The organism is Amphibacillus sp. MSJ-3 (assembly GCF_018919165.1).
GTDB lineage: Bacteria > Bacillota > Bacilli > Bacillales > Amphibacillaceae > Amphibacillus.
In genome coordinates this window covers 57,672-115,342 of record NZ_JAHLQM010000002.1, presented here as the reverse complement: position 1 = coordinate 115,342, position 57,671 = coordinate 57,672, and the positions used below count along the sequence as shown (strand labels likewise).

Here is a 57,671-nt window from a genome sequence, read left to right as displayed (position 1 = left end):
CAACAGTAAAATTAGATATTAATAAGATGAAACCGTTAGAGATGGGATCTTCGAAAACATTAAATGAACGGAAGATCTATCAATATATCCACCCGAATAATTGTGAAAGTTGCCAGTTACAAATGGGTTATACGATCTTAAGTGAAGGTAGTGCATGGAACACAATGCCAGCACATACACATGAAAGACGTATGGAGGTTTACCTCTACTTCAACATGGAAGAAGATACACGAGTATTCCACTTTATGGGTGAACCAGAGGAAACTAGACATCTAGTTGTTTCAAATGAACAAGCGATCATTTCTCCAAGCTGGTCTATTCATACAGGTATAGCAACGAGTGATTATACATTTATTTGGGGAATGTGTGGCGAAAATATCACTTATGATGATATGGATCATATTGAAATGAGTAGATTAAGATAAGTTTTGGCTAAACGATTGTTGGGAATCATAAGGTAAAAAGCTAGAGACTGATTATTAGTTAAATTAATCTCAAATCATTGTAGGCATGATCATAGGCAAGTTAATAGGTTAAGAGATTCTCAACAGTAGAGTGAATACGGTCATGCCTGCGATGGTATATAAAAACTTAATCATTTTAATTTACTAATAAACAGCTACAGTATTTTTTGAAGCATTATTTAATAAAGGGAGGAAGAAAGAATGCCAGATACATTAAAAGATTTTTCACTAGATTTCTTTTCATTAAAAGATAAGGTAGCTATTGTAACTGGGGGAAATACAGGTTTAGGGCAAGGTTATTCAGTTGCATTAGCGAAAGCAGGAGCTGATTTATTCATTGTGACTTACGATAATGATTGGGATGAAACACGTGAATTAGTTGAGGCTACAGGAAGAAAAGTAGCGTTTTTCCAAGCTGATTTAAGTGATCGTGAGCAATTGAAGGCTTCGGTTGAAAAATGTATGGAAGTTTACGGCCGAATCGATGTTCTCGTTAATAATGCAGGAACGATTAGACGTTCGCCATTATTAGAGTACAAAGAAGAAGATTGGGATGCAGTACTAAAAATAAATCTTGATGCTGTTTATTTAATGAGTCAAGAAGTAGCAAAAATTATGGTTAAACAAAAGAGCGGTAAAATCGTTAATATTGCTTCAATGCTATCCTTCCAAGGTGGTAAATTTGTTCCATCCTATACGGCAAGTAAGCATGCAGTAGCTGGTTTAACCAAATCATTTGCTAATGAATTAGCTGAACACAATGTTCAAATTAATGCAATTGCCCCAGGATATGTGGCAACAGCGAATACCGCACCTATTCGAGCAGATGAATCTCGTAATGCAGAGATATTATCGAGAATACCAGCAGGAAAATGGGCGAAGCCTTCTGACCTAATGGGAACAGTTGTCTTCTTATCAAGTCCAGCATCGGATTATGTAAATGGTCATATATTAGCTGTTGACGGCGGTTGGTTGGCTAGATAATGAATAAAAAGAAGAGACAGGTTTAAAAAAACGGTCTCTTCTTTATTTGTATTCAATCGATTAATTTAATTCAGCCAGTATATTATCCCGGCAAATTAGTGTGTTTTTAATTAAATCACTTAAGACTTCATCAGTTAAGCGATACTTTGGTAAACTAACACTTACTGCACCGTAGTTTTTTTCGTTTAAAGTTATACTACAAGCGATGCAAAAGACCTCAAAATCATGCTCTCCATCATCACAAGCATATCCAAGTTCTTTAACCTTATCAATTTCTGCATAAAGTGCTTTTTCATCCATAATCGTATTTTCAGTAAATTGAAAGAAATGATTGCTTGCTAAATACTTTCTCATCTCTTCATCTGTGAACTCAGCAAGAACAGCCTTCCCCATTGCAGAACAATAGAGTGGAATGGTTTTACCAATTTCAGAATAGAGAGAAACAGGTTTTTTACTCTCAATTTTTGAAATGTATTTGATGTGGTTTAATTCATGAATCCCTAAATGGACTGTTTCTTCTGTAATTTCTTGTAGTGCCTCTAAATGAGGAAGTGCAATTTGCTTAATGCTAATTTGGTGTAAACTTTTGTTTGCGTATTTAATTAATCTTGGCCCCAAACTGAATGTTTTTGTATCGGGGTCTTTTTGAACATAACCAATTAATAGTAAGGTGTTTAATATTTTTAACGCTGTTGGATTAGTAAGTTCAGTGTATGTTGCTATTTCGTGTAATCTTTTAGGTTGATTTTGTTGTGATAGAAATTCAAGTATAGCGTCAGCCTTTAATAGAACACTACCATATGGTTGTTGTTTTTCATTTGCCATGTATATAGCCCTCCATTTAATATAAGTATATCAAAAGATATGATTAGCGCAAAACATGATTAAGTTCAGTAGGATTAAGCCTCACCTTCCCCCAGCTTACCTGGCCATATGCTTTTAGATTAATAATTAAAAGATATCAGAGCTAATCTCTGGTAGTAAAGGGCTAGCAAAGGCCCAATCGCTTGACCTAAGATTTAGTAGGAAAGAGATGCCCTCCTAAATAATGTTTCACTTTACTTCTTTATTAAGAAGTTGTGACGGGGAGTAGCCCAATATTTTTTTAAATAAGGCTGAAAAATAAGCAGGATTATCGTAACCGACAGCCTTAGCAACTTCGTAAATCATATAATCACCGGAGAGTAACATTTTCCTAGCCTTATCAATCCGTGTCTTAGTTAAATACTCTTTAAAGGTAATTCCCATCGTCTCTTTGAAAATTTTCCCCAAGTAATTTCTAGAGATGTATAATTCTTCAGCAATTTCATTTAAAGTAATTGGTCGATGGAGATTTTTGTCGACATATTTGAGTACATCTTCGATTAATTTTGAATGTCGAATGTTTTGTTGAAAAATGGGTTCATTTTTAATTGTATTTAATAGATTTTGAAAAAAATGCTTCAGCTCTTGCCAAGAATGAAATTGTGAAAAGTGTTGATAAGGGTTAAATAAGTGATCAACCTGATCTGAGATATTTATTCCACAATCTTGGAGCTCATAATTAAATATATTCCATAATTCCGTTCCAATATACATGGCGATAGGTGAGACAAAGGATTTATCTATCATTTGGTTGAAGTAGTTATCCAATGTTTTTTGAATGTATTGAATATCGGTTGAACGAATGGCTAGAGCTAGTTCCTTTTTTATCGGTGTAATTTCAATGGGTGTTTCTTCCTGATTTGTTTGAATTGAAGGCAATAGTAATTTGCGAATAGCTGATATTGTCTCTTCCCAACTAGAAGTACAGTAACCGACCTGATCATTTATCTCAATCGAAAGGAGCTGGGATAAATGGTCACTGAGATTATCGATGATTCTTTTGTGTTGTAGATGCAATTGTGATCCTTTGTCTTTAGTTGTAAATATAGTCAAAATGCTGTTTGATTGGTCGATTTCAATGTAATAATAATCGAAATTAAATGAATACATCGTGTCTTCTATAATATTTGAAATAGCGAAGGAGACCAATTGATTATCATGACGATGGGCTTTATCATCGGAAATAGCAAAGGACAGCTTAATAGGTAAATAGACATAAGATGACCACTCATTAATCATTTGTTGCTGTTTACTTTGTAAGGCTGTAATATTTAAATGTCCATTTACTGCTGATTCAATGAGTTCTTCAGCAAAGTATCTCTTATACTGTTTCACTTTATGTTTGAATTGCTGATAATTACGCTGATTTCTTTGCTCATCCTCCAACTGGTTTAGCACACCTTCGACCGTTTGAATAATTGTTGCCCTAGAGGCGGGTTTGGATAAATAATCTTCAATTTTTAATTTTAAGGCCTGTTGTGCATGTTTAAATTCTGAATAACCACTTAAAATGATAATCTTCTGTTGGAAGTCTCTCTCTCTTAACGCTCGAATCATTTCAATGCCGTCTAATTTCGGCATGTAAATATCCGTTATAATAAGGTCAGGTTGTTTGTTAGCAATTGTTTCAAGTCCATCAATTCCATTTGATGCGGTAGCAATAACCTCACAAGGTAAATTTGATTTTGATAGTGTTGCTTTCATTCCATTTAACACATGTTTATCATCATCAACGACTACTATTGACCAAGTCATAGGCTTTCTCCTTTATCCTGGTTTAACTATTATTCCAATTTAATTAAAATTATCCGAGGTAAACTAAGGGTTATGGTGGTTTGACAGGGAACGGTAAAAATCCCATTTGTACAGCTATTTACAAGAGAGAAAACCCTTTTGTATCAAAAATCTTAGGTATCCTCAGTATAACTTCAACGCCACCTTCAGGCCTGTTCGTTATATTTATTTTAGCGGCATAATGGTAATAATGATTTAGCCTATCTTTTACATTTTTAATGCCATAGCCACCGGATTTATTATCTGTTTTATGCTTTGAAAATGAATCAGCACCAAGACCGTTATCTTTGATTGAAATCTGGATGAAATTCTCCTTATCTCTTATTGTTATTGTAATCAGCCCATCTTCTATATCTTGAATGCCGTGAATAAGGGCATTTTCTACAAAAGGTTGTAGCGTTAGTTTTGGTATTAGTGCATGGCGAACCTCTTCTTCCATAACGATATGATATTGGAAGGTTCCTTGTTGCCTAATTTCCTGCAGTTTTAAATATTTTTTCACATATTCAACTTCCTCTTCAATGGTTAGGATACTTTTACCATTTGAAAGTCCAACTCTCAACATACCGCCCAATAATTCAATCATTTCACTCATGTCATCATCACCTGATTCAATTGCGCGCCAATTAAGTTGATCAAGGGTGTTATATAGAAAATGCGGATTTATATTTGCTTGAAGTGCCTTAAGCTCTGCCCGTTTTTGTTGTTTGTGCTGTGCAATGAGTGATTTATGTAATTTTTCATTCCGATTAATTAAATTTTTATAACCAGTAAACAAGTGCCCGAATTCATTACGATAATGATTAGGTATATTTTGTGTTGCTCGATTTAATTGATAATGATTCATTAAATCAGTCAATTGATGAATGGGTTTTGTTAGTTGATTTGATAAAAAACCAATAGCGATTAAAACAAAAATTGTAATGAGTAAACTGAACAATAGTAATCGAGTTGCAGCTTGTTTACTAGATTGAGTAAGTTGTTGATATGGTGTCGTTGCGACTAATTGCCAGTCATAGCTCATAAGATCAGCTGTGACGACCAATTCATCCTTATTAACAAAATAAGACCTATTCCAATCTGTCGATTCTTCTGATGTGGTTGATGGTATATATTTTTGGCCAATTTCAGTTTGATTGGTACTTGCCAAAATGTGTGCATGTTTATCAATCAAATAGAGTACGGATTCATTCGGATAGGATCTAAGCCAACTCTCGGCAATTAAGGGATCCAAATTTAAGACAAGAATGGCTTGTGTTTGTCCGCGTGAATTCTTAATTTTCCGTGCATGGCTAATGACGGGTTCATCTCCAGAGATCATTTCTACTGTGCGAATGCCAATCCAATCAGCATTTTTATGATCTAATTGGTGAATCAAAGGAGACGTTAAAGCTTTTTCTAAATCATAATAACGAACGGGATTCTGAATATTATTTGTTGGTGGATCATCTATGAATATTTCTATTGAGTGCAAATCACCATTACTATAAACCGAATTGGAAAAGTCATTAGTTAGTGAATAAATTTGATAATAACTCCCACGATTGTTTATGACTTCATTTAAACTGCTTTGTCTCGATAAAACAATAGCGTTTGCTTCAAATGCCCGTAGTCTTTCTTCGATACTATCCTTAATTAAAGTTACATTTATTTGTTGTTGACTTGCTGATAAATGGACGATTTCCTTGATCGAAACACGATAATTAATAAAAATGATTGTTGCCAAAGTAATGATAAAAAGGCTTGATATGCTTATGAATAAAACGTATTTGAATGAGTATTTATTTAGAAATCTCAACAAGAAACCTCCAAAGAATAAATTTCCCATATAGAAAATTACTTATTCATATAGAAATTACATCTATTATTATATATAATAGTGTAAGGGGTTTCAACGTTTTAAATTTATGTAATTGATAAAGGAGGCACATCCCAGTTGAGAAAAGCATTTAAAATGAGCGTGCATAAGGATCAACATGATGAATATTACAAACGGCATCAAGAACTATGGCCTGAGATGGAAATCTTACTAAAGCAACACGGGGTCATTAAATATGGGATTTTCTTAGATGAGAAAACAAGTATACTGTTTGCTTATCTAGAAGTTGAAGATGAAAAAGAGTGGGCTAAAGTAAGTGAGACAGAGATTAATCAAAGATGGTGGGACTATATGGCGCCGATTATGGACGTTAATCCAGACAATAGTCCAATCTCAATTGATCTTACCGAGATGTTTTATTTAGAGAAATAAATGGATTGATTTGAGAAGCTCTGTGATTTATAGGCAAATGAAAAATCAGTCCTTAGAAAATGCAGTTTTACTTAACTTTTCCCAGATTAACTGGCTGTTCCTCACTTAGTGAAGGTTCAAACTCTAACTATTAATCGTTAATATGCTTGATGGTTATCTAAGGTGACCGTGCAGTCAAAATAATAAATAAGGAGAATTTTAAAATGAATTTAGGTATTAGAGCACACGATATTGAGAATGAAAATTTACAGGATCTCGCAAATAAGCTAGGTGAAAAAAATATTCCATCCATTCAATTTGCATTGAAAAAATCAATCAAAGAGTGGGAGATCACAACTTCAAGTTTGACTACGGGTTTTGCAAAAAATATAGCTAATACTTTTGCAGAACAGAAAGTTGATATAGCTGTATTAGGCTGCTATATCAATATGATTGATCCAGACTTAGAAGAGCGTAAGAAAGTTTTAGATTATTTTAAAGCCCACCTTCGCTTTGCTCGTGATTTTAATTGTAGTATCGTTGGAACCGAAACGGGCAATGTCCATTCAAAAATGGGCTATACCACAGATAACTTTACCGAAGAGGCATTTCAAAAAGTTGTGGAAAGCGTTAAGATTCTGGTTGAGGAAGCTGAACGTTTTGGGGTCATTGTTGGTATTGAAGGGGGAACACATCATCCAATCTATTCTCCACAATTGATGAAACGCCTGATCGATGAAGTGAAGTCAAATAATTTGCAGGTTATTTTAGATCCGGTAAACTTTTTAACCGTTGATAATTATCAAAACCAGACAAAAATCATGGATGAAGCTTTTGACTTGTTTGGTGATCGAATTGTTATTGTCCATGCTAAAGACTTTGTTATTGAAGATAATAAAATCAAAATGGTTCCAGCTACTCACGGCAACCTTGACTATACTTACTTATTTAAAAAGATCAAATATGCTAAGCCGAATATCCCAATCTTATTAGAAGGAGCAAAGGAACCACATATTTCACAAATTATAACAGACTTAACAAAGCTATATGATCAAATTTAAATTCCTGGAGGAGAATAATGGCTAATATAAAACGAGAAACCGTTATTGAGAAAATAGAATCATTAGCAATCAATTTATCACAAATAAAAGATGATCAAGGTGAATTTTTGTTAGATTTTGATGGTTTAAAGGTTGATGATAAGAGCTGGCATGTCTGGAACTGGCCACAAGGTGTTGGTCTATATGGGCTTTATCAGTATTGGAAGATGACCAAAAGCGATACAGCTATTAATATATTAGAAGAATGGTATGAGCAACGTCTGCTTGAAGGTTCACCACCTAAAAATGTGAACACGATGGCACCGCTCTTGACTATGGCCTATCTATATGAGGAAAGAGGGGCCTCAGAGTATTTACCATATTTGGAACAATGGGCAGAGTGGGTAATGTATGAGATGCCTAGAACAGAAGAAGATGGCCTCCAACATATGACTTACGGGCCAGAAAATAAAAACCAATTATGGGCAGACACCTTAATGATGACTGTTTTGCCACTGGCGAAGATTGGCCAACTATTGAATCGCCCAGAGTATATAGAAGAGGCTAAGAGGCAATTTTTACTTCATATTAAATATTTAGCTGACAAAAAAACTGGTTTGTGGTTTCATGGTTGGACCTTTGAAGGAAATCATAATTTTGCCTCGGCATTATGGGGAAGAGGGAATTGTTGGGCAACAATAGCGATTCCTGAAATTATTGAGATGCTAGATTTAAAGAAAGGTGATTTTCTATATAACTATTTAGTTAGTACACTAGAAAAACAAGTTGAAGCTTTAGAGAAATATCAAAATGAAAGTGGCCTCTGGCATACCTTAGTTGATGATAAAACATCCTATACTGAAGCGTCAGCATCAGCTGGATTTGCTTATGGTATTTTAAAAGCCATTCGAAAGCGTTATCTATCAGATAAATTTTTGCCTATGGCTGAGCGTGCTATTGTTGCAGTGATTAATGAAATTAATGAAGAGGGAGCACTACAAAAGGTTTCAATTGGTACTGGAATGGGTGATGATCTGGACTTCTACCGAATGATTGATCAAACAACAATGCCCTATGGACAATCGCTAGCAATCCTATGTTTAACTGAATACTTATATAAGTATATTTAGTGGATAAATAATTGGTGGCTATATTCAATGCCACCAATTATTGTTTGTTGCAGTGTAACTGTCAGCAAAAGTCCGGTTCATTCATTTAACACTCGATGGGGGGAAGTCCCTGCTGGATAAAGAAAGTTGTGATTGGCCCCTGGTCTTTTACAAGCTATAGTAGAACTCAATTCAGCTTTTTCCCTTGCCCTATATGTTATGATAATGAAGGAGTATATTAAACAACTCATAGTATAATTCGCAGAATATTTAAGGAGATCGGTATGAAGAAAGATTTATTTTATCAACACATTTATATGTTTTATTCATTTGTTTTTGTACTCTCAATTATGAATGTTTTTATTGAGAGTGAAAGTCTTAATTATTTGATTGGCTTGCTCGCTATTTTAATGGTTATTGTATCTTTCTCGAGAGCAACAAGGTTATTTAAAATCCTTAGTAGTTCATTTCTCTCAATTGGTGGTTTTATCTATCTTTATTCGGGAGAATCATTACTCGAGCTTCCAAGTATATTAACCAATAATATGTTGCTATTGACACTTTTAACCATGCTTCCTTGGATGAATAGTGTTGTTCGAAGCGGTCGATTTGATCGGACGATTAACAAGTTAATGAGAATTAACGCTTCTGATCTTGGTCGATTATATACACGAAGTTCAGCAACTACTTTGACTTTAGCGGCATTCTTGAATTTATCTGCTGCTACTATTTCACAAGATGTACTAAAGGATACACTATCAAATGTAGAACAAAAAGTTATGAAATCATTCATTAGTATCTCAACATTAAGAGGCTTCTCATTAGCACTGTTATGGAGTCCTTTAGAAATATTGCTGGCGACCTCTCTTTTCATGACAGATGTTTCATACGGAGAGATTCTGCCTTGGTTACTATTAATTTCGGCAATTATTTTCATTTTAGATTCAATTTGGGGTAGATTTCATTTTAAAAAGTATTCCTATGAGAGCGATGACAGTGTGGAGCTTAATCAGGCTGATCTGAAGAAATTAAGAAATAAAATTGCCCATTTAGCAGTAGCGCTTGTCACCTTTTTAGGACTTGTGATTGCTTTAGGAAATTTATTTGATCTAAGTTTTTCGTTAACGGTGACCTTACTCATTTTCCCTTATTCATTTGTCTGGTCATTAATCATGAATAGAAGAAAGACCTTCTGGATTATTGGTTGGAATACGTGGAAAGAAAAAACGAATACAATGCAAAATTTTATTCTATTATTTATTTCTCTCTCGCTATTTTCATATAGTATCGGGAGCACGACATTCTTAAATGTTATTCAAGAGCCACTGTTGGCAATATCCCAATATCCTCTGCTTGTATTCTTTTTAATTCAAATAACCTTTATTTTTCTTAGTATGTTTGGTATTCATCCGCTGGGCACGCTTGGGATATTAACAACTTTATTAACAACATTACTTACTGTTTATAATCCATTAAGTATCGCTATTGTCCTGGCAACGAGTTCAATAGCCACTTTATCAGTTGGGACATACGGCCTTGTTGTGACTTTGACGTCAGTGAATCTGGAGCTTAGTCCATACCAAATTACCATTAGCAATTTAGTCTATGCTTTGGTCTATGGGGGAGTGGGATCAATTATTGGTTATCTCCTGCTATAGTTTTATCGTAGTACAAGTGACAGTAACGGACCGATTGGTTCAAGGGACTCTAGGGCATCTACTTGCTAAAACTGTCCCTATACATCTGTCAGACAAAATGAGACTGGAATATAACTTAGCTAAAATCAAAAGGGAATTCATTAAATACTGGATTCCTTTTTGATCTTATGATCATTTATATAAGTCATCACGATTTAAATGGTTTAGATGTGTCACTCCGTGATTTACACCCTGGGTGGACGCTTTCCGTGGGTACGGCCTCGGGCGCACAGGATGTGGGTCAGTTAGACGTTGCCACAGGACGTGGCGGTTTTAGTCTAACATTCCTTATTGCCCCACTGCCGTGTCGTAATAAGGATTTTCGGACTCGCACTTTTTCCGTAGGAGTTGTCAGCCGACCTTCCAATCACTTGGTTGGTGTTCCTGATAGTGGATCATAAGGGGAAACACAAAAAAATATATGAGAGGAAAAGGCTGATAAAACTGCGGACAAGGTAAAATTGATCTTGGCCGTTCTTTAAGTTTTTGAAGGCTAATTTTGGTGTCTTTAAGAGGTAAATTCAAAGTACAGAATGAAGGCGGATTTGCCTTAATGGCGGCGAAATTATAGAAGTTTACCACTATTAACAAGGCTAAACTGGGCGTTTATATACATAAGATAGGATAATGTGGTTCTGATTACAATTTCCATGTAATCAGAACCATTTTTCATGATTAGGGTCTCGTTTTGTCTCAGCCCCATTATGTTACTTTTTTTAGTTAACTTTTTTCCCTTTTTGTAGATAGTCATTTATAATCTCACTTTGAATTGCAGGATGACAGGTTAGTGTGGAGTCCCTTGTTAACATATTGATTGGTTTACCATCTAAATTGGTAGAGACAGCACCCACTTCATTTGCAATGACCATTCCACCTGCGATGTCCCAAGGTGCAAGATTCATGGTTAGATAACCATCAATGATTCCCTCCGCAATAAAGGCGAGTTTCAAAGCGGCAGAACCATAAGTTCTTGAACCGAGAATTTTCTTTACTAATTGTTGCATGATGCGTTCATCGATGACGTCGTTTTCACATAACCAATAGTGGTTAAAACCTAAGATGGCTTCTTCAAGTTTTAAGTTTTCTGTTAAATGGGGTAGCTTTTGATCATTTTTAAAAGCTCCTTGGCCTTTTAATCCTGTGTAGAGATTGTTTGCCATACAGTCATAGACTAAGCCAATTTCGCCAACGCCATTATGGAAAATGCCAATGGATATTGCAAAGTTTCGTTTTTGTTCAATAAAATTCATAGTTCCATCAATCGGATCAATAATCCAAATCGTTCCGTCAAGTGATTTTAGCTGATCTCCATACCCTTCTTCACTAAATATAAGATGGTCTGGAAAGGTTTCTCTGATCTTAGTAGCTAAAAAGCGCTCAACTTCTTTATCAATCTCAGTGACCAAATCTTTAGGACTCGATTTTGTTTCGATGATTAGTGGATCATTCATTTTTGTACGAATGATTTCCCCAGCTGCTAAAACCCATTCTTTTGCTTGTGAGAAAATCTGTTTCTGTATAATTTTATCCATATATGCTCCTCCTCTAGTTAGAATAATTTAGATTTTGAACTTTTACTTTATCGAATCATTTGAGTCTATTATAGCATAGTCTGATTGTTAGTTTATTTAAACAACATAAGGCCTATGGGTTTAGGCATTCAGATTTTCATTGAATTTGGTAACGATGAAATTGACTGAATAAGGCCTTTCTTTTTATCTAATAAACTCATTAATCAGTCTTTTAGAGTCATACTAAGCACATAGCCCCTAAGCTTTCTCTTTATCATGCACCTCTCCTCTAAGTAAATAGAGTGAAGGAGAATGGCGGAAAATCAGTTGGGTTTAATTTGCTTTGTTATAAAATAAACCAACCACTTTGTTAGATTTGTATTGTTTTTCAATCGTTTTTTAACTTTTCTTATCTACTAATAAGATGAAGACTAATTTATAATCGACAATGTAAGCGGTTACTTAAATCAGTAGGAGGAGAAGAGCAAATGAAGAAAAGGTTATTGTTTTTATTACTTTCTACAATTTTTTTACTGACAGCATGTGGGGGGAGTGAAGGTGAGACAACTTCAAAGGATGGGGCTTCACAAACAGAAGAAGATAGTGGTGGGGAAACGGTCATTCGTGTAGCTTGGTGGGGGAATCAAGAGCGTCATGATATGACACTAGAGGCGATTAAACTGTTTGAGGAATTGAATCCCGGAATTAAAGTTCAGCCAGAGTATACGGGCTGGGATGGATATTGGGAACGTTTAAATACCCAAGCTGCAGGGAGTAACTTACCTGATGTGATTGCAATGGATAATGCTTATTTAAATGAATATAACAACAATGATCTACTAGTTGATTTAGCACCATTAATTAATGATGGAGAGATTGACTTAAGTGATGTTGATGATGTTTATCAAGAAATTAATCATGATGGTGATCGTGTACTGGCTGTCTCTCTGGGAGCAAATGCATTGGCTTTGGTGTATAACGAAGATTTATTAGCCGAACATGGTTTTGAGCTTGAACCAGGCTTTACCTATGACGATTTATATGAAATAAACTTAGCGATTAAAGAAGCGGTTGAGGCTGAAGGCGGAGAGTATTTTGGCTATGACTTTGCTAATGCAGAGTACGAATTGTTTAATAACTATGCAAGACAACATGATATGTCTTTCTATAATGAGGAGGGAAATGGATTAGGATTTGATAAAGAGGTGCTTGTCTCATATTTTGAGTGGGTACAAAAAATGGTCGAAGATGGTGCCGCACCTTCACACGATTTGATGATGTCATATATTGAAGGGGGTAACTCAATGGTTCAGGAAGGTACATCTGTTGTTCAAACAGCTGCCAGTAACCAACTTATTGGCATTTCACAAGGTACCGATTATGAACTAGATTTAACGATTTTACCAGCTTTGGATGGTGTTCATGCCAACTATATTAGACCAAGTATGTCCTTCTCAATTACAGAGCATTCAGAACATCAAGAAGCAGCGGCGAAGTTTATTGACTTTTTCACTAACAATTTAGAGGCAAATGAGATTTTACAGGCTGAGCGAGGTGTACCAATTTCATCTGTTGTCCGTGAACATTTAAGTGATAAAGTAACAGATTCTGTCGAAAAGACATTTGCTTATTTAGAAGTTGTTGCTGAATACGCAAAAGAAGCAGATCCACTCTCCCCTCCAGGAGAAACAGAAGTACGCGGTGCCTTTGATCGAATTTTAGAATCCTTAAAATATAGTCAATTGACACCTGAAGAGGCGGCAGATCAGTTTATGAATGAAGCATTAAATATCTTGAATTAGTTAAGATAAAGCGATTATTTAAATAACTTGGTTTTAAATAATCGCTTTTGGAATTCCTGTAAAAAAAATGATGATGAAAGGGATGGCAAAGAAAAAAATGAGTGACACAAGTCGTTTAAAGTTAGAATCTCATCGAAAGGGTTCGGATCATTTAGCTGGTTACTTAAGTATATCCCCCTGGTTAATTGGCTTTATCCTACTAATTGTTGGGCCGATGATCGCCTCATTCTATTTGTCTTTTACCGATTATAACTTATTATCTTCACCTAATTGGGTTGGATTAGATAATTATCGGGCCCTATTCAGTGATGGGCGATTTTTGAAATCATTAGAAATCACCTTCAAGTTTGTCTTTATTTCTGTTCCTGCAAAACTTATTTTTGCATTGGCGGTTGCTATGCTCTTTAATACAGGGCGAAAGGGCAGCTCTTTGTTTTCAGCTATTTACTATATCCCTTCAATTATTGGCGGAAGTGTAGCGATCGCGGTTGTTTGGAAGCAGCTCTTTGGCCGTCAAGGGGCGATAACACAAATATTATCAATGTTAAATATAGCAGAAGGAAACTTAATTGGTAATCCAGATACAGCCTTACTGGTGCTAATTATATTGGTCATTTGGCAATTTGGTTCACCAATGATTATCTTTTTAGCTGGGCTCCGTCAAATTCCGAAAGAGTTATATGAGGCTGCAAGTGTTGATGGTGCAACTAAAGTTAAACAGTTTTTCCATATTACCTTGCCAATGTTAACGCCAGTAATCTTTTTTAATTTAGTTATGCAAACCATTAATGGTTTTATGACGTTTACTCAATCTTATTTAATTACCGGTGGTGGGCCCCTAGATGAGACACTCTTTTATGCGGTTTACCTTTATGAAACAGCTTTTGAATATTTAAGAATGGGTTATGCTTCTGCCATGGCCTGGGTCTTGCTCATGATTATAGCAGTCATTACCTTGATATTCTTTATGACATCTAAGTACTGGGTCTTTTACCAAGATGGGGGGCGTTACTAATGCGGAAAAACAAGCGTCTACTAGGGGATATTATTTTCTATATCTTTACGATTGGTTTAGGGCTTGCAATGATTTATCCAATTCTTTGGATGTTTGCAAGTTCCCTAAAACCTGCATCGGAAATCTTTAATCATGCGATCTCTTTATGGCCAAGTGAATTTATTTGGGAAAACTATTCTGAAGGATGGGCTGGATTTGGTGGAATTGGTTTTTCTACCTTCTTTAAAAACTCCTTTTTTGTTACATCAATTGTTGTCATTGGGACGCTCTTAACAGGAAGTGTTGTTGCTTATGGCTTTGCAAGAATTGATTTTAAATACAGTAAAATACTGTTTGCCTGCTTAATGGGGACGATCATGTTGCCTGTACAAGTCACATTGATTCCACAGTATATTATCTTCAATAAAATAGGTTGGGTAAATACCTTTTATCCATTATTGTTACCTGGTTTAATGGGTGGTCAACCTTTTTTTATCTTTCTGTTAATTCAATTTATTCGTGGAATACCACGCGAACTAGATGAAGCAGCCATTATGGATGGTGCTAATAAATTTGATATTTACTGGCGAGTTATTTTGCCATTGTTGAAACCGGCATTAGTGACGGTAGCTTTATTTTGTTTCATGTGGACATGGGATGACTTTCTAGCGCCATTGATTTATTTAAATAATGCGAGCCTTCATACAGTAACCATTGCATTGAGAAACTTTATGGACTCTTCGGGGGCTACATCTTGGGGTCCTTTATTAGCTATGTCATCCTTATCCTTATTACCACAGTTATTAATCTTTGCTTTCTTTCAAAAATACTTAGTTGAAGGTATTGCGACAACGGGATTAAAGTAATGCAACCAGAATATAAGTGACTAGGGTGAAGTGAAATGAATGTGAGTAAGGTTGGTACTGGTATTTATCATTTACTTGAATGGCTAATGGTATTAGCTTGGTTGAATATTTTATGGCTTAGTTTTACACTGCTAGGATTGATTATATTTGGTTGGGCACCTGCGACACTTTCCTTACTCTCTATATTAAAGGAAATATGCCAAACTAAAGATTTATCCTTACCTAAAGTTAAGCAATTTTATCATCATTATCGCCAGAATTTTATTGTGGCAAATGGGGTTGGCTTTATCCTAATTCTAGGGACAATCGTTCTTAGCTATGGATTGATAACATTACCGTTTTTACCGGATACTTCTTTCTATTTCATGTTTGTTTTTTATCTTGTAATGACCAGCCTATTTATATTGATAGTTATCTTTATTTGGCCAACACTCATCTCTTGCCAAACAACATTTATCAATTATTTTAAATATGCCCTGTTAATTGGATTATCAAATCTTCATTATGGTTTGTTATTTGTGATCAGTTTACTAGTTATCCATTTTTTATTCAGCCCCTTTCCGGGACTAGTCTTGTTCTTTTCAATCAGTCTACCTTGCCTTATATTGATGCATATCACAATAAAGGTAGTTTGTAAAATAGAGGATAAGGCTTCAGTTATTCAATAAACACAATAAGTGAAAGCGTTAACATAGGCTTACGACAAAATATGTTAAACATAAAACAATATAATTAAGAGTATAAATAGATATCTATTTAGTAGTGATTATCTAAGGGACTATTATTACATGAGGAGGCTGGAGATGAGGAAACTCAGAAAGACCTTAGCAATTGTTTTATCTCTTTTTTTACTTTTATCATCTACGAACATAGTTGTTCTAGCTGATAATAACTCAAAAGCAGAGGAATCTGATCGAGTGTATCTTGTAGATGATGACTTTGAGGACAAGGAGCTAGATACTGCTGTTGAGGATTTCCCAGAGTCAGATAATTACAGTGTACTAGATGCTTGGAATAAGGATGGAACAATAAAAAGTATACCGAGAGTTGTGAAAGATCCTCTTGACGAGAATGGAAACGTCATATTTGTTGAAGACTTGGGTGATACCGCAGTGGCGGTTGTCAAAGATATTCCCCGTCAAGAGAAGCCATTTACCGTAGAACTTGATTTTATGGCAGAAGAGTTTGGCCATTCTACTAAGGTTTTAAGAACCTTAGATGGTAGTACGGTAGCGGCTGAGATTGAATTAAGAAATATTGGTGGAAAGAATATTTTAGGCTATTCAATTCCAGGTGGTCATGAAATACTTGATGATGATTTCCAATTAAATACTTGGTACAATATCAAACTATTAGTAGATCCAGAGAATCAGCAGGCAACCCCTGTCATCAATGATGTTGTTATGCCAACTTATGGTTGGAGATTCTTAAATGCGACTGGGATTACTAGAGTATTGACGATGGCACCAGGCGGACAGGCGACTTCATCATATTTTGATAATTTAAAAGTGTATGAAGGAATAGATGACTCACTACTTAATCCTGATACACCGCCATCTAAGATAGAGGATATTGATGTGAGTACAGATGAGCTTTCAGTCTTCCTTGATTGGGATCCGGTTGAAGGTGCAAAATCTTATACTGTTAAAATGGCTACAGATCCTGAAGGCCCATTTGAGCCGATTGTAGGTGCTACAGACCAAGTGTTGACCTATGCAAAAGTGGATGTCCTTAGTGATGGAACGTATTATTTCCTTGTCGAGGCAAATAATGCGAAAGGGTCAACAGCATCAGATGTATATTCGGTCGATGTTAAAGATGATACAGAGAGAATCCTTGCCTTCCCTGGGGCTGAAGGTGGCGGAAAATATACAACAGGTGGTAGAGGACAGGAAGTATATACTGTTACAACCTTAGAAGACTATGGTCCTGGTGAAGAGCCAATTGAAGGTTCATTAAGACATGCCTTAAGTAAGGGAAATAGAACGATTACTTTTGATGTGTCGGGTACAATTTATTTAAAAGACGGTCTAAGCATAAAAGCAAAAAATATTACCATTGCCGGCCAAACGGCACCTGGTGACGGAATAACACTAGCAAATTACGACTTGGATATTGGTGGGTCAGAAAATATAATCATTCGCTATATCAGAATTCGACCAGGTGTCACGAATTCATACGATGAACCTGATGGGATCGGTGGGGTTGATGCGAAGGATATCATCCTTGATCATATTTCAACTAGCTGGTCGACAGATGAAACATTATCAATTTATCGAAGCGAAAATATAACGGTTCAGAATAGTATTATTAGTGAGAGTTTAACAATGGGTGCGCATGTGAAAGGTAAGCATGGTTATGGTGGTATTTTTGGTGGGAAAAATGCGACTTACTTTAACAACATTATCGCATCACATACGAATAGAAACCCGAGAATAGGTGGTTCTACACCTGGGCAAACGAATGTAGACTTTAATAATAATATTATTTATAACTGGGAATCTAACTCAATATACGGTGGTAATTATTCAGATGTAAATATCGTTAATAATTATATGAAACCTGGACCAGGTACATATAATAATGTCAAAAATAGAATTGTCAACCCAGGTATCTTTGGTAGTCCAAGCTCCTGGTATGTTTCGGGAAATTATATGTTTGGTGATTCAGGTGTTACCGCTGATAATTCCAAAGGGATTCATAATAAAGCAGCAGATGCCACCATTCGTACTGAGCCTATTCCATTTCCAGAGAATAGATTAAGAGAACCGCAATCTGCTGAAGATGCATATCAAGATATTTTGAAACGAGCTGGTGCCAATTTTCCAAGGAGAGATGCGGTTGATGCTAGAATCGTAGCTGATATTGTCAATGGAACGGGTAGATTTATTAACAGTGAAGAAGAAGTCGGAGGTTATCCGGAATTGGCTTCTTTACCAGCACCGTTAGATAGTGATGGTGACGGAATTCCAGATGACTGGGAAACTGCAAATGGCTTAGATCCGAAAGACCCAAGTGATGGAAATGAAGTTACCGAAGAAGGCTATACTAATCTTGAGCTTTATATAAACTCCCTAGTAGATATTGATTATGAAGCTGATAATCCAGTGGCTGAAATAACTTCACCAACTTTAAATTCGATCCATGAGGCAGGAAAAGATTTAGAGATTAAGACGAAAGTTGAAAGTTCGCATGGGATTGAAAAAGTAGAATTCTATACAGGTTCGGAGAAATTAGGTGAAACAAAGACAGCACCTTATCAATATACTTGGAAAGATGCCCCAGACGGAACGCATTTTGTAAGTATAAAAGTAACGGATAAGCAAGGAAATCAAACTCAATCTACATCTGCACCTATTCATGTGAATAGTCCTTTAAATAGTGAGACTTGGCAATCAACAGATATTGGGAATGTTGGTATCGCTGGAAATACTAGTGTAGATGAAGAAGGTGTTATTACAGTCAAAGGGTCTGGTAGAATTACTGGAAAAAATGATGCTTTTCATTTTGGTTATCAAGAACTTAAAGGTGATGGGGAGTTTATCGCAAAAATAAATTCTATAACACCAGTTGATAATAATGCCATTGCTGGAATTGCAATCAGATCTAGTCTTGAAAAAGATGCGGCAACAGCGATTTTAAGTACATCTTTAATTAAAGCAGATAGAATAGAGTCTAAGACACCATATACGATTAACCTATCTTCTAGATTGGCAGATGGAGAAAAAATCGAAACCTTAGACAATATAAGCTATCCAGATGAGAAGTTGCCTAGTCTATTATCGACAGAGATACCTTATTGGTTAAAACTAGTGAGGGATGGAAACGAGGTAACTGGCTATGCCTCACCAGATGGTGAAACATGGACGAAGGTAGGAGAAAAGACGATTGATTTTGATGAAAATGTCTATGTCGGATTTGCAGTAGACGCTGCAAAGAACACAAATGAGATTGACAATTATAATACGGCAGTATTTTCTGATATTAGTACGACAATGGCTAAAGTGGATGATATCGATGAACCAGAGGAGCCAAAAGAGGAACATATTATCTTTGAAGATGATTTTTCAAAGGCAACAGGAGATAACATTACTACACCAGAATATATGTCTTTACCAGATGATCGTTTAAAACCAATGTATATCAGCAGAGCTGGTAAATTGGAGGTAGTTTCTAATCAACTTAATATGTCGGGTCGGTTTACGATTGGGGCAAGAGACGCAGTAGATACATCAGAGGACTTTACACCAGGAGGCGTATTTGATTTAAGCAAACCTTACCGAATGACTATTAAGATAGCAGATACCATCCTGGATTCAAATAATGAAGGTAGAAGATTACAAGTATTCGTAGATAATGGTACATCAATTGATGAGAAGTCCATTCATGGATCGGACTCAAAAATATTCCAACAAACTGTTTCATCGATTACTCCAGGTGAAATAATAATCGAGTCAGATGTTGGTACGGAAGAGTCTTTTGTTCAAATCCGTACTGAGGGCGACTCAGGTGTCGTTATTGACCAGATAAAGATTGAGGCTATTGAATCTGATGATGGATCAGAGGAACCTGAAGAACCTGCTGAACCTGAAATTCCCCGTGAACCAGGTGAAGATGATGTGATCGTTGCAAAAGATGGTAGTGGTGATTATGAGACAGTACAAGAAGCGATTGATGCTATTCCAAATAATAATAATGAGCCAGTAACTATTTTCGTGAAAAACGGTGTTTATAAGGAAGTTGTAACTGTTCCGAAGGATAAACCTTTTGTTACGATAATAGGTGAGACTCAATCTGGTACAATCATCACTTATGATAACTACGCAGGCCGAGATGATGGTACAGGCGGGACATATGGAACAACAGGTAGTTCAAGTGTCTTTTTACGGGCAGATCATTTCAGAGCTGAGAATTTAACGTTTGAAAATGGCTTTGATCCTAGTAGGGATGTTGAAGGAAAACAAGCTGTAGCGGTATATGCTACAGGAGAAAAGATGTATTTCAAAAATGTTAGCTTTTTAGGACATCAAGATACACTTTATGTTCGTTCAGGTAGTCAATACTTTAATGAAGTGTATGTTGAGGGTGATGTCGACTTTATCTTTGGTGCAGCAAGGTCAGTATTCGAAGATTCTATTATTCACTCATTAGATCGAGGCTCCTCGACGAATAATGGTTATATTACTGCTGCTAGTACATCGATCAAGGATGACTTTGGGATTTTGATTCTCAATAGTAAATTAACTAGTGATGCAGCCCCTGGTACCGTTTATCTCGGTAGACCGTGGCAAGCTGGTGGGGATCCAGAAAATGTGGCTAGTGTTGTATTTAAGGAAAGTGAATTAGGTGCACACATCCACAAAGACGGTTGGACATCTATGAGTGGATTCGAACCTGAGGACGCCCGTCTATATGAGTATAAGAACTATGGCCCAGGAGCCGTTGTTAATGATTCAAGAAGACAATTAACTGATGAAGAAGCCGAAGAATGGACCGTAGAAAATGTTTTAGGCTGGGATCCTAAGGAAGTATTTCCAGAGGAGCCGGGTGACCCAGAAGATCCAGAAGAGCCGGGCGAACCAGGTGATCCGGAAGAACCAGGTGAACCGGGCGATCCAGAAGATCCAGGCGAACCGGGCGAACCGGGCGACCCAGAAGAGCCAGGCGAACCAGGCGATCCGGGTGATCCAGAAGAGCCAGGTGAACCGGGTGATCCAGAAGAGCCAGGTGACCCGAGCGATCCAGAAGATCCAAGCGAACCGGGTGATCCAGAAGAGCCAGGCGAACCGGGCGATCCAGAAGAGCCAGGTGAACCGGGTGATCCAGAAGATCCAGGCGAACCAGGTGATCCGGAAGAACCAGGCGAACCGGGCGACCCAGAAGAGCCAGGTGACCAGAATAAGTTGCTTCCGGGTACATCAACGTCTATATATAATTTACTTTCTGTTGGTTTACTAGCCTTGCTATTCGGTGGATCTTTAGTTATTACACAGAGAAAGTATCTAGGTAAACAAACAAGAAATAAATAATGACGGTTTATTTAAAGTTGACCTCGAATAATGGAGTGTAATCATATTATTCGGGGTCTTAATATTGACTTGAAACATTTTCAATATTATTAAGATAAATTGAATAGCTCGTAAAATGATAACGTTTACACTATGTCTTTATAAAAAATGTAATCTAATCATCGATATAATAGATCATATAGGTATTATTAACTATTAATTTAATGACTTTTATTCAAAAAGACCACTGAACAAAAAAGCTGAAAGATGGGGGGATCGGTAAAAAAAGACTTTTTCGCAGTGTAACTGCCAATAAGACACTCACTTCAAGAATTTGAAGGAACTAAGAATTGTAATTGGGAGATAGGGGAGGGCAGACTTAAATCACCACGTCCTGTGGTAAGGTCTGCATGTTCTTGGTCCTCTAGGTCCACCCCTCGCTGATTGAAGTTTCGCTTAACCGAGTCATATTTTTAAATCAAATTTTTTAAGAATGATTAACTTTGAATTGTTGTACTTACTAAGTTAGCAGATTTAATTAAGTAGTAAATGAGGAGGCAATGAAATGAAGAAAGGAAAAAGGTTACTATCTATTTTAATGATCCTTATCTTGTTATTTCCTAGTATGACAGTGCCGATAGAAGCAGAGGGAATTAGCCAAGAGGATTGGGCATATGACTTTTTTGGTCCAAATACAAGTGAAGATAAGAATCCTGCTCCTACATATAACGGTGATGGTTCAATTACATTAGAGGCTTCGGGTGGGAAAATATCTAAAGATGAAGAAGGAATATCCTTTTACTCGAAAAAAGTCCCAGCAGAGGCTAACTTTGAAATTAAAACGAGTGTTAAAGTAGACCATTTTAATCAAGATAAGGGAATTAGTACACCGAATCAAAAATCATTTGGATTAATGTTAAAGGACGCTAAGGGAACCAATACTTCAAACTATGTAGCAGTAGGTGCTTTAGATACTGTAATGAAAGGATTTTATAAAGCCGAGGAGTTAGGTGCAGAGCAAATTAAACTTGATCCCTTTGAAAATGTCCAGTCTCCAGTAGCAGGAGAAGAATATCAACTGATAATAAAGAAATCAGGGGAAACATACGAGCTGGTTATCAATGGGGTTAAGGAGCTTATTGAGGTTGACCATCTATTTACTGATGATATCTACGTTGGGTTTTATGTCGCAAGGGATGCGAAAGTAACCTTTAAAAACACTGAACTTAAAGTAGATTCTAGGCAAGTAGATAATCTAGAAGTGGACACATCAAAAATGAAGAAGGAATATCTGTTAGGAGAAGAACTCGACCTTTCCGGTCTAAAGGTAGTAGCAGAATATTCAGATGGACAAAAAGAAGAATTATCAGATGATGATTATATTGTTTCAGGTTTCAATAATAAAGAAATCGGGACAAATAAGATTGTGATTAATTATAATGGTGTCACCGCAACGATAGATCTAGAGATAAAAGCACTAACCGTGACGGATTTGACAATTAAATATTCCCCAGTGAAAACAATATATTATAAAGGCGATGCTTTTGACCCAGCAGGCTTAGTTGTTGAGGCGAATTATAATGATGGCTATAAGATAGCTGAATTAAAGGAAGATCAATATAAGCTCTCGATTGAAGCAGGTCAGATTCTTGAAAATCCGGGTGAAGTAGAAGTGATTGTAACTTCAACTGAAACTGAAAACCAAACAAGTAAATTTAATCTTAATGTTTTAGATGTAGAACTTGAACACTTGGAAATTAGAAGACTGCCACTCAAGACACAATATTTCGTCGGTGATGATCTTGACCTAGCAGGAATATCTGTTTATGCGATTTATGATGATGGTACAGAAGTGAGATTAAAACCGAATGATTTTGAAGTCTCAGGTTTTGATTCAGAGGTTGTAGGAGATCAAGAAGTTCTGATTACACATAAAGATCAGTCAGTAGTGTTAAATCTTAATGTGAAGGAACCAGAAGTAAAGGGCATAGAGGTCACTGAATATCCTAAAACAACCTATGAAATTGGAGAAGAATTTAATCAAGAAGGAATGGTCGTATCAAAGGTATATGATAATGGTGATAAAGAGCCGTTAGGGAATGATGATTATCATATCGATAGATCTGATTATGATCACTCAGTTGCCGGTGTTTACGAGATTAAGATTATCCCTGAAGAAGATTTAGGACCAATCGTTCTAAAAGTTACAGTCAGAGAAAAAACTACGGCAAAGTGGAATGAAATTAGATTTGGTCAGTCAACATCAAAGGAACGAAATACTATTGAGAAGTTAGACGATGATGTCATTCGAATTGCTGCATTAGATGGTGCAGGGAAAATAACTGGTGACCATGATGGAATCACTTTCTATTATACTGAGATTGATGCAAAAGATAATTTTACTTTATCAGCTGATATTTTTGTCGAGGAATTTGCTAGACAAGAGCCTGATGGTCAAGAGGCTTTTGGGATTATGGCAAGGGATGCTATAGGGATTGATAACAACGCCGCAGTATTTGCCTCAAATATGGCTGCACTTGGTGGGTTTAATGGTGGATCTAGAAGTGATGTAGGTACAGTGCTATTTGCTCGATCAGGAGTCGTATCCTCAGATGGAGAGGGTAGCGAGGGAGTACAGCGAATCATGTTGGATAATGTACGACCAAACCGAGAAAATACGGCTGAAAACTATCGTTTAACCTTATCAAAAACAAATAGTGGATTTACGGGTCAGCTCAATGACGGGGAAGAAAAGATTATATTTAAGCCAGATATCTTAAGTGTCCAAGATCAGGATAAAATTTATGTTGGTTTCTTTGCAGCAAGATTAGCGACCATTCAAGTAAGTAATATTGAATTGGCTGTATCGGATGCAGCTACCGATGCCCCGGCTGTACTACCGGAGGAAGATCCAATCACACCACATTTAGATATTATATCATTGGATAGAACGAGTGATTCAGAATATACATTGATGATTGATACAAATATTGATGGAGTAGTTACTGTTAAACAGGGCCAAGATGTAATATTAACAGATGGAATGATTAAAGGTGGGGAAACGCTAGAAATCCCAACAGAGATAAATGATAATGCTAATACAAATTTTAGTATCGTATTTTCACCTGATGATACACAGCATTTAACAGATTACGATGAAATTGTAAAGAATTTTACCGTGACTATGAAAACATTTGGTGATCGTGATCAAGACATTTATGTTTCACCAACAGGTACAAGTCATGGGGATGGTTCGAAAGAGAAGCCACTTGATCTAGATACGGCAATAGACTTTGTTCAAAAAGGACAAAAGATTATTGTTCAAGAAGGGGTTTATAAGCGCGACACGAGTTTGGAAATCAAAAGATTTAATGATGGAACCGAAGATGCAAGGAAATACCTAATAGCAGATCCAGAAGCTAGTGAGCGACCACTAATTGATTTTGATAAGAAAGCTCCAGGAGTGATTCATGGTGGCGATTATTGGTATGTTGAAGGAATCGATTTTACCCGTGCAGCTAATGGAACAGGTTATGGTTTAGGTGGAAGCTTTAATATTATTAATAATATTAGTACTTTTGAAAATGGTGGAACAGGCTTCCAAATTAGTCGTGTTAGTGGAGCACAAGATGAGTATTCGAAATGGCCGGCACATAATTTAGTAAAAAACAGTATTTCATTTGATAATATGGATCCTGCTGAAAATGGGGCAGATGGATTTGCTGCCAAATTAACAGTAGGTGATGGAAATGTTTTCAGAGGTAATGTTTCACATAATAATATTGATGATGGTTGGGATTTATATACCAAAGTTGGGACAGGACCGATTGGAGCTGTTACATTAGAAAATAATATTTCATTTAATAATGGGAAATTAACCAATGGGCATCAAGGTACAGCTGGTCAGAATGGATACAAACTCGGTGGAGAAGGGGTTCATGTACCGCATATTGTTAAGAACAACTTGGCTTTTGGCAATGATGTGAATGGCTATACCAGCAATAGTAATCCGGGCGTTATTACTGAAAATAATATTGGCTTTAATAACGGTGTCAATTTAAGTTTAACCACCTATAGTCACATTACACCGGACTTCACAATTAACGGTTTCGCATCGATTCAAACAGAATCTGGGACAAAAGATACTTACCAAGGAGACTTAGATTCTGACCTTAATTATATGTTCGATGGTTCTAAATCAGTAAATGCCTCAGGCGAAGAATTATCGGATGAACTTTTAAACAGTTTAGAAAACCTATTCAATTATGATGACGATGGAAATATCATTTCTGTAAAAAGAAATAAAGCTGGTGAAATTCAATGGGGCGATATTTGGGAAACATATGACCAGGTTGTCGCAAAAAGACCAAATGAGCCGGATGAGCCAGTGGAACCGGGTGATCCTGATGATCCTAGCGAACCGGGCGAACCAGGCGAACCAGGCGAACCAGCTAAACCAGGTGAGTCAGGTGAATCCGGAGAATCAGATGATTCAGGTAAACCTATTGAGTCAGATGAATCAGGAAAATCAAATGATTCAGACAAGCCAAGTCAATCAGATAAATCTGATGAATCAAGTCGACAGGAAGGTAACAAACAACTTCCAAGCACTGCAACTTCAACCTATACATTTTTGTTAATTGGTTTATGCGTTTTAGCAATAGGAGTTATCCTAATATATAAACACAGACAATATAGTCATAGAATGAAAGTTAAGTGATGTCGATAAGAACAGTTTTTTCCGAATAACGGATGGTTAAAATCCGTTATTCGGTTTTTCTTGTTTAGAATACGGTAAAGCGAAACTTCAATTCGTGGGGCTTGGGCTATAGGATCTGGTAGGTTTAGTCTGCATTTCCCTATCCTCCACGGACTCCCTCGGTTAGAGTTTTCTTAACCCTTTATAGAGTGTTATCTAAACGAATCGGGCTTTTTCTGACTGTTACCCCTGCTTATCATTCGATGATTTTCCCTAATATAATTGAGGTGGTATCTTAGAAAATTATAAAATGATGGTTTAAAAAGCTACTGTTTAATTTAATCGCTGAAGTTGGAAATTTTAAAAATCCCCTTCATAGTGAACGAGGGTCAATTTGCTTTGCCGATCATATTTTTTTTGTCATAAAAAGAAATATTCCATTTTAGCTATTACTAAGTGGTTATTTTTATCTCGAACTCTTTTACGGAACATAGGATAAATGAATCCTTGTTACCGGAGAAAATAGGCGAATAGGCATTCATTCATACAAAAAATATCCATAAAGGACTAGTTATAATTTCTCAATTTGATCATTCGGGAAGGATTCAGTTAATCATTAATCGAAAGAAGTAAAATGCTAGCATGTTAAATGTAAATGGAGGGGGATCTTGAATGGCCAAAAAATTAAATGTATCTTTTAGAAAAAAACCATTTTATATTGATTATAAAATGGGGACATGCTCTAGGGACTCAATGAGGAATTTCCACTTACATAGTGATTATGAAATTTACTATCTTATCGAAGGCGAACGTAAATATCTGATCAATGATGAACAATACCTTATAAGGGAAAATGATCTTATTTTTATTGACCGAAATGTCATGCATAAAACAGAAACGGCCGAGCTTCCAAGTTTTCAAAGAGTGGTTATCAACTTTCAGGATAATTTCTTATGCTGTGACGATCACTTTCTTCTAGCGGAGTTATTCGAAAATGGACCGCATATTATTTCTGTACCTGCTTGTAAAAAGAAAATAATATCAGAGCTTATAATCAGGATGCAAAATGAATATATCGATGATAGAAAAGATGCAATGCACTATATTCGTACGTTATTGACCCAACTGTTATTAGAAAGCAATCGTTTATTAAAGAGAGAAGTAAATATACCGATTGTTGAGAATGATAATGATACGCTTAAGCAGGAAGTCGTAGCCGATATTATTAAATATATTAATACCCATTATTCAAATGATATTTCTCTAACCCTCTTATCACAAAAATTCCATTTAAATGAACAATATATTAGTCGATTATTTAAAGATGTCACCGGAAACAACATTATCAATTATTTAAATGCTGTCAGAATCAACGAGGCCCAACGTCTTCTTATAGAATCAGACATGAAAGTTATTGAAATCTCTAAAAGTGTAGGTTACTCAAATAATGTTCACTTCTGGCGTGTTTTCAAAAAACTGATGGGCATATCCCCAAGTGAGTATCGGACGGTTTACGAGAAAGCTAAAATGTAAGCGTTTACTAATATGTGTAACAAAATAGGTAAATGCTGCTTCAATATAATTAATGATAAGCAATATTAATCCTATAAGAAAGGGGAGATCAATGCTAGCAAAGACGGTATAAAGTGTTTAGAAAACCTTTGATGAAGTTCCATATGATCAGTCAGTAAAGATCTGATTTATCCATCTGGTCCCCACTAAGTGAAGATTCACTTTATCACTGAATCCCTGTATATATGAGGTTCTTAATTCATATGTTTTAAGTGGAACTAAAATAAACGGGAGGTATGGTGATATAGTGGATAAAGATAATGAAAGAAGCTCTGCTGATAATAATTTAAAGAACGAACAACTAAATCAGTATCGGAAGCAAAATACCGGTAAAGGTAAAAAGATGACAAGTGATGCTGGTTTAAAAATTTCCAATGATGAATGGTCACTACGTGCGGGAAAAAGGGGACCTACCTTACTTCAAGATGCTCATTTTTATAAGAAGCAATCTCATTTTAATCGTGAACGTATTCCGGAACGAGTTGTTCATGCACGTGGATTTGGGGCATATGGTGAATTTGAATGTTATAAGTCAATGCGTCCCTATACAAGAGCTCACTTTTTACAAGAACCAGGTAGGAAGACACCAATATTCGTTCGGTTTTCCACCTTAATTGGAAGCAAAGGATCCAAAGATACAGCCCAGGATATTAGAGGATTTGCAATTAAATTTTATACTGAAGAAGGGAACTATGATTTATTAGGATTGTCATTTCAAGTCTTTCTTGTTTCTGATGCAATGAAATTTGTTGATGCTGTTCATGCGATTAAACCTGAACCTAGAAATGATATTCCGCAAGCGACTTCTGCTCATGATAACTTTTGGGATTATGTTTCAAACAATCAAGAAACAGCACATATGATTATGTGGCTTATGTCAGGATACTCTAGACCTAAAAGCTATCGAATGATGAATGGTTATCCAATCAACACCTTTCGCTTTATTAATGAGGAGGGGAAAGCAACTTTTGTTAGATTCCACTTTAAAGCGGTGCTTGGTGTTCATGCTTTACTATTGGATGAAGCAGGGGTGATCGGCGGGGTTGACCCAGACTTTCACCGTCGCGATTTAATTGAAGCGATTGAAAAAGGAGCTTATCCTGAATATGAATTCGGTGTTCAACTTATTGCTGAAGAAGATGAATTCAAATATGACTTTGATGTTTTAGATGATACAAAGCTATGGCCTGAAGAAGATGTACCTGTTGAAATTATCGGAAAAATAACCCTCAATCGTTTACCAGATAATGAATTTGCTGAAACAGAGCAATCCTCCTTTGATCCATCTAATCTTGTGCCTGGAATTGATTTCTCAAATGACCCTGTTTTACAAGGACGCGCATTCGCGTATCGAGATACGGACTACCATCGCTTAGGAACAGGGAATATTGAAGAAATACCAGTTAACCGACCGATTAAACAAGTTAATTTTAATCAACGTGATAGCTATGCTAGACACAGAATTGATATTGATCGGGTTAACTACCACAAAAATTCATTAGCAGGAAATACGCCAGCTACAACTCCACCTGAAGAGGGGGGCTATGCAAACTATCCTGGAAAAGTTGAAGGCTTTGTGACGAGGGATATCCCGAGTCAGTCATTTACCGATCATTTCTCACAAGCAAGACTCTTTTGGAATAGTATGAATGATGTGGAAAAAGAGCAGATTATTGACTCCTTTGTTTTCCATTTAGGCCACGTTAAAAGCCGTTCTGTTCGCCAACAAAATGTCGAAATGTTTGCTAATGTTGACAGAGATATGGCGATAACGATGGCGGATTATCTAGGAGTTAACCCGCCAAAAGGAACAAATGTGAAGGTGACAAAAAAATCGCCATCACTTAGTTTAGCGAATATGCCACATTATGCTTATACGCAGAAAGTAGCTATTTTAATAGGTAACGGATTTAACGGTGAAGAAGTCAGTCAAGTGATAAATTTTTTAGAACAATCAGGAGTGTTTATTGATATTGTAAGTGAACGATTTGGAACAGTCACAGGTTCACATGGGGTTGAATTAAAGGTAGATAAAATTTTTACAACGACATATCCTGTTTTATATGATTCGATTTATATTGTTGGTGGAAGGGTAGAGAATGAAGCAAAATTTACCCAGGATATATATGATTTTGTCAATGAAACATATAAAAGTTATAAACCGATTGGTGTGGCTACAACTGCACAGTCCTTTATTAAAGTATCGAATCAAAATAACTTAGCTGGAGTTGTCTTTGCGACAAACAATCCAAATTTTAATCAGGATTTTGTCAGGGCTATTGCCTATCAACGGTTTTGGGATCGAACTTAAATAGAAAAAGAGTCAAATATGAGTATATCGAAAAGCAATCCTTATAAGGTTGCTTTTTTTGTTCTTTTCTAAATGGTTAACCTTTAGCTATAGTTTAATATTATAGATCGCTAGATCAATAAAATCTTTTTATATTGGTTTTAAAATTATTGAAACAGGGTATATTACCTAGGGCGGACTACTGTAGATAAAGTAACTAAATATATCGAATGATTTCTCTTCTTGAAGAAAAAATGTGAAAAATCCATATTATCTGATCAGATAGACTGGTATCGATATTGAATAAGTGTTAACATAGTTACAGTATTAAACCTTTTGATTAAAATGCATGATTTCAAAATTGGTTATTCCATCTAAGAAAGAAGGAGAAGCTGAAATGAAAATTGGTATACCTAAGGAAATTAAGTCAAATGAAAGTCGAGTCGCAATTACGGCAATGGGTGTGAAGCTTTTAAAACAAAAGGGACATGATGTCTATATAGAAACTGGAGCCGGAGTCGGAGCAGATATTACAGATGAAGAATATCAAGAAGCAGGAGCGACTATTTTAGAAAAGGCTGAAGATGTTTGGTCTGTAGATATGGTCATGAAAGTTAAAGAACCGCAACAAAGTGAGTATAAATATTTTAGAAAAGGTTTAATCATCTTTACTTATTTCCATTTAGCAAATGAGCCTGAGCTTGCAAAAGCTTTAGTAGAGTCTGGAGCAACAGCAGTTGCTTATGAAACAATGGTTGGACCGAAAGATGACTTGCCAATGTTGATGCCAATGAGTGTCATTGCAGGGAGAATTTCTGTTCAAATTGCTTCGTATTTTCTACAAAGCCCACAACAAGGGAAAGGTAAGTTAATTGGCGGTGTGCCAGGTGTTAAGAATGGTAAAGTCGTTATCATTGGTGGAGGAATAGCAGGACAAAATGCCTTGCAAATTGCTCGAGGTTTAGGTGCACATGTAACGATCTTAGATGTTAAACCTGATGTGTTACAACAAATTGAAGAAGTTCACGGAAGTGATGTCATTACCTTGATGTCAAATGAAGTGAATATTGCCGAATCAATTCGTCATGCTGATATTGTTGTTGGAGCTGTTTTAATTCCTGGATCTAAGGCACCGAAATTAGTTACTGAAGAAATGGTTAAATCAATGGAACCAGGTTCAGTTATTGTTGATATTGCAGTTGACCAAGGAGGTATTTTTGAGACAGAGGATCGTACAACAACTCATGATGATCCAATTTATATTAAACATGGTGTTCTACACTATGCTGTTCCTAATATGCCAGGCGCTGTTCCAAAAACATCAACAATTGCTTTAACAAATGTTACAGTACCTCATGCACTTGATATTGCTGAAAGAGGGGTAGTTGCAGCAGCTGAACATAGTAATATGATTTATACTGGTGTAAATGTTTATGATGGCTATATTACCAATAAGAGTGTAGCAGAAGCGTTAGATATGGAGTATCGTGATTTTGCCAAACTTGTTTAAGCGAGTTGGACAAGCAAATAATAGAACCGCATGAAAATAGATCAACCTTTTTCATGCGGTTTTAATTTGCCCTAGGTAGACTAGTTTTAAGTTTGCTAAGTGTAACTGAACCGTAACATGGCGGATTGCTGACTTTGAGTATATTATTCTAATGATCAAATTTACACATTCTAGCTGCCAAAAGGTTTTTTTATATTCAAAATTGATTTATCTAATGTATTAAAAAAACTAAGGACTAATCTTCTTTTACTTTACTTCCAAACGCTTCGGGGAGCATCGTAAATCCATCGATAATCGTATCTTCTTCTACTTCAATCATTAGGTAGCGTTTTCCATTGAAGGAAACTTGTTTAAGGCGATGTAAATCTTCTGGGCTTACTGCAATATTAGCAACTTCCGTATTGATTTTAATCGACTTTGTTTTGAATTTAGGTACGATATTTTTGGCCTTTAGCTCATATTGACTATCATCAATCACATTGTTGAAGGCTGTTTCAACTTTCTCGGGAACGATATGTTCAATACCACTATGTTTTAAGACGCTCTCGACATCTTTATAATCCAAGGTTGCTGAATCTTCTTCATCTTCTTCAACGACGCGATGAATTTCTTGGTAAATATTTGCTAGGGTTGACGTGTTAAGTTCGTGGCCAATAGCATCACGGACAACTTCTTCAAAGATGATTTTGTCCTCTTTAGCAGTAACCGTTTCTTCAGCATTAAGTACTTCTTCAATAAAACTTTCATCAGGCTCATTCGTTTTTGGTGCAGAATAAAGTACCCGATTTACGTTAGCGGCATGGTCGATAAAACATGGGAAAAGGAATCCGCCAATTGGCTTTTGTAGATTAATAACAGGGTCGACTACAAGATTATATTTGAATGCCTTTTCGATGTAATCAAAATGCAACTCTTTCTTTGGATCTTGGGTTTGGTTCATACTGGATAAGATAAAAGTGTGTGAATGAAGAGAATTATATTCGCTTTCCTCATCATCGGTGCTCTGGCGCTTGATCGGTTTGAAGTATTCTCCCTTGATAAAGGTGATTACAATATCCATTTCATACTGCTTTACTTGGAGCATCTTTTCAACGATGCGAATCATTTGTGCTTTCCATTCATCTTTATCATCTGTTAACAAAGCTTGATGTAGTATGAGTTGACTTGAGTCTTCAATATTTGTCTGGAACTTGAGCTCAAATAATTTTTCATCTATGCCACCTGTTAAAACCTTTTTAAAATTATTTAAAAAGAGTTCTTGTTCATCTGAATCGAGAATTTCAAAAGGCTGACTTTGCTGATGATAGATTTCACTAGATTCCTTCATAACATAAACATTAAAAATCTCACTAATATGTAACAATTCATTATTTTTCTTAAATTGCCTTCTAATTTCTGCAATCTCTTTTTTGTTCATTAATTTCTCCTCCTAACTGTTATGATCTTATCATATTTTGCGACCAATCAGCTAAGGGTTTTTTAAAAAAAGGACTGGGACAAAACTAGTCTCACTGTGTAAAAAAGGGTTCTATTTATGTTTTTTTCGTAAATAGAACCCTTTTTCATTTTTGATGATTCTATTTAAATGATGCTAATAAGAAAAAGGAATCCAGTATCAACTGAATTCCTTTTTCATTTTAGCTAAGTTATGTCCCAGTCTCGGGGGAATGTCATCTATAGAATTGGGTATGATTCTGTAAACCTTGGGTTGAAATAGTAGGGTGGTCTCTCACCGATTAAAGTCGTCAATATTGGATAAGGATTATCATTATAAATTAATTCCACATCTTGATTTGCTTCATTAGATAACAATAATTGTACACCTGGATAATAATAAAAATCCATTGTAAACTCTCCTTTTTTCTATATTCTATTCTGTTGATAATCTTGTGCCCCTTTCGAACTGGAATTTCTTTAAAACAAACACGCTTTTAAGAACAGTTCATAAAGTATTACAGTTACTAAATAGGAGGGTGCCTAATGAATGAACCATTTAATGAAAGGTTACAAGAAAAACAAGCTGATTACCCACTTTATCCATATTACGGTACTGTAACAAGGTATGAGGATATCTATTTAAGTGCGCCTGAACAACGTCAGTATCGCCAGCCAGGCGTTGAAGGATTAATGGATCCAATGCCAATTGTCGAAAATAAAAATCTTCAGGGAAGTCATAAGCTTAAAGGTAAGGTCGCGCTTATTACGGGAGGAGATAGTGGAATTGGCGCAGCTGTCGCAATTGCCTTTGCTAAAGAAGGGGCAGACATAGCGATTGCCTACTTAGATGAGCATGAAGATGCGAATCGAACAAAAACTAGAATTGAGGAGCTTGGGCAAAGATGTTTGTTATTACCTGGTGATTTAAGAGATAAGAAGCAATGTCTCGATATCGTTGAAGAAACTGTTTATACTTATAATGGTCTTAATATCTTAGTAAATAATGTTGGGATTCAATTTCGTCAGCCGAGTTTGTTAGATGTAACAGACAAACAATTTGATGATACATTTAAAGTGAATATTTATTCTTATTTCTATGTGACAAGAGCCGCAATTCCTTATTTAAAGCCAGGTAGCTCAATTATTAATACGAGTTCAGTAGTTGCCCAAACCGGAAAGGCATCGATGATTGATTATACAACGACAAAAGCAGCGATTCTAGGTTTTACAAAAGCACTAGCAAACAGTTTAATTAAAGATGGTGTTCGAGTGAATGCTGTTGCACCTGGACGAATTTGGACACCCCTCATTCCTGCTAGCTTTCCAGCAGATGCTGTTGCAATTTTTGGTACAGGGAATCCGATGAATCGTATGGCTCAACCCTTTGAAGTTGCCCCATCCTATGTTTTTTTAGCATCAGACGATTCTAGATTTATGACAGGACAAACGTTACATCCTAACGGTGGAGAGCGGATGGCATAATGTGCCGTGTAATATGGGTGAAATGATACTTTATGTATTCACTGTCAAGTTCTCTTGCGGAGTAAAATTAACCTACAGTTTGTGGCTCTTAGTTGATCTGATGTGTGAACTTTAATCGTATGCAGTCCCTTTTAGCAAGGAAAGGGAGAAAAGATAGTTAAGGGGTTAAATCGTAAGAATAAGTGTTTACGGCTAGTTACTTTGATTAAAAAAAGTAAATCCTGAACATCAAGCGGATGCTCAGGATTTAGTATTAATGACGGATTAGGTAATCAAAAGCTCCTAGTGAAGCTGTTGCACCTGATCCCATTGAAATAATGATTTGTTTGTATGCAGAATCTGTACAATCACCTGCTGCAAAGATTCCTGGAACGTTTGTTTGACCGTTTTTGTCAACGAGGATTTCACCCATTTTATTTCGTTCAACAGTATCGCCTAACCAGTCTGTATTTGGTACTAGACCGATTTGGACAAAGACACCTTCGAGTTCAACGTGTTTTTCATCGTTTGTTTCACGGTCGATATAAGTAATCCCGTTAACTGTTTCATCACCAGTAATCTCAGATGTTTGTGCATTTACAATCACATCGACATTCGGTAAACTGTGTAGACGCTCTTGAAGGACTGCGTCTGCTTTTAATTCTGGCATAAATTCAAATACTGTTACATGTTTAACGACACCAGCCAAGTCAATAGCAGCCTCAATTCCAGAGTTACCTCCACCAATGACAGCTACATGTTTACCCTCAAATAGTGGTGCATCACAGTGTGGACAGTAAGCAACACCTTTATTTTTGAATTCAGCCTCTCCAGGTACACCAACATTTCTCCAACGTGCACCAGTAGAAAGAATGATTGTCTTACTCTTTAGTAAGGCGCCATTATCAAGTTCAACTTCAAAAAGATCTTTCTTTTCGATTTGTTTGGCTTGGAGACCCTTCATGACGTCAATGTCGTATTCATTAACATGCGCTTCAACTTCAGCCATAAGTTTTGGACCTTCAGTATATTTTGTACTAATAAAGTTTTCAATCCCTAAAGTATCCATAACTTGACCACCAAAGCGATCAGCAACGATACCAGTACGAATCCCTTTACGAGCAGCATATATCGCAGCACTTGCTCCGGCAGGTCCTCCACCTATAACTAGCACATCAAATGGATCCTTATCATTTAAAGCATCAGCATCGGGTCCACTTCCTATTTGACTAAGAATGTCTTCGATCGTCATTCGACCACTTTCCATGAAGTCACCGTTTAGGTAAACAGAAGGAACGGCCATAATATTTTTGCTTTCGACTTCATCTTTAAAAGCTGAGCCTTCAACCATTGTGTGTGAAATATTTGGATTAATGATACTCATTAAGTTTAAAGCTTGCACAACGTCTGGACAGTTGTGACAAGATAAACTGACATAAGTTTCAAAATGTAATTTCTCTTTAATATTTTTGATTTGCTCAATCACACTATCTTCAACTTTAGGGGCGCGTCCGCTAACTTGTAGAAGTGCTAACACTAATGATGTGAATTCATGACCGAGTGGAATACCTGCAAAAACGACTCCACTATCTTCTTCACCTTTTCGATTGATACTAAAGCTTGGTGTTCGTTCTAGTTTCGCCTCTTCAATAGTGATCATCTTAGACATATCTGCGATCTCATTAACGAGGTCAAGTGTTTCTTTAGAGACTTTATCGTCACCAACACTTACTTTAATAACAATATCATTTTCTAAAAGTTCTAGATATTGTGCGAGTTGCTGTTTAATTTCTTTCTCTAACATAATTATCAAACTCCTTAAATTTTACCAACAATATCTAGACTTGGTTTAAGTGTTTCTTCTCCTTCTTTCCATTTAGCTGGACATACTTCACCTGGGTGTTTGCGCACATATTGTGCTGCTTTAATTTTATTAATTAATGTACTTGCATCACGGCCAATTCCGTCTGCGTTGATTTCAACTGCTTGAATCACACCATCTGGGTCAATGATGAATGTTCCACGGTCAGCAAGACCAGATTCTTCGTTTAGTACATCAAATTGACGTGCAATTGCTTGTGATGGATCACCAAGCATAATATATTCAATTGAGCTTACTGCTTCAGAATGCTCATGCCATGCTTTATGAACAAAGTGTGTATCTGTTGATACTGAGTATACTTCAACATCTAATTCTTTAAGTGCAGCATATTCTTTTTGAACATCTTCTAATTCAGTTGGACATACAAATGAGAAATCTGCTGGGTAAAAGACAACAACACTCCATTTTCCTTTTAGATTTTCTTCTGTAACTTCGAAGAAATCCTTTCCTGCTTGAAAAGCTTGCGCTGTAAATGGTTGTACTTCTGAACCTATAAGTGACATAATGTCTATTCCTCCTTAAATATTTAGAATGATTAACTGATCAATATTTTCTTAAATAAGAGAGTATTAATCAATAATAATTCTAATTCGATATACATTATTATAAAGTATTTGTTTTATAAGTCAAGTAGAAAGATTATCTCTGATAATCAGTTGATTCTATTGTTTTAATAGTATTTGTTAGGATTAGAAATCTATACTTAATTTTAAAAGGAAAAAAAGTTATTCTTTTAAATTATCGTTTAAATAAACATATTTGATAATAAAGTGAATCTTCATTCTGTGGATCCTACAGGCAGTTCATCGGGGCAAAACTCTCGCTTCTTATGTGATTCTTCTCAGTAGCTATACATATGATTTAGTCTTTGCTAGAATAAGACTAGTTTTACTCGATCAAATATGGCTTAGAAGGGATTGCTAGTATTGAATACTGAAAAGGAAAAGATGATTGCGGGGAAGATGTATTGTCCAGAAGATCCTCAACTTGTATCAGATCGGCAAAATGCTCGTCGACTTGTACGTTTATACAATCAAACAGATGAAACAGAGAGCGAAAAACGAATGCAGTTACTAAAGGAAATGCTTGGTTCAACAGGGGAAGATATTTATATCGAACCAACTTTCCGATGTGACTACGGCTATAATATCCATGTCGGTGCTAATTTTTATGCGAATTTTGATTGTTGTATTCTTGATGTATGTGAGGTACATATTGGTGACAATTGTATGTTTGCCCCTGGGGTACAAATTTATACGGCAACACATCCACTTGATCCAATTGAGCGTAATTCAGGTAGAGAGTTAGGGAAGCCAATCACAATTGGAGATAATGTTTGGATTGGTGGAAGTGCCGTGGTAAACCCTGGTGTAACAATAGGCGATAATGTTGTTGTTGCTTCTGGCGCGGTTGTGACAAAAGACGTACCGGATAATGTTGTTGTTGGAGGAAATCCAGCACGTATAATTAAAGAAATAATGGTGGATTAGTGAATAGTGAATAAACCCCCAAGGCATTTTATTGTCTCGGGGGTTTATTCATTGTTAAATTCGCTTCTATATATGAAGTTATTTTTTAGTTATTGGAAAAGACGGATAGGAACCAATCCCATACGGATTGAAAGAAATTAACGATACTTCTGATTACACCTTGTCCCTCTTCACTCTCAGCAAAATCACTAATCCAATTTTTGGTTGCATCAATCGTATCATTAACCTTGCCCCAATCAATGTCTAGATTACGTAAATTATCAAATAACTCAACTAAACGATCAAGCTGTTCATCTGATAAGTCAATCCCTAATTCTTTAGCTAATTGAATAATTAAATCACGTAGCTCTTCAGTTGATTCAGGCTGCTCTTGATCAATTTTTTCTTTAATTTTGTTCATAAAGTCAACAGCTTCTTCCTCGCCGATATCCTCATCTTCGGCAAGTTCTGCTGTGACAACCATTTCTTCATTAGCAGCTTGTTTTACTTCTTCGTCAATTTTCTCTCCAGTTGTCGCTTCATAGGCTTTCATAATCCCTGTTAGGGCACCTGTTCCAGAAACATCAAAAGGAGCAGTTACATAAATTTCAGCACCACTAATACCAGCGGTGGCAAGTGCATTTGAATACATTGAACCCGTAATATAGGTGATTTTATTTGTTGTTACGGCAATTCCTGTATTATCATCTCTTAATTCAATACGAGCTGAGGAAAGTGCGTTTGAACCAATTTGAGCTGCGGGAATATAGTCACCTAAATAATTATGTTCTTCTTCATTTGTAACATAAATAATATTAACGTCTTCTTCATTTTCAATGCCCATTTCTTTTAAGATGGACTCTTTTTGTGCTTGAGTTAAATCCTCACCAAGTGTAACGATTAGCTCACCTGAAATAGCATCCGCCAAAACTGTTGGGGTAGTAGTATATATGAAGAAAGTAAAAGCTAGAAAAATAATACTACCCTTTAACATAAATCTTTTCATTGTATAGCCTCCTCACGTTTAATCAAACGTATTAAAAACTCATCCCTATTTTACAACATTTAGATGTGCTTGTCTTGTCATACTCTTCGGTTAAATACCTGAAATCCAATGATTGGTAATTAACTGACAGAATATGTACTGGAAAAGCTATAGTTAGTTTCTACAACTCAGTGAGTGATGAGAAATCTAACTAAGCTTAGCTTTTCTTTCTAATAAGTTCAATATAACATGAATGGGATAAAAATCACAAAAAAGACCCTATTTTATTTAGAAATATTAAAATAAAAAATAGATGCTAGTTAGGTCCAATTATTGATTTGCTTTGGAAATGGGTTCAACATTATTTTTCTTACTCTTCTTAGTGGGGATGTTAATCGAGCTGTTCCCATTAAAGACTCCACCCTCATCAATGATAATCCCCTCTGAACTAATATTTCCAGATAATACACCACAACTGTGGATGTGTACTTTCTGACTTGTCTTTATTTCTCCTTTTGCTTCACCTGCGATAATGACATTTTTAGCTTGAATGGCAGGTTCGACATAGCCCTTTTTGCCAATAATAACGTCACCCTCACATTCGATATCACCATACACTTTACCATCAATTCTGAGACTAGTTGGCAATTTAATTTTCCCTTCAATAACGGTTTCTTTCCCTATAATTGTTTCAATTACTTTATGATCTTTTTTTCCTTTTAACAAAATGAAAACCCTCTCTTATTTGTTATCATTATCAAAAAAATTCAGGTATAGCTCTGGATCTACCCGAGTTCCAGCTTTTATGACTTCATAATGTAGGTGTGGACCGGTACTTCTTCCGGTACTCCCTAATTTTCCAATGATGTCCCCTTTATCAACACGATCTCCCTCTTCAACATCTATTGAAGATAAATGTGCATATAGTGTTTCATATCGTCCACCATGGTTAAGAATAATTGTGTTACCATAACCACCATAAACCTCGGCAAGTTTAACAACACCATCAGCTGCTGCATAGATAGGTGTTCCAGTCTTTCCACGGACATCAATCCCAGAGTGAATCGCTTTTGCACGATTAAAAGGATCCTTTCTCAGTCCGAACGGAGATGTGATTGTATTTGGTTCTGTAGGCCAATGCGTCGGTATGTAGATTAAGTTTTCCTCTAGTTGCTCAATGCTTTCTATTGTGTACTGATATCGATCGGTCATACTTGAACTAATCAATAGATCATTCGAGGACTCAGCGTTTATATTTAAAGTTTCATCATCTTCTAATGGTATTTCAATACCACCAAGTGCTTCATCAGGTAATTCATTGATATGCTGATGAAGCTGTTCTTCAATTTTATCCAATTCATTAAAACGTTCGATCACGAGCTCTCGTTCATCGATTAAATCATTCATTTCTATTGTTAATTGTTCTGTTGTATTTTCAAGACTATGTACTTTTTGATTTAATGTATGATTAACTGTTAGTAGTTGATTATTAATTGAAATGTAATAGATTAATAGACAGACTGGTACAATAATCATAGCAATAATAAATAGTATGAGAGCACGAGGGAGTGTAAATCTTTTGATCGGCTTCTTTATTTCATTTGACATCAAGGTAAAGGTCCATGTTCTTAACTTGAATTTTTTCCGTCTCAGTTTAAATACGCTCCTTTCAGAGATTATGTTACATTTTTCGCCAAAAAAACAGCTTATTTTAACTTAACCCACTATTACAATACTTAAATGTCTAATACTAATCAATAGTTTACAGGCAATTGTAACCAAGTTGAAATATTCCATGGGTAAATATGGTCATTAGGATAAATACTCACGATGCAGATGAAAAAAGGGCTGGGACATAACTAACAAAAAAATGGTTTCAAGCATTAAAATTTGTTTGAAACCATTTTTTGTTGGATTTTTGCTTCTGGGGATAAACTTCCTCAAATTCACCGCCATCAAAGCAAATCCCAATTCATTTTTCACTTTCTCTTTGCGTCACACGAAAAAACGCGAGAAGCATAAATTGGCCTTCGAGAATCCAAACCCTGCTTCTACATATATTTTACGTTTCCCATAGATTTCACCAGTTTTTCTTCTAAAAGCTTGTTTCGTACATAGATCACGGAGCGATACCTCAAAAACATTTAAAATGTGATGATTTTATTTAAATGATGATAATAAGAAAAGGGAATCCAGTATCAACTGAATTCCTTTTTCATTTTTGCTGAATTATGTCCCAGTCTTTATATCTGAATTATTGTAAGGCATCCGTGTTATTTCCACCGGGTGGGACAATTGGAAAAACATTTAGCTCATCTTCAATTGTAAAGGTCATGAGTACGGGTCCTTTTACCTCCATTGCTTTTTTTATAATCTCATTTGCTTGGTCAATCGTTTCGGCTGCTAATCCTATCACACCATAGCTCTCAGCTAGTTTAACAAAGTCAGGTGAGCTAATTTGAACTTGTGAATAATGGCGTTCGTAAAATAATTGTTGCCATTGACGAACCATACCGAGATAACCATTCTTAAAAATGGCGATTTTAATATTTAGTTGATATCGTACCGCAGTGAGTAGTTCTTGTAAATTCATTTGAAAACTCCCATCACCACTAATACAAATCACTTGTTGGTTTGGCTTTGCCATCGCACCACCAATGGCAGCAGGAAGCCCATAGCCCATTGTTCCAAAACCACCAGACGTTAAGAAAGATCGTGGCTTTTGGAAAGAAAAGTGATGCGCGGTCCACATTTGATGTTGCCCGACATCGGTTGAAACGATGGCATCGTTATTTGCGTATTTATTTAACAGCCTAATGATCGCACCAGGGTCAATTAATTTATTTTTAGCCTTGTGAAATTGGGCAGACTTTTTATGCCAACTCATTACTGTTTTAAGCCAGTCTGAATTTGTTCTTTTCAAGTTTAAGTGATTAAGCTGAGTTAATGCAGCATTAACATCACCAACAATTGGATATTCAACATCGATCAATTTATTAATTTCTACAGGGTCGATATCGATTTGGACTTTTAATGAATTTGGTGAAAAGCCTTTAATATTACCAGTGATTCGATCACTAAAACGTACGCCTAAGCAAATTAACAAATCAGCCTGATGTACAGCGCGATTAGCAGCGAAAGTTCCGTGCATACCGATCATACCCAGATGTAGAGGATGATCTGCATTGACAGCGCCTAATCCCATCAAGGTACTAACAAAGGGGATTTGTGTTTTAGCCAAAAAATTAGCTAAGGCATGATGGGCATTACTTATGACGCATCCACCACCAACAATAATTACGGGTTGTTTTGCTTGAGCAATTAAAGCTGGAAGCTGTTCAATTATATGTCTAGGTATTTCTTTTTGGGTGAATTCTTGATTTAATTGATCAATATGAATCTGTTGATCACCTTCATAAGTTTGCCTTAGTATTTGACGATTAAAATCAATTACCACAATACCTGGACGTCCAGTTTGGGCAATTTTGAAAGCTGCTTTTGTCATCGGGATCAATTCATTTATCGAATTTGCTGTGAAATTATATTTGGTCATTGATTTTGTTAATCCATCAACATCGAGTTGTTGATCAATTGAATTTCTTTGATGTTCGATGAAAATAACGAGTGGAACAGAATCGAGTTGTGCGGTCCCAAGGGAAGTCACCGCATTAGTCACACCACTTTCGCTTGTGAGCCAACCAACACCAATCTTTCCTGTTGTACGACTATAACCATCTGCTGCATGAATCGCTGCTTGATCATGGATGAATTCAACAGTAAAGTGGTGGTCGGTGTTACAAAAAAAAGACTGATTTGTAGCTGTTTTAAATAAAAACTCGACTTTATGTTGTTCAAATATATCAATTAACTTTTGCTCACCTAATTTTTGTTCTTCAAATTGTATCATTAGCCCCATCCCCTCTTAATATTTTAACTATTCAGATAATTAACTTTGCAGTAATTTATCAAAGTATAACAGAAATGTCACGAAACTTGATCCTTATCAATTATTGTTCACAAATTATTCGATATAATAGAGGGGGACTATTCATAAAATAAAGATACTTTTTTAAAAAAAGAATCCAAGTCATTTGTAAAAGTGAAATATATGATCCGAGGAGGGATTTAATGTCGGAACAAGGTCATGGAGCGAATTGCCATCCGATGCAGGCTTGTGTTCAATTGGTTCCTATTTTTAATCATTTGGAAAGTGAACAAATCAAAGAGGTAATGAATGTTGTCCATTCAACTAGTTATCAAGTAGGTGAGCACTTATTTCATGCGGGTGATCGATCAGATGCATTATATGTCGTGCACACAGGGAAAGTCAGAGTCTATCGGTTATCAGAAACAGGAAGGGAACAATTGGTGCGCTTACTATTGCCAGGAGACTTCACGGGTGAATTGGCATTGTTTCGGGAAGGTGAGCATGAGTCCTATGCTGAAGTCATTGAATCTGCTCAAATTTGCCGAATCTCTCGGTTGGATTTACAACCGTTGCTTGAACGTTATCCGATGATATCGATTCATATCCTAAATGAATTGGCTACACGATTGGAAAAGGCAGAACAACAAACAACGCGCTTTGCGACAGAAAAGGTACAAGTTCGGTTGGCTCATTTTTTGGCTGAATTAATGCCATCTATTGAATCAAAAGCAGAGGTTAATCTTCCGATGTCTAGAAAGGATTTGGCAACCTATTTGGGAACAACCCCTGAAACGATTAGTCGAACACTCTCTAGCTTTGAGAAAGAAGGTTATTTAACACAAAAGGGTCATAAGAAAATTATCATTCATGATATTGACAAATTACTAATTGATGTTTAAGTTAAAATTCGAATGGAATGAAGGGTAAAGTTAAGATCGATAAGATGAAATCTCAATCAGTGGGCTTTTTCTTCATCCTCCACCTGAACTTTCTCAAAAGATTTGAGGTTTTGAGGGTAGGGATTTAAGGACGGTTACAGCGGGATAAATAAGTATGTAGTGAAAACGATTACAGAAAAGGGTTCTGTCTACAAAATCATGTAAACAGAACCCTTTTTTTAAAATGATTTGGGCTAGTACTTTAAGGATGTGAAACGATAAATTCAGCATGACCAACTAAATGATAGTGATCAACTGTCGCCGGTATGATAAAGTGATTCCCTTTTTTAAGGGTAAATGTTTTGTTGTTTGTTGTTAACTCAGCTTCTCCATCAATAACACTTAATTGAATAAAGTCAGCATCACGTGTTTGACTACATTCCCCAGCTAAATCCCAATGATAAACGGTAAAGTACTGTTCTTCAACGAGTTTTTTCACTGTTAACCCATCCTGCTTTGTTAGGGATTGTTTAATGTCTGGAGTTCGATGTGGTGCTCTAGTCACTTCAATAGATGAATCCAAGTGTAGTTCACGTGTGTTTCCTTGATCGTCAGTACGATCATAGTCATAAACACGGTAGGTAATGTCAGAGCTTTGTTGCGTTTCTAAAATAACGATGCCAGCGCCGATAGCATGAATTGTTCCACTAGGTACATAGATAAAATCCCCAGCTTTAACTGGGATACGGCGAAGTAATCGATCCCAATCCCCAGCCTTTGCCATTTCGGCAAATTGTTCTTGTGATTGTGCATGATGACCGAAGACAATTTCCGCTCCTTCTTCAGCTTGTAGAACATACCAACATTCAGTTTTACCATAGGGTTCATTTTCAACCTCTTGTGCGTATTGGTCATTTGGATGAACTTGCACAGATAAATCATCAGCAGCATCTAAAATTTTAACGAGGAGTGGGTAGGCGTCATGATTGTCGACAGCTTTATTAAAAAGTTCAGGATGACCTTCCCAAGCATCTTTAAGCGTTTGTCCCGCTAATTCACCGTTAGTGATTTGACTTGGTCCGTTCTCATGTGCAGAAATGACCCAAGCTTCACCTGTTTTGTCATTTGGAATCTCATAGTTAAATAATGTGTTTAATTTAGTGCCGCCCCAAATCCGTTCTTGAAAGACCGGTTTTAGGAAAATCGGTTCGTCATACATATTGCAGTCCTCCTATTTTTTTGAAAGATATTGAATTATTCCCACCCTGTCGGGATTTAGCTAGGGTTTCCTACTTTGAGATTTACATCAAAGTGATTGGTGTAACCCTAAATGGCAACAAAGAAAGGAATCTTTCTTCATTGGGGGTTATTTTGCTTCTTTATTTATCCTTCCTAAATTGGCTTGGATGATTATTAATTAGCATCCCCGTTATTGCTTGTGACTGAATCAATTAAGTATGTTTCCTTATAAAAAGAGATTTGCTAATTAAATTGTAGCAGGACTAAACCCTGTAAGCAATATTTTTAAAAACTATTCTTCAGATAAGATATGGTTATCGATAAATTAGATAAAAGGCGATGACTTAATAGTATTAATAAGTGTTTACGATAAGGATCTACATCTCCTTTTTTAAAATAGGTGAAAAATAAATTTAAATTAAGTAATAGAATAAATATAAATAAGTTTATTATTGATATTATTTAAGTAAATTATTATAATGGAAACCGATAGCGCTTTCAATTGGAAGAAGAAAAAGGAGGAGCTTATGAAAAATATTAAAAGGCGATTGTTCTTATCGGTTGTATTGATCTTATTTGTCAATCTTTTTTCAGGTCAGGATCTTGTGTTCGCTGATGAAGGAAGAAAATTAAACTTGTCAAACCCTAACGCATCACAATACACAAAAGACTTATTTTATTATTTAAAAAACCTTAGTGAAGAAGAAATATTATTTGGTCAACAACATGCTACGGATGAAGGATTAACCATACTAGCTGATGGGAATCGGGTTGGATCAACTGAATCCGATGTCTTCAATGCCGTGGGGGATTACCCAGCTATCTTTGGTTGGGACACAAATAGCTTAGATGGACGTGAACGACCAGGAAATGCAATTGATGATGTTCCACTCTCTCAAAAGGAACGTACTGAGAACTTAGCAGAATCGATGAAGATGGCCCATAAGCTGGGTGGAATCGTTACTTTAAGTATGCATCCAAACAACTTTGTTACTGGAGGGAATTACAACGATACTTCTGGTGATGTTGTGCGTGAAATCTTACCAGGAGGTAGTAAGCACGATGCATACAAGGCTTGGCTAGATAACATTGTTGACTTATCCTATCTGCTTGTCGATGATGATGGTCAGGCGATTCCGATTATATTTCGCCCTTTTCACGAACAAACAGGTGGCTGGTTTTGGTGGGGGGCTACAACGACAAGTCCAGAACAGTATAAGGCCATTTTCCGTTATACCGTTGAGTACCTACATGAACATGGTAATGATAACTTTTTAATTGGCTTTTCACCAGGAGCGGGACCAGCGGGTGACCGTGATCGTTACTTTGCTACCTATCCAGGTGATGATTATGTTGATATTTTAGGGATTGATAACTATGATCAAAAGAATAATGCCGGATCCCAGACATGGATTAATGGTCTGGCTGCAGATTTGGCCATGTTAGCTGATGAAGCAGAAGCGCGTGGTAAAATTTCTGCACTCACTGAATTTGGTTATAGTGCTGAGGGGATGAATGAGGTAGATAATCATTCAGAATGGTGGACGACCGTTCTCGATGGAATTCTTAATCATCCAGATTACCCATCGGCGGCTAAAACGGCTTATATGTTAACATGGGCAAACTTCGGATTTCCGAATAATGTCTATGTTCCATATAAAGATGTAAATGATGATCTTGGTGGTGACCATCATTTATTAGCTAATTTTACGAAATTCTATCAGGATGACCGAACTATTTTTGCTGATGCATTGGCCGTTGATTATGGACAAGGTAGTTATGAAACTGAGTCGCATGATCCATTCATGTACGTTGTTTCACCTACAAATGGTGATTCGATTGTTTCAAATCCACTTGAGTTAAAAGCTCGTGTAGTAAATGGTAATGAACCGCGTGTAACATATAGTATTGCTGGTGGTGAGGAAGTTGAGATGGAACTTGTTGGTCGGTATTATCAAGCGAATTGGAGTCCATCAGCTGACTATAATGAATCAGCTGTCGATATAACGGTTCGTTATTATGAAAATGATGAATTAATTAATGAAGAGACCCATCGTTATTATATTTATTTAGCTAATTTAATTGTTAAGGAATGGACATTTGATCATGATATTGATGGCATTCAGAACAATGGAAGCTGGCCAGAAGATGGGGTTAGTCTAACCTTGTCTCATCAGGTCCTTGATGGACGAGGAGTATTAGCATTAGATGTTGAGGGTATGCCGCAGCAAGAAACTTGGCAAGAATTAAAATTACAATTAATCGATTTAGAGGATTTTAATATCCAGTCTGTGAACCAACTTTCATATGATGCTTATTTACCAGTCAGTCTTGGTACTGGTGACTTAAAGACAATTGTACAATTACCAGATGATTGGGATACGAAATACGAGGCGGAAGTTCAATTGGCGGATTTAGTAACCGAGACAATTGATGGAGTTGAATACTATGTTTATCGTGAATCAATTTCCTTCCCAATTTTAGAAGGGACAAAAGGATTTGCGCTCTCATTAGTTGGGGATCAATTGGATATGTCAGAGCCAATCTATATCGATAACATCCGTTTGGAAAATAGTTATCTAGAAGCCCCGGTTGATCCATTTTTAGTTGATGATTTTGAAGGCTATATGGGTGATGATACTTTACTTAATCGGGCTTATGGGTCCAATGGAGATCCGATTCGCTTATCCTTATCATCAGAATATAAGTTTACAGGTGATTATGGTTTGCAATATAATTATACGCTTGCAGATCAAGGCTATGCAGGTCGTGAGATTTCATTAGGGGGTCTTGATTGGACTGGAAAAAATGGTGTCTCCTTCTGGATGCGAAACGAAGGGCATGAAGACCAGCATTTGACATTACAGATCAATATCGGTGGTGTCGCGTTTGAAGCTGAAATCGAATTGGATGAACCATATGAAGGAATCGTCGAAATTCCATTTTCCGACTTTTCCCCAGCGCACTGGGAAGGTAATCAAGATGCGATTATTGATACGAACCGAATTCAAAAGGTAGCAAGTTTTGCCCTCTACATGGGTGGAGATTCTTTAGGTGAAGGAACGTTGTACTTTGATGAGATTCGGGCAGTTGAAATTGAAGGTGCTCCCGAAGTTCCGTATCCTGATGAAGCCGAGTCAGTGGAGCCGATTGTTTTTGATTTTGAAACGGATTTAGCTGGCTGGGATGGACCTGGTGTATCTCTTGAAAAGGGACATTTGCGGGTTGATGTTTTACCAGGTGGAAATACAGAGGTCAAAAAGACATCGGGCTATGATTTGAGTGACTATAATTATATTGTTGCCCGCCTGATGACTATGAAACCATTAGCTGCAAAATTATTTATTAAAGTAGGAAGTAGTTGGGCTTGGTCTGATTCGGGTGAAATTGAATTGGATGCTGATGGTTATAAAGAAATGATCTTTGATATTTCAGAGATTGATGATCGAGATCAAGTTCAAGAAATAGGAATTGAGTTCTTAGGTGAGGAACTCGAAGGAAATGCTAAGGTTCTCGTTGATAACATTCAAATTGTCAATGATTTAGATGAATTAATTGCTGGTGAGGATTCGGAAGAACCAGTCGATCCTGAAGTACCAGAAGAAGATATTATTAAAGAGTTGGAAAAGCAAATTGGAGAGCTGACAAAACGTCTAGATGAATTAGAAGCTCTGGGGGCAGATGTTTCTGACTTGAAGCAACTTTTGGCTGATCTTCAAGCTAAAGTGGAATCACTTGACTTAAATGATGAAGAACTTTCATCTTTACTTGCAGAACTTCTTGCTCGAATTGAAGCACTTGAGGCAGAGGTTAGTGAACTAGAAGATGATTCAGCGGAATTTCCCAAGGGAGAGAAGGGAGAAGGTGAAGAATCATCTACTAATGATAGGGATGGCAATGATTTAGATAATAAGACAGAGACTGAATCTGATCAAGACGGGGCTGCTTTGCCATCAACAGCTACATCCATGTATAATTATTTGTTGACTGGTATCTTAATTTTAATTGCTGGAGCTGGATTGACCTTTTATAGCTATAAGCGAAAAAGTAGATAAATAATTTAAATGAAAAATCCCCAGCAAGTGTTGGGGGCTGTACAATATATGACGTTGGTGAAGAAAAAACACATTTCTCCTTGGATGGGAAATGTGATTGAAATTCACTAGCGTCATTTGATTTCATAATAAAAACAAGTGAATTTACCTGTAGAATAGCAGGCATCAAACCATATTCCAGAAGGGAAATCACTTGTCTACTTCAAATAACATTAGAAACTTACTTGACATTCAAAATCCAAACATTATCTTTGAAGGAAATTGTGTAAATGGTGGAAGGCACAATTGAAAGGCCTGTGCTATCCACCTAAAATACTTGCGTGCCTAGATCATTTAATACTCACTCCCACTGATTGAAGACCCGCTTTTGTTTAGGATTGAATGTAAACTTATGATTCGAGTAGTAAAAGAAGATTGATAAAATGCCGATAATCTTTTGCCTGAATAAGTTGTTGAATGACAGTTGGATTTTCAACGATTCTTATTAGTGCCTTGTACATATTCTCCAAATCCTCATGGCCATCCTTTTCAACATTTAGTAAACAAACAAATTGAACCTGCTTATCAGCCCAAATAATGGGTTTCTGTAATGTGCAGATCGTTAAAAAGGTTTGCTTAGCTTGTGCTGTAATTGGATGTGGTATCGCGATTAAATTCCCATAAGCGGTTGGCGCAACTTCTTCTCGTTCATGAATTAAGTTTAAATAGTTGTCTGGTAAATCCATTCTCAGACGGATTTGATCAACTAAAAAGGTAAGGACGGAATCCTTTGTTTGAAAACTTTGATTTAGAAAAACTAAATCTTTATTAATATAGTCTAAAATGCTGTCTCTTTTTTCATCGAGGTGGGCCTCGATTTTATCGATATCTTTATCAGATAAAATGGCATTGACTTCAATAACTGGCACCGCAATATCTTCATAAATAGGGACAGAGCTCACGATAAAATCTGTTTTATCGAAAGGAATCTGCTGTAATTTATAATATTCAGTTGTTCCCAGCACTTCAATCCGTGAATTAAAGACGGATTTAAGTTTATATTTAATGAGATGGGCACTCCCAAGCCCGGAAGCACAAACAATATAACAGCGCTTTGGTCGAGATTTAATTTTCGTCCTTTCGATAGCTGCTCCAATATGGAGAGCGATGTAGCCGATTTCATTTTCATCGATTGAAACATTCATTTCATTTTCTAAGACTAATCCAGCAATAACGGCTGCTTCAAATGCAAGTGGGTAATTTAGCTTAATATCATTAAGCATTGGGTTTCTGAGATTCATTCCATATTTATAACGATTGATCGCTGGTTTCAGATGTAGACCAAGGCCGATGACGAGCTCCTGATCGTGACGAATATTTAAGCTCATTTTCGTTTCGATTAAATCTAATATTTTTATCGTTAAGGATTGGATTTGCTTATCTAAAATATTCTCCAAGTCGGCTTCACTTATATTTGTCTGACTAACCATTTTTGTTCCTAATAAATGAATAGTAATATAAGCGATCTCTTCTGCTGGAAATTGGACGTCCAATATTTTTTCAGTTGCAAGTACAATATTTTGGGCAACTTGATACTCCTTTTGTATCTTTATTTCATTTAATTCTTGATTAAAAATTGAGACATAGTGACCATCTTTAATGCGTTTATAAGCAATGATGATATGAATGAATAGATTATTAATTGCAAGATCAGCTAGAGAAATTTTATGATCTTTAATCTCTTTAAGAATGATAGACCAGATTTTATCTAACTGTTCTTCGCTTGTTCCAGTAATTTGCGCAAGCTGATCCTGCCAAATGGCCTTGGAAGCTGATTCGCTACGATCAAAAATATGTTCAGACATAGCAAAACGTAGCTTAACCTCTTCGCCAATTGTTTTTAAGCCGTAATTAGGTTTTTGTTGAAGCAGGATATCATATTTATTTAGGATCCTTTTGACAGAACGCAAATCGCTTTGGATCGTTGATTTGCTAATATGCATCTCGTTACAAAGGTCATCAAGCTTTAAGTAATCCTCAGCAAGTAAAAAACGTTTAACAAGATACTTGACCCGTTCATCAGGTGAATTAGGTAAAGTTTCTTCGTTAATTTCCTTTTTAAAAAATTGATTTAAATAATTCCTAAATTGTTTATCATCATCGATGATCAGTTCAAAGCCTGTCCCGCGGATAGACCTTACCTTCGCACCGTGGGGGCGCAATGTATGGTCGAGTATTTTTATATCATCTCGAATGGTCCGTGAAGTAACCCCGAGGATTTGCGCGATATGCTTACTAGTCACCGGTTTATCCCATGCCATGAGTTCACGTAAGATTTCAAAAATCCGGGAGTTCAAGTTATCATCCCCTTCTAATAACTGCTATTCCTGTTTGCTACAATTAATATATGCTAGGAAGTTGTAATTAAGCTTAAAAGCGTAGCGGATTTTCATCGCTACGCTTCCAATCGACCGTGTTAATCGTTAAAACCATGCTGTTTGGCAACTTCAGCAAACCAACTGGCACTCTTTTTTGCTGTTCGTTCTTGCGTTTCAATGTTGACTGAATAGAAACCATAGCGATTTTTATAGGCATTCATCCATGACCAGTTATCCATGAATGTCCAAAGATGATAACCTCTTACATTACAATTCTCCTCGATTGCCTTGTGTAACCATTTTAGATGACCTTTGATGAAATCGATTCGATAGTCATCTTCAATTCTACCATTTTTTAAAAAGCGTTCTTCATCTTGAACACCCATGCCATTTTCAGAAATAAATGATTCAATATTATCATAATTTTCTTTTAAGTTAATCATAATATCATAAATTCCCTTTTCGTAAATCTCCCATCCACGATATGGATTCATTTTACGTCCGGGCATTTCATAGTTATCGAAGAACCAATCGGGCATAAAGGGACTGTTTGGATTTGGCAGGTTATCCTTTGCCTTAACACGTCTTGGTTGATAATAATTAATACCTAGGAGGTCGATTTTATTTGCTTTGATCAGTTCAAGATCACCTGATTCTATGATTGGCAGATGATCGTGTTCACCTAATAATTTAATCAAATCCTCAGGATATTCCCCTTTTACAGCTGGATCAAGAAAGCTTCGGTTAAAAAGTAAATCACAAATATGTGATGCTTTAAGATCAGCTGGATGCTGACTACGCGGATATGAAGGGGTTAAGTTGAGGATGATTCCAATTTTCCCATCTTGATCTTCATGATACGCTTTGACAACTTTGGCGTGCGCAACCATTGTGTGGTAAGCAACTTGAATCGCCTTTCTAAAATTAATGATATTCGGATAGTGGAAATCATAAAGATATCCGCCTTCTACCGGAACAATCGGTTCATTAAAAGTAAACCACTTCTTAACTCGATCACCAAAGAGTTTAAAAGCTATTTTAGCATAATTTGTGTAAGCATCGATCACTTCTCTGTTTTCCCAGCCACCGATTGTCTGTAATTCTAGGGGCATGTCAAAATGGAATAAATTCACGAAGGGTTCAATGTCATTAGCAAGTAGTTCATCAATGACTTGATTATAAAAAGTAACTGCTTCTGAATTCACTTCACCGACACCGCCAGGAATGAGTCGTGACCATGAAATGGATAGTCGAAAACTATTGTGTCCAATTGCTTTCATATTACGAATATCCTCTTGGTACCGATTGAAAAAGTCAGATGTTAGGTCAGGGCCTACTCCATCAAAAAAACGATTCGGTTCAGTTTTATACCAATGATCCCAAATATCCTTCCCTTTTTTCCCGTTAGCAGATCCTTCTGTTTGGGTTGCGGAAGCGGCACTCCCCCACCAAAAGTCCTTAGGAAATTGAAAATCTAAAGTCATGCTTGGCATCCCCCTTATCTTGTCCGATAAATTTCAATGATTTCAATAGCTAGGTCTCGAACGGTCATTGAAGTCATCAAATGATCCTGTGAGTGAATCAATATTACACTGATTGTTTTCCCGTTTCCTTGGGCTTCTTCTTGGAGTAACTTTGTTTGGTATTTATGTGCTTTTCCTAATTCTATATTAGCTTCTTTAATTTTTTCATCGGCTGCTTCGAAATTACCTTCTTTAGCTTCTTGAATCGCCTCCATAGCACTTGACTTCCCGTTTCCAGCATATAAAATAATTTGAAATGCGATTTCAGTAATCGATTGATCCATATTGTCCTCCTTAGGCGGTCTGTTATCTGAAATTAAGAATAGATGGGGAGGTAAATAACCCCCCAACAAATAATAATCTCACTATATCTCTATTTTGCTTTTACTTCATTTTCGTAATATTGTTTATCCATGATCTTAAGGAATGGTAACCAAATGATAAAGACGATAGCCATGTTAATAAGTTGCATGACAGATCCCATAATATCATTTCCTGTTGCTAGATAACCACTTAATATTGCTGGGGTGGTCCATGGGACGATTACCCCGGCTGGCTTAGGTGCAAATCCAATCGACATGGCAAAATAGGTAACAGCGCCAACAACGACCGGTGCTAATAACCAAGGAATAATGACAAGCGGGTTCATGATAATTGGTAATCCGAAGATAACCGGTTCATTTACGTTAAAGACACCGGATCCAATTCCTAATTTACCAATTTCACGCATTTGTCTACTCTTAGCAATAGCAAAAATAGCAATTAACACAGCGAGTGTCATACCTGAGCCACCAATTCCAACGATAAAGGTATCAATAAATTGCTTTGTCACGATATTAGGCAATTCTTCTCCAGCTTGAAAAGCTTGGTAGTTTTGATCATTTAATGAATACCAAATTGGATCGAGAACTGAGTTGATAATGATTTGACCGTGCAAACCAAAGAACCAAAAGATTTGAATGAGTAATATAGCGATAAGTGTGGCTGGTAAACCACTACCTAATGCTGTTAACGGTTCTTGTATAATGGTATAAATAAAGTTCTGTACCGTTTCAAAAGGCGTATAGCTAAAAATAATTCGAATAGCCAAGAAAATAGTTAGGGTTAATGCAATTGGAATTAATGCACTAAATGAACGGGCTACAGATCCTGGTACACCTGCTGGCATCTTAATCGTTAATTTTTTGTTAACAAAGTATTGATATAATTCAGCAGCGATAAAGGCAGTGAATATCCCTAAGAATAAACCTTCTGCTCCAAGCGCTGAAGTTGGGATAACACCTGTTGTTTCATCTAATACTTGTGGTGTTAAAACTAGAAAAGCAGCTAGTGCAACAACAGCGCCATAAATGGATTCTCCGCCTCGTTGCTCAACCATTTTATAACCAATACCTAAAATAACAAAGAGTCCCATAATACTCAAGGTTGCAGCAGAAGCAGGTCCTAAGGCATCTTGAAATGTTGCATAGGCTTCTTCACCAATCCAGTTGTCAATAAATGGCAGATTGGCAATAACAACGAATATAGAACCAAAAATAATTAAGGGCAGGGCAACCATAAAGCCATTACGTAAGGCTGTTAAATAACGGTTATTATTTAATTTATCAGCCACTGGCATAAGCACATTTTCGAGCTTATCCATAAAACGATTATTCATGAGAAAATCCTCCTTTTTTTAGTCACTCATAAAAAATTACTGTTCCTTACCATCAATTAAATTAAGTGCCAGATCAAGAACGGCTTTGCCATCAATACGCCCGTATGAGACAGGGTCGATAACATCTAGTGGAATGCCGACTTTTTCAGCCACTACAGAGAATTTCTTTTTCATAAAACGCATTTGGGGACCGATCAACAGTACGTCTGCACGCTGCATGTCCTCGGGCGCCTTGTCTTGTGCAACTGCCCAAATTTCAACATCAAGACCACGAGCTTTTGCTTCTTCTTCCATTTTTGAAACAAGCAGACTTGTTGACATACCTGATGAACAAGCTAATAAAATCCTCTTCATTTGATTACCTCCATTTAGAATATTTTATTTCTTTACAGTTTTAATTCTATTTTAGAAACGCTTTCATTACCACTTGTTGTTTTTCCGTTATCATAACGGAAATGATTAACATTCTAGGATCTCAACTTTAAGCATCCTGGCAGGCGCTTGGATAATATGCCGGCTCATATGCTAGTAAAGGCCCGATTTCTTCATTTAATATTTGATGAGGAAGAGGGGAAGGCAGACTAAAGCCGCCATTTCCTTTGATTGACCTAGGTCCTTTAGGCCCATCCCCCACTGATCGGCGTTTCACTTTATCGTATCTATCGATAAAAAAAGATGCTCTATCCTTTTTGGAAGCAGCATCTTTACAATGAGTTTAAAAGATTAGTAAACTGTATAACCATAATCCTCAATAACTTGTTTTAGTTTTTTAATATATTTAATCGCTGTTGCACTAAGAAGGGACTTTTCATTTGTGATCCAACCAACAAGCATTTTTTCATCTGTCAAAAGGGGAACGGATATAATTTGCTCCTCACTCAGATCGCTATTGAGTACACCGCTAGAAATTGTAAACCCATTAAGTCCAATGAGTAAATTGAATAAAGTTGCGCGGTCACTAACGCGAATGTTCTTTTTGTGATAAAAGGTATTTAGTATTTCCTCGGAAAAATAGAACGAATTGTATTCTCCTTGTTCAAAGGAAAGAAAAGGGTAATCTTGTAAATCCTCTAATTCAACAGCCTTCTTATCGGCAAGGGGGTGATGTGAACTTATAAAAACATGTGGTTCTGCTTGAAAAAGTGGGTTAAAGATTAGGTGATTTTCCTTTAAGATTTTCTCCAAAACCTTCCGATTGAAATCACTAAAATATAAAATACCAATCTCACTTCGTAGATTTCGAACATCCTCAATGATTTCATAGGTTCTTGTTTCGCGAAGGGTAAATTCATATTCATCAACAGCTAAATCAGAAAGAAGCTCGACGAAAGCATTCACAGCAAAGGCATAATGTTGAGTAGAAACGGAACATAATGGTTTTGCAGGCTTTTTATTTAAATAGCGTTGTTCCATCAGTTCTGTCTGTTCAATGATTTGTCTGGCATATGATAAAAATTCAGAACCATCAACTGTAAGTTCAATCCCTTTACTAGTCCTTAGGAAAATTTCAAATCCCAAAGTATTTTCAAGTTCTTTAACAGCGGTAGACAGACTTGGCTGTGTGATGAAAAGCTCTCGAGCTGCTTTAGAAATCGAACCACATTCGACAATCTTGATAATGTATTTAAGCTGTTGAAGTGTCATCTGCTTTCTCCTCCCTTTAATTATCATGATTGTACATTTCGTTAGGAGAATAATCAAGGATAAAATGCGAATATTCTGTCTACTATTTCTAACAGATCACCTAAATAAGTCCTTGTCTTTTAAAAAGTGTATTTGATTATCAAAAGTTTCAGAAAATGGTCCATAGTTAAAAACTATTGCTAGAGATAAGAAAGAGGCATTACATTAATCGGAAATGAGTATGGTAGAATCATCCTAATCAATGAATGAGGGGGAACGAGGAATGAAGACGGCGGTGATTGGCTACCCACGTGTGGGAGCATTACGCGAATTAAAATTTGCTACAGAGAAATATTTTAATGGTGATTTGACTGAAAAGGAATTACAAAAAGCAGCAAAACAGTTGAGAAAAGATCATTGGGATAAACAACAAAGTGCTGGGATTGACTTTATCTCATCAAATGATTTTTCCTTATATGATAATGTTCTTGATACGGCGGTCTTATTAAATGTAATCCCAAAACGTTATAAAGCATTGGGATTGGAAGAGAGCGCGGAGTATTTTGCGATGGCACGTGGCTATCAAGGTGAGCAAGGTGATGTAAAAGCGTTAGCGATGAAAAAGTGGTTTAATACAAATTATCATTATATTGTCCCTGAATTTGAGGATGAAACCGAATTATTGCTAGTGGGAGAAAAACCATTCAAGGAGTTTGATGAAGGAAAACAAGAGGGCGTGATCACTAAGCCCGTTATTATTGGACCATTTACTTTTCTGAAATTGGCTAAATACACTGGTGAGAAAAAAGCCGAGGATTTTATTGAGGCTATAACTAAGGCCTATGCCCAGATCTTAACGCGCTTCCAAGAGTTAAGTGCAGAATGGGTACAATTTGATGAACCGGCTTTGGTAACAGATTTGACAGAAGAAGATCGGGCGCTGTTTGTGCAACTATACCAAAATATACTCGACCAAAAAGGACAAGTAAAAGTACTTTTGCAAACTTATTTTGGTGATATTCGGGATATTTATCAACAAGTGATTGACTTAGCATTTGATGGGATAGGTCTTGACTTTGTTGAAGGTAAACAAAACTTAACATTGCTTAATAACTTTGGCTTTCCAAAGGATAAGACATTGTTTGCGGGAGTTGTTAATGGGAAGAATATTTGGCGCAATGATTATAGCGTAACGTTACCAGTGCTTGATCAATTAAAAAGCCATTGCCAATCATTTGTTTTAAGTACATCCTGTTCCTTGCTTCATGTACCTTATACACTAAAAAATGAACAACAAATAACAGATAGACAAAAACTATATTTTTCTTTTGCCGAGGAGAAATTAAATGAATTGGTTGAATTGGTGGATATCACAAAGGTAGAAAACTACTTTGAAACGGATCAATTTAAAGAAAACCAAGAGATATTTGATCGTCGTGATCAATTTCAAAACCAAGCGGTTCAAGCTAAAGTCAAATCACTCACTGAAGCAGATTTCCAAAGACAACCTGTATTTGCTGAACGTGAACGTATCCAAAGGGAAAAGTATAATTTGCCACTTTTACCGACGACGACAATTGGTTCATTTCCACAGACGGCCGATGTCAAAAAGAATCGTGCACAATATAAAAAAGGTGAAATCTCACTTGAACAATATACTGCATTTAATAAAAAGAAAATTGCTGAATGTATTGCATTGCAAGAAGAGATTGGTTTGGATATTTTAGTTCATGGTGAGTTTGA

General features: G+C 36.4%; 40 protein-coding genes and 1 pseudogene (2 of these 41 cut by a window edge). 21 read left to right on the top strand and 20 right to left on the bottom strand.

Going from position 1 to position 57,671, the window contains the following annotated elements:
* Positions 1-425, top strand: partial view of a 5-dehydro-4-deoxy-D-glucuronate isomerase gene (gene kduI, locus KQI76_RS01315; RefSeq protein WP_216398534.1) — the 3' portion only. It extends 406 nt beyond the left edge of the window; 425 of the gene's 831 nt are visible here — the last part of the coding sequence; the start codon falls outside the window, past its left edge; it ends in the stop codon at positions 423-425.
* Positions 426-665: 240 nt separating this feature from the next.
* A complete protein-coding gene (gene kduD / locus KQI76_RS01310) occupies positions 666-1,448 on the top strand; it encodes a 2-dehydro-3-deoxy-D-gluconate 5-dehydrogenase KduD (RefSeq protein WP_216398495.1) in 783 nt (260 codons plus the stop codon).
* Positions 1,449-1,508: 60 nt separating this feature from the next.
* Here kduD and KQI76_RS01305 read toward each other — a convergent pair whose 3' ends face one another.
* From KQI76_RS01305 to KQI76_RS01295, 3 genes are all read right to left on the bottom strand, one after another.
* The gene (locus KQI76_RS01305) at positions 1,509-2,273 is read right to left on the bottom strand and encodes an IclR family transcriptional regulator (protein WP_216398494.1); all 765 of its coding nucleotides are present in this window, start codon (positions 2,271-2,273) and stop codon (positions 1,509-1,511) included.
* Positions 2,274-2,501: 228 nt separating this feature from the next.
* Positions 2,502-4,067 carry a response regulator gene (locus KQI76_RS01300; protein ID WP_216398493.1) on the bottom strand — a complete coding sequence of 522 codons (1,566 nt, stop codon included), beginning with the start codon at positions 4,065-4,067 and terminating at the stop codon, positions 2,502-2,504.
* A 118-nt stretch (positions 4,068-4,185) separates the two neighbouring features.
* Positions 4,186-5,904, bottom strand: a complete 1,719-nt coding sequence (locus tag KQI76_RS01295; RefSeq protein WP_216398492.1) for a sensor histidine kinase — start codon at positions 5,902-5,904, stop codon at positions 4,186-4,188.
* Positions 5,905-6,042: 138 nt separating this feature from the next.
* On the opposite strand from KQI76_RS01295, the gene rhaM reads away from it, so the two are divergent.
* The 5 genes from rhaM (at position 6,043) to KQI76_RS01270 (ending at position 10,583) form a co-directional block, all read left to right on the top strand.
* Positions 6,043-6,357 carry an L-rhamnose mutarotase gene (gene rhaM / locus KQI76_RS01290; protein WP_256442900.1) on the top strand — a complete coding sequence of 105 codons (315 nt, stop codon included), beginning with the start codon at positions 6,043-6,045 and terminating at the stop codon, positions 6,355-6,357.
* 203 nt (positions 6,358-6,560) lie between these two features.
* Positions 6,561-7,397, top strand: coding sequence for a sugar phosphate isomerase/epimerase family protein (locus KQI76_RS01285; RefSeq protein ID WP_216398491.1), 837 nt, complete (start codon positions 6,561-6,563; stop codon positions 7,395-7,397).
* Between the two features lie 17 nt (positions 7,398-7,414).
* Entirely contained in the window at positions 7,415-8,506 is a 1,092-nt protein-coding gene (gene bglB / locus KQI76_RS01280; protein ID WP_216398490.1) for a beta-galactosidase BglB, read from the top strand.
* A 263-nt stretch (positions 8,507-8,769) separates the two neighbouring features.
* Positions 8,770-10,143, top strand: coding sequence for a hypothetical protein (locus tag KQI76_RS01275; RefSeq protein ID WP_216398489.1), 1,374 nt, complete (start codon positions 8,770-8,772; stop codon positions 10,141-10,143).
* A gap of 248 nt (positions 10,144-10,391) precedes the next feature.
* Positions 10,392-10,583: a hypothetical protein gene (locus tag KQI76_RS01270; RefSeq protein ID WP_216398488.1), complete on the top strand. Its 192-nt coding sequence runs from the start codon at positions 10,392-10,394 to the stop codon at positions 10,581-10,583.
* Between the two features lie 315 nt (positions 10,584-10,898).
* Here the strand turns inward: KQI76_RS01270 and KQI76_RS01265 are convergent, their stop codons facing one another.
* Positions 10,899-11,714, bottom strand: a complete 816-nt coding sequence (locus KQI76_RS01265) for an inositol monophosphatase family protein (RefSeq protein ID WP_216398487.1) — start codon at positions 11,712-11,714, stop codon at positions 10,899-10,901.
* A 467-nt stretch (positions 11,715-12,181) separates the two neighbouring features.
* On the opposite strand from KQI76_RS01265, the gene KQI76_RS01260 reads away from it, so the two are divergent.
* The 9 genes from KQI76_RS01260 to ald all read left to right on the top strand — a co-directional run bounded on the left by KQI76_RS01260 (position 12,182) and on the right by ald (position 31,434).
* The gene (locus KQI76_RS01260; RefSeq protein WP_216398486.1) at positions 12,182-13,495 is read left to right on the top strand and encodes an ABC transporter substrate-binding protein; all 1,314 of its coding nucleotides are present in this window, start codon (positions 12,182-12,184) and stop codon (positions 13,493-13,495) included.
* Positions 13,496-13,577: 82 nt separating this feature from the next.
* Positions 13,578-14,510 carry a carbohydrate ABC transporter permease gene (locus KQI76_RS01255; RefSeq protein WP_253288747.1) on the top strand — a complete coding sequence of 311 codons (933 nt, stop codon included), beginning with the start codon at positions 13,578-13,580 and terminating at the stop codon, positions 14,508-14,510.
* Positions 14,510-15,355, top strand: coding sequence for a carbohydrate ABC transporter permease (locus KQI76_RS01250; protein WP_216398484.1), 846 nt, complete (start codon positions 14,510-14,512; stop codon positions 15,353-15,355). Before KQI76_RS01255 ends, KQI76_RS01250 begins: the two co-directional genes overlap by 1 nt.
* A 35-nt stretch (positions 15,356-15,390) precedes the next feature.
* The gene (locus tag KQI76_RS01245; RefSeq protein WP_216398483.1) at positions 15,391-16,023 is read left to right on the top strand and encodes a YesL family protein; all 633 of its coding nucleotides are present in this window, start codon (positions 15,391-15,393) and stop codon (positions 16,021-16,023) included.
* Between the two features lie 135 nt (positions 16,024-16,158).
* Complete coding sequence (locus tag KQI76_RS01240; RefSeq protein WP_216398482.1) at positions 16,159-21,384, top strand: pectinesterase family protein; 5,226 nt, start codon at positions 16,159-16,161, stop codon at positions 21,382-21,384.
* Positions 21,385-21,928: 544 nt separating this feature from the next.
* Entirely contained in the window at positions 21,929-26,083 is a 4,155-nt protein-coding gene (locus KQI76_RS01235) for a bacterial Ig-like domain-containing protein (RefSeq protein WP_216398481.1), read from the top strand.
* Between the two features lie 651 nt (positions 26,084-26,734).
* Positions 26,735-27,595, top strand: a complete 861-nt coding sequence (locus KQI76_RS01230; RefSeq protein WP_216398480.1) for an AraC family transcriptional regulator — start codon at positions 26,735-26,737, stop codon at positions 27,593-27,595.
* A 283-nt stretch (positions 27,596-27,878) separates the two neighbouring features.
* Positions 27,879-29,945 (top strand): catalase, encoded by a 2,067-nt coding sequence (locus KQI76_RS01225; RefSeq protein WP_371817636.1) that lies wholly within the window; start codon positions 27,879-27,881, stop codon positions 29,943-29,945.
* 376 nt (positions 29,946-30,321) lie between these two features.
* Positions 30,322-31,434 (top strand): alanine dehydrogenase, encoded by a 1,113-nt coding sequence (ald, locus tag KQI76_RS01220; protein WP_216398479.1) that lies wholly within the window; start codon positions 30,322-30,324, stop codon positions 31,432-31,434.
* A gap of 235 nt (positions 31,435-31,669) precedes the next feature.
* Here the strand turns inward: ald and KQI76_RS01215 are convergent, their stop codons facing one another.
* Positions 31,670-32,851 (bottom strand): DUF4317 domain-containing protein, encoded by a 1,182-nt coding sequence (locus tag KQI76_RS01215; protein WP_216398478.1) that lies wholly within the window; start codon positions 32,849-32,851, stop codon positions 31,670-31,672.
* A 257-nt stretch (positions 32,852-33,108) separates the two neighbouring features.
* Complete coding sequence (locus tag KQI76_RS01210) at positions 33,109-33,279, bottom strand: hypothetical protein (RefSeq protein WP_216398477.1); 171 nt, start codon at positions 33,277-33,279, stop codon at positions 33,109-33,111.
* A 135-nt stretch (positions 33,280-33,414) separates the two neighbouring features.
* Here KQI76_RS01210 and KQI76_RS01205 point away from each other — a divergent pair, with 135 nt between their 5' ends.
* Positions 33,415-34,353 (top strand): SDR family oxidoreductase, encoded by a 939-nt coding sequence (locus KQI76_RS01205; RefSeq protein ID WP_216398476.1) that lies wholly within the window; start codon positions 33,415-33,417, stop codon positions 34,351-34,353.
* 253 nt (positions 34,354-34,606) lie between these two features.
* On the opposite strand, the gene ahpF is transcribed toward KQI76_RS01205, so the two are convergent.
* Both ahpF and ahpC read right to left on the bottom strand, forming a co-directional pair.
* Positions 34,607-36,136, bottom strand: a complete 1,530-nt coding sequence (gene ahpF, locus KQI76_RS01200; protein WP_253288746.1) for an alkyl hydroperoxide reductase subunit F — start codon at positions 36,134-36,136, stop codon at positions 34,607-34,609.
* Between the two features lie 14 nt (positions 36,137-36,150).
* Positions 36,151-36,717, bottom strand: coding sequence for an alkyl hydroperoxide reductase subunit C (ahpC, locus tag KQI76_RS01195; protein ID WP_216398475.1), 567 nt, complete (start codon positions 36,715-36,717; stop codon positions 36,151-36,153).
* Between the two features lie 423 nt (positions 36,718-37,140).
* Between ahpC and maa the strand changes: the two genes are divergently transcribed.
* Positions 37,141-37,704 (top strand): maltose O-acetyltransferase, encoded by a 564-nt coding sequence (maa, locus tag KQI76_RS01190; RefSeq protein WP_216398474.1) that lies wholly within the window; start codon positions 37,141-37,143, stop codon positions 37,702-37,704.
* Positions 37,705-37,789: 85 nt separating this feature from the next.
* Here maa and KQI76_RS01185 read toward each other — a convergent pair whose 3' ends face one another.
* The 5 genes and pseudogenes from KQI76_RS01185 to ilvB all read right to left on the bottom strand — a co-directional run bounded on the left by KQI76_RS01185 (position 37,790) and on the right by ilvB (position 42,575).
* Positions 37,790-38,689, bottom strand: coding sequence for a DUF1002 domain-containing protein (locus KQI76_RS01185; protein ID WP_216398473.1), 900 nt, complete (start codon positions 38,687-38,689; stop codon positions 37,790-37,792).
* Between the two features lie 309 nt (positions 38,690-38,998).
* Positions 38,999-39,394 carry a bactofilin family protein gene (locus KQI76_RS01180; RefSeq protein ID WP_216398472.1) on the bottom strand — a complete coding sequence of 132 codons (396 nt, stop codon included), beginning with the start codon at positions 39,392-39,394 and terminating at the stop codon, positions 38,999-39,001.
* Between the two features lie 15 nt (positions 39,395-39,409).
* Positions 39,410-40,276: a M23 family metallopeptidase gene (locus tag KQI76_RS01175; RefSeq protein ID WP_253288745.1), complete on the bottom strand. Its 867-nt coding sequence runs from the start codon at positions 40,274-40,276 to the stop codon at positions 39,410-39,412.
* 204 nt (positions 40,277-40,480) lie between these two features.
* Positions 40,481-40,759: pseudogene (locus KQI76_RS11660) on the bottom strand (IS5/IS1182 family transposase); the annotation flags it as partial.
* 163 nt (positions 40,760-40,922) lie between these two features.
* Positions 40,923-42,575 (bottom strand): biosynthetic-type acetolactate synthase large subunit, encoded by a 1,653-nt coding sequence (gene ilvB, locus KQI76_RS01165; RefSeq protein WP_216398470.1) that lies wholly within the window; start codon positions 42,573-42,575, stop codon positions 40,923-40,925.
* A 221-nt stretch (positions 42,576-42,796) separates the two neighbouring features.
* Between ilvB and KQI76_RS01160 the strand changes: the two genes are divergently transcribed.
* Positions 42,797-43,495: a Crp/Fnr family transcriptional regulator gene (locus KQI76_RS01160; protein ID WP_216398469.1), complete on the top strand. Its 699-nt coding sequence runs from the start codon at positions 42,797-42,799 to the stop codon at positions 43,493-43,495.
* 241 nt (positions 43,496-43,736) lie between these two features.
* On the opposite strand, the gene manA is transcribed toward KQI76_RS01160, so the two are convergent.
* Positions 43,737-44,693: a mannose-6-phosphate isomerase, class I gene (gene manA / locus KQI76_RS01155; protein ID WP_216398468.1), complete on the bottom strand. Its 957-nt coding sequence runs from the start codon at positions 44,691-44,693 to the stop codon at positions 43,737-43,739.
* Positions 44,694-45,240: 547 nt separating this feature from the next.
* Between manA and KQI76_RS01150 the strand changes: the two genes are divergently transcribed.
* Positions 45,241-48,768 carry a glycosyl hydrolase gene (locus tag KQI76_RS01150; RefSeq protein ID WP_216398467.1) on the top strand — a complete coding sequence of 1,176 codons (3,528 nt, stop codon included), beginning with the start codon at positions 45,241-45,243 and terminating at the stop codon, positions 48,766-48,768.
* Between the two features lie 389 nt (positions 48,769-49,157).
* Here the strand turns inward: KQI76_RS01150 and KQI76_RS01145 are convergent, their stop codons facing one another.
* The 6 genes from KQI76_RS01145 to KQI76_RS01120 all read right to left on the bottom strand — a co-directional run bounded on the left by KQI76_RS01145 (position 49,158) and on the right by KQI76_RS01120 (position 55,949).
* Complete coding sequence (locus KQI76_RS01145; protein WP_216398466.1) at positions 49,158-51,104, bottom strand: BglG family transcription antiterminator; 1,947 nt, start codon at positions 51,102-51,104, stop codon at positions 49,158-49,160.
* Positions 51,105-51,223: 119 nt separating this feature from the next.
* On the bottom strand, positions 51,224-52,609 hold the full coding sequence (locus KQI76_RS01140) for a glycoside hydrolase family 1 protein (protein ID WP_216398465.1): 1,386 nt from the start codon (positions 52,607-52,609) through the stop codon (positions 51,224-51,226).
* Between the two features lie 14 nt (positions 52,610-52,623).
* Positions 52,624-52,932 carry a PTS sugar transporter subunit IIA gene (locus KQI76_RS01135; protein ID WP_216398464.1) on the bottom strand — a complete coding sequence of 103 codons (309 nt, stop codon included), beginning with the start codon at positions 52,930-52,932 and terminating at the stop codon, positions 52,624-52,626.
* 89 nt (positions 52,933-53,021) lie between these two features.
* The gene (gene celB / locus KQI76_RS01130; RefSeq protein WP_216398463.1) at positions 53,022-54,305 is read right to left on the bottom strand and encodes a PTS cellobiose transporter subunit IIC; all 1,284 of its coding nucleotides are present in this window, start codon (positions 54,303-54,305) and stop codon (positions 53,022-53,024) included.
* Between the two features lie 36 nt (positions 54,306-54,341).
* Entirely contained in the window at positions 54,342-54,659 is a 318-nt protein-coding gene (locus tag KQI76_RS01125; protein WP_216398462.1) for a PTS sugar transporter subunit IIB, read from the bottom strand.
* 369 nt (positions 54,660-55,028) lie between these two features.
* Positions 55,029-55,949 carry a LysR family transcriptional regulator gene (locus KQI76_RS01120; protein ID WP_216398461.1) on the bottom strand — a complete coding sequence of 307 codons (921 nt, stop codon included), beginning with the start codon at positions 55,947-55,949 and terminating at the stop codon, positions 55,029-55,031.
* 262 nt (positions 55,950-56,211) lie between these two features.
* Here KQI76_RS01120 and metE point away from each other — a divergent pair, with 262 nt between their 5' ends.
* Positions 56,212-57,671: the 5' portion of a 5-methyltetrahydropteroyltriglutamate--homocysteine S-methyltransferase gene (gene metE / locus KQI76_RS01115; protein ID WP_216398460.1), read on the top strand. It continues 817 nt past the right edge of the window; the window shows 1,460 of its 2,277 coding nt (coding positions 1-1,460); the start codon lies at positions 56,212-56,214; the stop codon falls past the right edge of the window.

Bases quoted from the DNA above. Each gene is read 5' to 3' on its own strand.
- kduD (WP_216398495.1), top strand. From the start codon at position 666: ATGCCAGATACATTAAAAGATTTTTCACTAGATTTCTTTTCATTAAAA.
- KQI76_RS01305 (WP_216398494.1), bottom strand. From the start codon at position 2,273: ATGGCAAATGAAAAACAACAACCATATGGTAGTGTTCTATTAAAGGCT.
- KQI76_RS01300 (WP_216398493.1), bottom strand. From the start codon at position 4,067: ATGACTTGGTCAATAGTAGTCGTTGATGATGATAAACATGTGTTAAAT.
- KQI76_RS01285 (WP_216398491.1), top strand. From the start codon at position 6,561: ATGAATTTAGGTATTAGAGCACACGATATTGAGAATGAAAATTTACAG.
- bglB (WP_216398490.1), top strand. From the start codon at position 7,415: ATGGCTAATATAAAACGAGAAACCGTTATTGAGAAAATAGAATCATTA.
- KQI76_RS01275 (WP_216398489.1), top strand. From the start codon at position 8,770: ATGAAGAAAGATTTATTTTATCAACACATTTATATGTTTTATTCATTT.
- KQI76_RS01265 (WP_216398487.1), bottom strand. From the start codon at position 11,714: ATGGATAAAATTATACAGAAACAGATTTTCTCACAAGCAAAAGAATGG.
- KQI76_RS01260 (WP_216398486.1), top strand. From the start codon at position 12,182: ATGAAGAAAAGGTTATTGTTTTTATTACTTTCTACAATTTTTTTACTG.
- KQI76_RS01255 (WP_253288747.1), top strand. From the start codon at position 13,578: ATGGCAAAGAAAAAAATGAGTGACACAAGTCGTTTAAAGTTAGAATCT.
- KQI76_RS01250 (WP_216398484.1), top strand. From the start codon at position 14,510: ATGCGGAAAAACAAGCGTCTACTAGGGGATATTATTTTCTATATCTTT.
- KQI76_RS01245 (WP_216398483.1), top strand. From the start codon at position 15,391: ATGAATGTGAGTAAGGTTGGTACTGGTATTTATCATTTACTTGAATGG.
- KQI76_RS01240 (WP_216398482.1), top strand. From the start codon at position 16,159: ATGAGGAAACTCAGAAAGACCTTAGCAATTGTTTTATCTCTTTTTTTA.
- KQI76_RS01235 (WP_216398481.1), top strand. From the start codon at position 21,929: ATGAAGAAAGGAAAAAGGTTACTATCTATTTTAATGATCCTTATCTTG.
- KQI76_RS01230 (WP_216398480.1), top strand. From the start codon at position 26,735: ATGGCCAAAAAATTAAATGTATCTTTTAGAAAAAAACCATTTTATATT.
- ald (WP_216398479.1), top strand. From the start codon at position 30,322: ATGAAAATTGGTATACCTAAGGAAATTAAGTCAAATGAAAGTCGAGTC.
- KQI76_RS01215 (WP_216398478.1), bottom strand. From the start codon at position 32,851: ATGAACAAAAAAGAGATTGCAGAAATTAGAAGGCAATTTAAGAAAAAT.
- KQI76_RS01210 (WP_216398477.1), bottom strand. From the start codon at position 33,279: ATGGATTTTTATTATTATCCAGGTGTACAATTATTGTTATCTAATGAA.
- KQI76_RS01205 (WP_216398476.1), top strand. From the start codon at position 33,415: ATGAATGAACCATTTAATGAAAGGTTACAAGAAAAACAAGCTGATTAC.
- ahpF (WP_253288746.1), bottom strand. From the start codon at position 36,136: ATGTTAGAGAAAGAAATTAAACAGCAACTCGCACAATATCTAGAACTT.
- ahpC (WP_216398475.1), bottom strand. From the start codon at position 36,717: ATGTCACTTATAGGTTCAGAAGTACAACCATTTACAGCGCAAGCTTTT.
- KQI76_RS01185 (WP_216398473.1), bottom strand. From the start codon at position 38,689: ATGAAAAGATTTATGTTAAAGGGTAGTATTATTTTTCTAGCTTTTACT.
- KQI76_RS01175 (WP_253288745.1), bottom strand. From the start codon at position 40,276: ATGTCAAATGAAATAAAGAAGCCGATCAAAAGATTTACACTCCCTCGT.
- ilvB (WP_216398470.1), bottom strand. From the start codon at position 42,575: ATGATACAATTTGAAGAACAAAAATTAGGTGAGCAAAAGTTAATTGAT.
- KQI76_RS01160 (WP_216398469.1), top strand. From the start codon at position 42,797: ATGTCGGAACAAGGTCATGGAGCGAATTGCCATCCGATGCAGGCTTGT.
- manA (WP_216398468.1), bottom strand. From the start codon at position 44,693: ATGTATGACGAACCGATTTTCCTAAAACCGGTCTTTCAAGAACGGATT.
- KQI76_RS01150 (WP_216398467.1), top strand. From the start codon at position 45,241: ATGAAAAATATTAAAAGGCGATTGTTCTTATCGGTTGTATTGATCTTA.
- KQI76_RS01140 (WP_216398465.1), bottom strand. From the start codon at position 52,609: ATGACTTTAGATTTTCAATTTCCTAAGGACTTTTGGTGGGGGAGTGCC.
- KQI76_RS01135 (WP_216398464.1), bottom strand. From the start codon at position 52,932: ATGGATCAATCGATTACTGAAATCGCATTTCAAATTATTTTATATGCT.
- celB (WP_216398463.1), bottom strand. From the start codon at position 54,305: ATGAATAATCGTTTTATGGATAAGCTCGAAAATGTGCTTATGCCAGTG.
- KQI76_RS01125 (WP_216398462.1), bottom strand. From the start codon at position 54,659: ATGAAGAGGATTTTATTAGCTTGTTCATCAGGTATGTCAACAAGTCTG.
- KQI76_RS01120 (WP_216398461.1), bottom strand. From the start codon at position 55,949: ATGACACTTCAACAGCTTAAATACATTATCAAGATTGTCGAATGTGGT.